Annotated in this window: 42 protein-coding genes (1 of these 42 cut by a window edge); 21 read left to right on the forward strand and 21 right to left on the reverse strand. The window is 63.6% G+C overall.

Features of this window, described 5'->3' with window-relative positions; genetic code table 11:
• Positions 1-208: the beginning of an EAL domain-containing protein gene (locus tag ACJO2E_RS19820; RefSeq protein WP_406966129.1), read on the reverse strand. The gene continues 995 nt to the left of window position 1, outside the view; the window shows 208 of its 1,203 coding nt (coding positions 1-208); the start codon lies at positions 206-208; the stop codon falls past the left edge of the window.
• A 235-nt stretch (positions 209-443) separates the two neighbouring features.
• On the opposite strand from ACJO2E_RS19820, the gene ACJO2E_RS19825 reads away from it, so the two are divergent.
• The 8 genes from ACJO2E_RS19825 (at position 444) to ACJO2E_RS19860 (ending at position 12,268) form a co-directional block, all read left to right on the forward strand.
• Entirely contained in the window at positions 444-3,338 is a 2,895-nt protein-coding gene (locus ACJO2E_RS19825; protein ID WP_406966131.1) for a class I adenylate cyclase domain-containing protein, read from the forward strand.
• 127 nt (positions 3,339-3,465) lie between these two features.
• Positions 3,466-3,606, forward strand: a complete 141-nt coding sequence (gene lptM, locus ACJO2E_RS19830; RefSeq protein ID WP_406966132.1) for an LPS translocon maturation chaperone LptM — start codon at positions 3,466-3,468, stop codon at positions 3,604-3,606.
• A 12-nt stretch (positions 3,607-3,618) separates the two neighbouring features.
• Positions 3,619-4,869 (forward strand): diaminopimelate decarboxylase, encoded by a 1,251-nt coding sequence (lysA, locus tag ACJO2E_RS19835; protein WP_406966133.1) that lies wholly within the window; start codon positions 3,619-3,621, stop codon positions 4,867-4,869.
• Between the two features lie 11 nt (positions 4,870-4,880).
• Positions 4,881-5,810 carry a diaminopimelate epimerase gene (gene dapF, locus ACJO2E_RS19840; protein ID WP_406966134.1) on the forward strand — a complete coding sequence of 310 codons (930 nt, stop codon included), beginning with the start codon at positions 4,881-4,883 and terminating at the stop codon, positions 5,808-5,810.
• 115 nt (positions 5,811-5,925) lie between these two features.
• Complete coding sequence (locus tag ACJO2E_RS19845; protein WP_406966135.1) at positions 5,926-6,648, forward strand: DUF484 family protein; 723 nt, start codon at positions 5,926-5,928, stop codon at positions 6,646-6,648.
• A gap of 89 nt (positions 6,649-6,737) precedes the next feature.
• Positions 6,738-7,718 (forward strand): tyrosine recombinase XerC, encoded by a 981-nt coding sequence (gene xerC / locus ACJO2E_RS19850; protein WP_406966137.1) that lies wholly within the window; start codon positions 6,738-6,740, stop codon positions 7,716-7,718.
• Positions 7,719-7,808: 90 nt separating this feature from the next.
• A complete protein-coding gene (locus ACJO2E_RS19855; RefSeq protein ID WP_406966138.1) occupies positions 7,809-9,476 on the forward strand; it encodes a diguanylate cyclase in 1,668 nt (555 codons plus the stop codon).
• A complete protein-coding gene (locus ACJO2E_RS19860; protein ID WP_406966139.1) occupies positions 9,476-12,268 on the forward strand; it encodes an ATP-binding protein in 2,793 nt (930 codons plus the stop codon). Before ACJO2E_RS19855 ends, ACJO2E_RS19860 begins: the two co-directional genes overlap by 1 nt.
• 5 nt (positions 12,269-12,273) lie before the next feature.
• Here the strand turns inward: ACJO2E_RS19860 and ACJO2E_RS19865 are convergent, their stop codons facing one another.
• Complete coding sequence (locus ACJO2E_RS19865) at positions 12,274-12,639, reverse strand: hypothetical protein (protein ID WP_406966141.1); 366 nt, start codon at positions 12,637-12,639, stop codon at positions 12,274-12,276.
• A 507-nt stretch (positions 12,640-13,146) separates the two neighbouring features.
• Between ACJO2E_RS19865 and ACJO2E_RS19870 the strand changes: the two genes are divergently transcribed.
• Both ACJO2E_RS19870 and ACJO2E_RS19875 read left to right on the forward strand, forming a co-directional pair.
• Positions 13,147-13,764 carry a hypothetical protein gene (locus tag ACJO2E_RS19870; RefSeq protein WP_406966142.1) on the forward strand — a complete coding sequence of 206 codons (618 nt, stop codon included), beginning with the start codon at positions 13,147-13,149 and terminating at the stop codon, positions 13,762-13,764.
• Between the two features lie 105 nt (positions 13,765-13,869).
• Positions 13,870-16,110 (forward strand): patatin-like phospholipase family protein, encoded by a 2,241-nt coding sequence (locus ACJO2E_RS19875; protein WP_406966143.1) that lies wholly within the window; start codon positions 13,870-13,872, stop codon positions 16,108-16,110.
• Between the two features lie 26 nt (positions 16,111-16,136).
• On the opposite strand, the gene cls is transcribed toward ACJO2E_RS19875, so the two are convergent.
• Complete coding sequence (cls, locus tag ACJO2E_RS19880; protein WP_406966144.1) at positions 16,137-17,570, reverse strand: cardiolipin synthase; 1,434 nt, start codon at positions 17,568-17,570, stop codon at positions 16,137-16,139.
• Positions 17,571-17,687: 117 nt separating this feature from the next.
• Between cls and ACJO2E_RS19885 the strand changes: the two genes are divergently transcribed.
• The 4 genes from ACJO2E_RS19885 to ACJO2E_RS19900 all read left to right on the forward strand — a co-directional run bounded on the left by ACJO2E_RS19885 (position 17,688) and on the right by ACJO2E_RS19900 (position 21,217).
• The gene (locus ACJO2E_RS19885; protein WP_406966145.1) at positions 17,688-18,479 is read left to right on the forward strand and encodes an alpha/beta fold hydrolase; all 792 of its coding nucleotides are present in this window, start codon (positions 17,688-17,690) and stop codon (positions 18,477-18,479) included.
• Between the two features lie 36 nt (positions 18,480-18,515).
• Complete coding sequence (locus tag ACJO2E_RS19890; RefSeq protein WP_406966146.1) at positions 18,516-19,625, forward strand: SMP-30/gluconolactonase/LRE family protein; 1,110 nt, start codon at positions 18,516-18,518, stop codon at positions 19,623-19,625.
• Positions 19,626-19,645: 20 nt separating this feature from the next.
• Positions 19,646-20,131 carry an acyl-CoA thioesterase gene (locus ACJO2E_RS19895; protein ID WP_406966147.1) on the forward strand — a complete coding sequence of 162 codons (486 nt, stop codon included), beginning with the start codon at positions 19,646-19,648 and terminating at the stop codon, positions 20,129-20,131.
• A 108-nt stretch (positions 20,132-20,239) separates the two neighbouring features.
• On the forward strand, positions 20,240-21,217 hold the full coding sequence (locus ACJO2E_RS19900; protein WP_406966148.1) for an NADP-dependent oxidoreductase: 978 nt from the start codon (positions 20,240-20,242) through the stop codon (positions 21,215-21,217).
• Positions 21,218-21,234: 17 nt separating this feature from the next.
• Here ACJO2E_RS19900 and tcdA read toward each other — a convergent pair whose 3' ends face one another.
• The 4 genes from tcdA to speA all read right to left on the reverse strand — a co-directional run bounded on the left by tcdA (position 21,235) and on the right by speA (position 25,459).
• On the reverse strand, positions 21,235-22,035 hold the full coding sequence (gene tcdA / locus ACJO2E_RS19905; protein ID WP_406966149.1) for a tRNA cyclic N6-threonylcarbamoyladenosine(37) synthase TcdA: 801 nt from the start codon (positions 22,033-22,035) through the stop codon (positions 21,235-21,237).
• A 140-nt stretch (positions 22,036-22,175) separates the two neighbouring features.
• Complete coding sequence (locus ACJO2E_RS19910) at positions 22,176-22,811, reverse strand: ChrR family anti-sigma-E factor (protein WP_406966150.1); 636 nt, start codon at positions 22,809-22,811, stop codon at positions 22,176-22,178.
• Positions 22,808-23,407 (reverse strand): sigma-70 family RNA polymerase sigma factor, encoded by a 600-nt coding sequence (locus ACJO2E_RS19915; protein WP_406966194.1) that lies wholly within the window; start codon positions 23,405-23,407, stop codon positions 22,808-22,810. The genes ACJO2E_RS19910 and ACJO2E_RS19915 overlap by 4 nt, the downstream gene beginning before the upstream one ends.
• Before the next feature lie 150 nt (positions 23,408-23,557).
• Positions 23,558-25,459, reverse strand: coding sequence for a biosynthetic arginine decarboxylase (speA, locus tag ACJO2E_RS19920; protein ID WP_406966151.1), 1,902 nt, complete (start codon positions 25,457-25,459; stop codon positions 23,558-23,560).
• Between the two features lie 219 nt (positions 25,460-25,678).
• Between speA and speE the strand changes: the two genes are divergently transcribed.
• The gene (gene speE, locus ACJO2E_RS19925; protein WP_406966152.1) at positions 25,679-26,560 is read left to right on the forward strand and encodes a polyamine aminopropyltransferase; all 882 of its coding nucleotides are present in this window, start codon (positions 25,679-25,681) and stop codon (positions 26,558-26,560) included.
• A 108-nt stretch (positions 26,561-26,668) separates the two neighbouring features.
• Here the strand turns inward: speE and amtB are convergent, their stop codons facing one another.
• Both amtB and glnK read right to left on the reverse strand, forming a co-directional pair.
• Entirely contained in the window at positions 26,669-27,937 is a 1,269-nt protein-coding gene (gene amtB / locus ACJO2E_RS19930; protein ID WP_406966153.1) for an ammonium transporter AmtB, read from the reverse strand.
• 73 nt (positions 27,938-28,010) lie between these two features.
• Positions 28,011-28,349 (reverse strand): P-II family nitrogen regulator, encoded by a 339-nt coding sequence (gene glnK / locus ACJO2E_RS19935; protein ID WP_004578958.1) that lies wholly within the window; start codon positions 28,347-28,349, stop codon positions 28,011-28,013.
• Positions 28,350-28,825: 476 nt separating this feature from the next.
• Between glnK and ACJO2E_RS19940 the strand changes: the two genes are divergently transcribed.
• The 3 genes from ACJO2E_RS19940 (at position 28,826) to trmB (ending at position 31,504) form a co-directional block, all read left to right on the forward strand.
• The gene (locus ACJO2E_RS19940) at positions 28,826-29,092 is read left to right on the forward strand and encodes an accessory factor UbiK family protein (RefSeq protein WP_406966154.1); all 267 of its coding nucleotides are present in this window, start codon (positions 28,826-28,828) and stop codon (positions 29,090-29,092) included.
• 62 nt (positions 29,093-29,154) lie between these two features.
• Positions 29,155-30,678 (forward strand): YifB family Mg chelatase-like AAA ATPase, encoded by a 1,524-nt coding sequence (locus tag ACJO2E_RS19945; RefSeq protein ID WP_406966156.1) that lies wholly within the window; start codon positions 29,155-29,157, stop codon positions 30,676-30,678.
• Positions 30,679-30,787: 109 nt separating this feature from the next.
• On the forward strand, positions 30,788-31,504 hold the full coding sequence (gene trmB / locus ACJO2E_RS19950; protein WP_406966157.1) for a tRNA (guanosine(46)-N7)-methyltransferase TrmB: 717 nt from the start codon (positions 30,788-30,790) through the stop codon (positions 31,502-31,504).
• Positions 31,505-31,508: 4 nt separating this feature from the next.
• Here trmB and ACJO2E_RS19955 read toward each other — a convergent pair whose 3' ends face one another.
• The 10 genes from ACJO2E_RS19955 to ACJO2E_RS20000 all read right to left on the reverse strand — a co-directional run bounded on the left by ACJO2E_RS19955 (position 31,509) and on the right by ACJO2E_RS20000 (position 40,638).
• Complete coding sequence (locus ACJO2E_RS19955; RefSeq protein WP_406966158.1) at positions 31,509-32,045, reverse strand: hypothetical protein; 537 nt, start codon at positions 32,043-32,045, stop codon at positions 31,509-31,511.
• A complete protein-coding gene (gene hemW / locus ACJO2E_RS19960) occupies positions 32,042-33,199 on the reverse strand; it encodes a radical SAM family heme chaperone HemW (RefSeq protein WP_406966159.1) in 1,158 nt (385 codons plus the stop codon). The genes ACJO2E_RS19955 and hemW overlap by 4 nt, the downstream gene beginning before the upstream one ends.
• Positions 33,196-33,792: an RdgB/HAM1 family non-canonical purine NTP pyrophosphatase gene (gene rdgB / locus ACJO2E_RS19965; protein WP_406966160.1), complete on the reverse strand. Its 597-nt coding sequence runs from the start codon at positions 33,790-33,792 to the stop codon at positions 33,196-33,198. The genes hemW and rdgB overlap by 4 nt, the downstream gene beginning before the upstream one ends.
• Positions 33,793-33,811: 19 nt before the next feature.
• Positions 33,812-34,252: a DUF4426 domain-containing protein gene (locus tag ACJO2E_RS19970; protein ID WP_406966162.1), complete on the reverse strand. Its 441-nt coding sequence runs from the start codon at positions 34,250-34,252 to the stop codon at positions 33,812-33,814.
• Between the two features lie 2 nt (positions 34,253-34,254).
• Entirely contained in the window at positions 34,255-34,854 is a 600-nt protein-coding gene (gene metW / locus ACJO2E_RS19975) for a methionine biosynthesis protein MetW (RefSeq protein ID WP_406966163.1), read from the reverse strand.
• Positions 34,851-35,999 (reverse strand): homoserine O-succinyltransferase MetX, encoded by a 1,149-nt coding sequence (gene metX / locus ACJO2E_RS19980; protein WP_406966164.1) that lies wholly within the window; start codon positions 35,997-35,999, stop codon positions 34,851-34,853. The genes metW and metX overlap by 4 nt, the downstream gene beginning before the upstream one ends.
• 163 nt (positions 36,000-36,162) lie before the next feature.
• Entirely contained in the window at positions 36,163-38,127 is a 1,965-nt protein-coding gene (locus tag ACJO2E_RS19985; protein ID WP_406966165.1) for a dynamin family protein, read from the reverse strand.
• 253 nt (positions 38,128-38,380) lie between these two features.
• Positions 38,381-38,950 (reverse strand): YggT family protein, encoded by a 570-nt coding sequence (locus ACJO2E_RS19990; RefSeq protein ID WP_406966166.1) that lies wholly within the window; start codon positions 38,948-38,950, stop codon positions 38,381-38,383.
• A 50-nt stretch (positions 38,951-39,000) separates the two neighbouring features.
• On the reverse strand, positions 39,001-39,837 hold the full coding sequence (proC, locus tag ACJO2E_RS19995; protein WP_406966167.1) for a pyrroline-5-carboxylate reductase: 837 nt from the start codon (positions 39,835-39,837) through the stop codon (positions 39,001-39,003).
• A gap of 57 nt (positions 39,838-39,894) precedes the next feature.
• Entirely contained in the window at positions 39,895-40,638 is a 744-nt protein-coding gene (locus ACJO2E_RS20000) for a YggS family pyridoxal phosphate-dependent enzyme (protein WP_406966168.1), read from the reverse strand.
• Positions 40,639-40,749: 111 nt separating this feature from the next.
• On the opposite strand from ACJO2E_RS20000, the gene ACJO2E_RS20005 reads away from it, so the two are divergent.
• The 3 genes from ACJO2E_RS20005 to ACJO2E_RS20015 all read left to right on the forward strand — a co-directional run bounded on the left by ACJO2E_RS20005 (position 40,750) and on the right by ACJO2E_RS20015 (position 44,533).
• Positions 40,750-41,784: a type IV pilus twitching motility protein PilT gene (locus ACJO2E_RS20005; RefSeq protein WP_406966169.1), complete on the forward strand. Its 1,035-nt coding sequence runs from the start codon at positions 40,750-40,752 to the stop codon at positions 41,782-41,784.
• A gap of 68 nt (positions 41,785-41,852) precedes the next feature.
• Positions 41,853-42,974: a PilT/PilU family type 4a pilus ATPase gene (locus tag ACJO2E_RS20010; protein ID WP_406966170.1), complete on the forward strand. Its 1,122-nt coding sequence runs from the start codon at positions 41,853-41,855 to the stop codon at positions 42,972-42,974.
• Between the two features lie 185 nt (positions 42,975-43,159).
• The gene (locus tag ACJO2E_RS20015; RefSeq protein WP_406966171.1) at positions 43,160-44,533 is read left to right on the forward strand and encodes an OmpP1/FadL family transporter; all 1,374 of its coding nucleotides are present in this window, start codon (positions 43,160-43,162) and stop codon (positions 44,531-44,533) included.
• Between the two features lie 10 nt (positions 44,534-44,543).
• Here the strand turns inward: ACJO2E_RS20015 and ACJO2E_RS20020 are convergent, their stop codons facing one another.
• Both ACJO2E_RS20020 and polA read right to left on the reverse strand, forming a co-directional pair.
• The gene (locus ACJO2E_RS20020) at positions 44,544-44,915 is read right to left on the reverse strand and encodes a hypothetical protein (RefSeq protein WP_406966172.1); all 372 of its coding nucleotides are present in this window, start codon (positions 44,913-44,915) and stop codon (positions 44,544-44,546) included.
• Positions 44,916-45,141: 226 nt separating this feature from the next.
• Positions 45,142-47,865 carry a DNA polymerase I gene (gene polA / locus ACJO2E_RS20025; RefSeq protein ID WP_406966173.1) on the reverse strand — a complete coding sequence of 908 codons (2,724 nt, stop codon included), beginning with the start codon at positions 47,863-47,865 and terminating at the stop codon, positions 45,142-45,144.
• Between the last annotated feature and the right edge of the window lie 95 nt (positions 47,866-47,960).

Below are 47,960 nucleotides of genomic sequence, written 5' to 3' on the forward strand. Positions count from 1 at the left end.
CGGCATAGTCCGGGCTTAGCGGATTATCCTCGGCAGAGGCAATCAGCTGCTTGAGGGGGCGACCTTCGATGTCACCGCTGCTGTACCCAAGAACCACGGGAAGGTTGGGGTCCGTCGCGGTTACCACGCCGTCCTTATCGACGGTCAGTATGGTCGTCACGCCCTCGCCGGCAACCGGTCGGTGGCGGCAGATGACGAGCTCATTCACGTCAGAGTACTCCTGTCTCAGTCCCTGTTGTCGCTCCGTAACAGGTCGGCGGCCGGACTGCGTTATTATTCTTTCCAGTATTGCTTTGCTCTGGCGTCCAGTGCCGGGAATCCGAGGCGGTCAGTACCGGTGACCAGCTCAGTTAGATCTTCTGTTAGGCTATCCAAATGCCAACCCGATCACATTGTACAGATAATACGCGGAAAGGAAACGTCTCGATTCCGGAGTCGTGTCGATGACACCCGAACATCCTGTCTCGGTAGACTTTTCCGAAGGTGTTGACCGCAAGGTCCTGAAGCGAATTACCGATCGTTTCTGCACCCTGAACCAGCTACGGCTGGACCGTGCCCGTTCGGCGCTCACCTGGCGGCAACAGGTGGTGCTGGATTTGCTGCCACTGGCGTTCCATCTCAACCACCCGGCCCTGCCGGGTTACCATTCCACCGACTGTCCCAGGGGGCTGGACCGGTATCAGCCCTCGGACCAGGCCATGCATGCCGCCCAGCGCCTGGCCCGGTCATTTCGCTTCGGCTCCGGAAAGAAGGGGGCGACGGAGCTGACCGGTCTCTACCTGATGGGTAGCCCCGGATCCCTGGGGCATTCCGTTGCCAGTGACCTGGATGTGTGGGTGTGCCACCGGGAGGACCTGGCTCCCGAGCGGGTGGTCGCTCTGAACGAGAAAGCTGTACGGCTTACCCGCTGGGCGGAGGACTACGGCCTTGAGCTGAACCTGTTTGTGTTCAGCGCCGAGGATTTCCGCCAGGGCCGGCAGCAGGCGGAAGTCACCACGGAAGATTGCGGCAGTGCCCAGCATTACCTGTTGCTCGATGAGTTCTACCGCACCGCCATTCACCTGGGTGGGCGATACCCTCTGTGGTGGCTGATTCCGGTGGAGGACGAAGCGCGCTATGGGGAACTGACCCGGTTCCTGCAGGACAACCGCTTTATCCGCCCGGATGAGTACCTGGATTTCGGTGCTGTGCCCTCTATTCCTGTCACTGAATTCCTGGGGGCCGGCATCTGGCAGCTCTACAAGGGTATCGATTCCCCCTGGAAGTCGCTGCTCAAGCTGCTGCTGATTGAATGCTACGCCCGTGATCGGGACAACGGCCTGTTGTCCGGGGATTTCAAGCGCGCTGTCTACCGTGGTGAGACCTCGGTGGATGCGGTGGACCCCTACGTGATGCTCTACCGTCGGCTGGAGCGCTGGCTGACGGCCATGGATGCCCCGGAACGGCTGGACCTGGTGCGGCGCGCCCTCTACCTGAAGACCGGTCTTCCGCTGACCCGGGCCGGGGAAACCGCCAGCCGCTGGCAGGGGCGCATCCTGCGGGAGCTGGTATCGGAATGGGGCTGGCAGCGCGAGATCCTGTCCGAGCTGGACGCCCGGCATCAGTGGCGGGTGGAACTGGTAATGGAACTGCGCCGGCGAGTGGTGTCGGAACTTACTCACAGCTACCGGCTGCTGTCGCGTATGGCCCGCAGTGACAATGTCCGAGCCAGTATCAGCAAGGCTGACCTGGACCTGCTCGGCCGCAAGCTCTATGCCGTCTTCCAGCGAAAGGCGGGTAAGGTGGAGATCATCAATCCCGGGATTGCCCCGTCCCTGGCCGAGGAGAACCTGTCGTTCTGCCGGCGCACCGCCTCCGCGCGCCAGTCCACCCCGGACGGGTGGCTCCTCTTCCGTAACCTCGAGAGCCTGGCGGACATCGTCTGGCAGTCGCCGATCCGTCGGGCCGGCAGCCTCGTGGAGCTGGTGGTCTGGTGCCAGTGCAATGGCCTGATGTCGCCGGCGACCCGGCTGAACCTGCGCCAGGAATCCCCGGAGCCGGATGCCCCGGTCCCGGTGCTGACGGTCAAGGACCTGCGGGCCATGGCTGCGTTTATCGGGCAGCATCTGGGCATCCCCCAGCCCCCCTCCCGTGAGGCCCTGATGGCCCCGGTGCGCCCGGACACCCATCTCCTGCTGGTGAATGTCGGTGTCGATCCCCTGGCCAGGCTCACCGAACGCGGCCTGCACAAGCTTAGCGGCCAGCACGACTCCCTCGGGTTCAGTGGTGGTCGTGACAACCTGGTGGCCACCATTGAACAGGTCACCATCAACAGCTGGCGGGAAGTCAGCCTGCAGCGTTACGTGACCGGTGATGCCCTGGTGCAGTGCCTCAAGAACCTGCTGGCGCTGGTGGCCCGGGACCCGGCCCATCCTCCGGCGGTGAAGGTGTGGTGTGCCGGTGGCAGCCACGCCACCGCCATTTCCCGGCGTATCCGTGAGCTGGTGGAGGACGTTACCCGGCAGTTTTTCGCCGGTGGAACCGGGCCGCACCCGTTGCGTTACCTGCTGAAGGTGGACCAGCGCTGGTTCGTGCTGCGTTTCGAGGGTCTGGAGCCCGGATTCATCGGCCTGGCGTCGGATCAGGAACTGATGGACTACCTGGCCCGGCCCCAGGAGGAATATACCCCGGTGGTCCCGGACCGGTACGCGCTGCAACAGGATCCGGCCTTCCGCGCCGTGTGCAATGGCTGCCAGCCGGATGTCATCCAGATGTTCTGGCAGCGGGGCAGCGGCCGCCTGCGTTTCTGGGTCACCGATGAAACCGGCTCCCTGTACGGCTGGAGCCAGCCCTGGTCCGGCAGCCGGCGCCAGTCACTGCTGCCACTCATGCGGTTCCTGGAAAACCTGACGGAGCGTAGACAGCTCCGCCAGATGGCCGGAGCGGAGAGTCCGGTCGCGGGGCTGATCTGTACCGAGGTGATTGTCGAGGCCGGCGAGGCCCGCCTGGAGCGCACGCCCCTGGCGCCGGAATCCCTGTCGCTGGATGGTATTGAGCTGCAGGCGGTGGGGGTGCAGCAGGGGGATGGCAGCCTGTGTTTCGACCTGTACTGCGATGAGCAGGAATTCAGCCATGCCGAGTACGGCGACCGGCAGATGGCGGCGGTTGCCCATTACGTCCGCCAGCTCCGGCGCAGTGATGAGGATTACCCGGTCTATCTCACCGACCTTCATCTGCCCCACGATCTGGACCCGCAGATGTGGCAACAGGAACTCCAGACCTGCCAGTACCTCTGGTACCGCCAGCAGATCCAGCAGGCCCTGAACCGGGAGATAGGTGTTCCGTCTGGGCTGGTATGAGCGGCAACCGGCCGGCGCTGCGGCTCGCCCTCGTCGGGCTCCCTCAGGTATACTGCCCCATTGATTTTTTCGAGGTGCAGCCCTGTGGTGACAGGGCCATCGCCGGATGAGGCAGGAAGGTCTGACCATGAGAACTGCGATTTACCTGGCTGTGCTGGTACTGATGTCCGGCCTGGTGGCCGGTTGCGGCCAGAAGGGACCGCTGGAGCGCCCCCAGCAAACCACCACTGCTGTCTCGCCGGCGGATGAAGACGCCGAGACCCGTTAACAGGATTTATTCATGGATCAGTTCAACTATCGCGACGGCCAGCTGTTTGCGGAACAGGTGGCCGTGGCCGACATTGCCCGGGAGCATGGTACCCCGGCCTACGTATACTCTCGGGCGGCGTTTGAGGACCACTACCGTGCCTATGACAGCGCGCTGGCGGGTCGGCCCCACCTGATCTGCTATGCGGTCAAGGCGAACAGCAACCTGGCGGTGCTCAATGTGCTGGCCCGTCTTGGCGCCGGTTTTGATATCGTCTCTGCCGGTGAGCTGGAGCGGGTGCTCCGTGCTGGCGGTGATCCGGGCCGGGTGGTGTTCTCCGGTGTGGGCAAGCAGCCCTGGGAAATGCGCCGGGCCCTGGAGGTAGGCGTACGCTGCTTCAATGTGGAATCCGACACCGAGCTGGACCGCCTCAACGAGGTGGCCGGCGAGCTGGGCGTGAAGGCGCCGGTGTCCCTGCGGGTGAACCCGGATGTGGACGCCGGTACCCACCCCTATATCTCCACCGGTCTGAAGGAAAACAAGTTCGGCATCGACATTGCTGATGCCCCGAGGGTCTATGCCCGTGCAGCGGCCTTGCCGCACCTGGACATCCAGGGCGTGGACTGTCACATCGGTTCCCAGCTCACCACGGTGTCGCCGTTCCTGGACGCCATGGACCGGGTGCTGGCCCTGGTGGACCGGCTGGCGGAGGACGGCATTGTCATCCGTCACCTGGATATGGGGGGTGGCCTGGGCGTGAGCTATGATCAGGAACAGCCACCGGCACCGGAGGACTACATCAGCGCCATGGTGGAGCGGCTGGGCAACCGCAACCTGGAGCTGGTGCTGGAGCCGGGTCGCTCCATCGCCGCCAACGCCGGCATCATGCTGACCCGGGTGGAGTTCCTCAAGTGCACTGACCAGCACAACTTCGCCATTGTCGACGCCGCCATGAACGACCTGATTCGTCCGGCACTGTACAGCGCCTGGCAGGCCATCGTGCCGGCCGCGCCCCGTTCCGACGTGGAGGCCAAGCCCTGGGATATCGTTGGCCCGGTGTGCGAGACCGGCGACTTCCTGGGCAAGGACCGGTCGCTGGCACTGGCGCCGGGCGATCTGCTGGCGGTCCGGTCCGCCGGTGCCTATGGTTTTGTCATGAGTTCCAACTACAACTCGCGCAACCGCCCGCCGGAACTGATGGTGGACGGAGACCGCGTGCATGTGATCCGTGAGCGGGAAACCCTGGACGACCAGCTCCGCCACGAACACTGCCTGCCGCAATGAGTGAGCACGGGATGAGTCGACCAGCACGCAGCCAGGGCCCGACGCTGTCATTCACCAAGATGCACGGCCTGGGCAACGATTTCATGGTGGTGGATGCCATCAGCCAGCCGTTCCGTTTGAGCCCGGAGATGATCCGCAAACTGGCGGACCGGAACTTTGGCATCGGTTTCGACCAGTTGCTGGTGGTGGAGCCGCCCGGGTTGCCGGATGTGGATTTTCGCTATCGGATCTTCAATGCCGATGGCACCGAGGTGGAACAGTGCGGCAACGGCGCCCGCTGCTTTGCCCGTTTTGTACGGGACCAGCGACTGACCAATCGCCGGGTGATCCGTGTGCAGACCGCCGCCGGGGTGATCGAACTGCGTGTGGGGCGGGACGGCTGGGTTACTGTCAATATGGGCGTGCCGGAGCTGAACCCGGCGGCCATCCCCTTTGCGGCGGAATCCCGCCAGTCAGTCTACCTCGTTGAGGTGAGCGGCCAGACCCTGGAGCTGTCCGCAGTATCCATGGGCAACCCCCACGGGGTCCTGCTGGTGGATGATGTGGACACGGCGCCGGTGGAGACCCTGGGCCCGGCCCTGGAACGGCACCCACGGTTTCCGGCCCGGGCCAATATCGGCTTCCTGCAGGTGTTGGACTCCGGCCGCGCCCGGCTGAGAGTGTACGAGCGGGGCGCGGGTGAGACCCTGGCCTGTGGCACCGGTGCCTGCGCCGCGGTGGTCGCCGGGCAATTGCGGGGGGTGCTGGGCAAGCGTGTCAGGATCACACTCCCGGGGGGCGACCTGGTGATCGAATGGCAGGGGGAAGGGGCCCCTGTTATGATGGAAGGACCAACCGCCCGTGTCTTTGACGGCCAGATCCGCCTGCCTGGCGAAAATCGCCGCCGGGGTCGCCGTCATTCCTCCGCACGCGAGCCGGAACGTCGGCCCGCGGACCGCTGAGCCGGGCGACCACAGGAACCGTGACACGACGCCGTGACACACATCGCCGTGACACACATCGCCGTGACACACAACGGCCCGGCAGAAGGCCGTCGCAATAACAGGGGAACCTTCAGTGGATGCAACCTTGACCGCCGAGCAGGTGGCCGATTACCTGCGGAACAATCCGGATTTCTTTGTCGGCCGGGACGAGCTGCTGCGCGCCCTGACCCTGCCCCACGACAGCGGGCGGGCCATTTCCCTGGTGGAGCGACAGGTGCACCTGTACCGGGAGCAGAGGGATACCCTGCGCCACGAACTGGTGGAGCTGGTCTCCATCGCCCGCCAGAACGATCGCCTGTTTGAAAAGAGCAAACGTCTGCTGATGCAGGTGATTGAAGCCCGCAACCTCACCGAGATGGCCTCCGCCATCGACGACAGTATCCGCGGCGACTTCGGCCTGGACGCCGCCTCACTGATGCTGGTGGGAGGCTCCCTGCCGGCGGGCAGCACCACCGGCGCCCTGCACGTGGTTTCCGACGAGGATGCCAACCGCCAGCTCGGGGCCCTGCTCGACGGCGAACGCGCGGTCTGCGGCCAGTTCCGCGAGTCCGACCGGAATTTCCTGTTCCCCGGCCGCGACGAGCCGGTGGCCTCGGTGGCGCTGGTGCCCCTGCGTACGGATCGCCTGGTTGGAGTCTTTGCCGTGGGGAGCTGTCAGCCGGGTTACTTCGACCAGAGTATGGGGTCGCTGTTCCTGTCCTATATCAGCGACACCCTGAGCCGGCTGTTGCCGCCCCTGTTGCAGCGCCATCGCCAGGTGGAACCGGTACTGGATGCGGTGGCCGAATCCCGCTGACGCGACTGGCACCGGTGGCGGCACGACCAACCGGTTAGTGGCGTCGGGCGCCGGCCATGGTGTCGGCTGGACAGGATCGGGAGGATATCTTGAGCCGCAATAAGTCCGACAGACAGGCCCTGCCCGACAGCCTGACCGAGGGAGTGGCTGCGTTCCTCCACCACCTGTCCACCGAACGTCGCCAATCCCCCCACACCTGCCAGGGCTACCAGCGTGACCTGACACGGCTGATGCACTGGGCTTTTGAACAGTCACCTCCCATCGACCAGTGGCCCATGCTGACCGTGGCGGATGTACGGCGCTATGCCGCCACCCTCAACCGGGAAGGCCTCTCGGGCCGCAGCATTGCGCGGGCACTGTCCGCCATTCGCCGTTTCTACGATTACCTGATCCGGGAAAACCGCGCCAGAAGCAATCCGGCCCTGGATGTGAGGGCGCCAAAAAGCGGTCGCCGGTTACCGGTGGCGGCCGATGCCGATCAACTGGGGCACCTGCTGGACGCCACCCCGGACGATCCGCTGGAAGTCCGGGACCTGGCCATGTTCGAGCTGTTCTACTCTTCGGGCCTGCGGCTGTCGGAGCTGACCGGTCTTGATCTGCTACACCTGGATCTGCGGAGCAGCGAGGTGCGGGTACGGGGCAAGGGCAACCGGGAGCGGGTATTGCCGGTAGGCCGCAAGGCGGGTAAGGCCCTGAGGGAATGGCTGGCACTACGGCCGACGCTGGCTGGCGCAGGCGAGAACGCGCTGTTTGTCAGTCGGCGGGGCCAGCGGCTCAGCGCCCGTAGCGTGCAGCAACGGTTGGCGCGCTGGGGGCTCCACCGTGGCGCGGACCAGCACCTGCACCCACACCTGCTGCGACATTCCTTTGCCAGCCACCTTCTGGAGTCCAGTGGCGACCTGCGGGCGGTGCAGGAGCTGCTGGGGCACGCCGATATCGCCACTACCCAGGTCTATACCCATCTGGACTTCCAGCACCTTGCCCGGGTCTATGACCATACTCACCCCCGGGCAAGGCGCCGGAAGGCCCAGGTGCCGGAAAAGGGCTCCGGGCCCGGGGATTCGCTATAGTGATCATGGGGTTTATGACGTTTTCAGGTTCAAGCGGTCCGGTCGGGGCGTATTGATTGAGAGACGGAATTCAGCAGAACGGGATTGGATATGACATCAAGAACAGGTGGTCAGCCCATGTCCGCCACCGATGAAACCGAGCTACGCTATCTGATTGAACGCCTGCTGGCCCGTACCAGTCTGGCTTCGGAGGGCCAGGATGAGCGCCTGGATGCGCTGGTGTCGGAGCTGCGCCAGTACCTGCGGGGGCGGGACCGTGACCTGGACATCCTCCGGGACTTCCAGGAGCGCCTGGACGATGAGCTCGAGCGCCTGGATGACCAGGTGGCCGGGGATGCCCGCCAGGCAGGACGGATCCTGGGCGAGTTGCTGTCGGCGGTAGAGGGGAATGACCTGTTCCAGATGGTTGGTTCCGACCTGAAAAGGCTGCGCAAGAAACTGGGACCTCGTGGATTGTCCCGTCAGCAACTGATTCCCTGGCTGGAGGGTTTCTGCGCGGCAACCGAGAAGGCCCTGGCCCACCCGACGCCGGGCAATGGCCGGGAGCGGGGGTTGCTGGACCGGCTTTTCAAGCGTGGCGACGAGGCAGTGGTGGATACCGGGCCGGACCGTCACAAGCCGAAGGCGGAGGACGAAGGGCACGAACTGGACACCGGGGCAGACGATCCCCTCACCACCGTGCTGGGAGACGGGGAGCAGCGCCTGCGTATTGCCCGTCGGGTGGGTGAACTGATGGAGCGGATCATGCAGCAGGTGGATCTGCCACCGGACACCCATAAGCGGGCGGTCCTCCTGAGATCACGCCTGTCCGACCTCCATGATTGGGACATGCTGCGCCAGAGCCTGGATGAAACCGCGGACCTGGTGATTGCCGTGGTCACCCACAGCCAGCGGGAGTTCCAGAGTTTCCTGCAGCGTCTCGATGAGCGGCTGTCCTCACTTCATGGCCATCTCAGTGACCATGCGGACGTTATTGAAGGACGGCGGACATCCGCCGCCGAGCTGGAGAGGGCTCTCCGGGCGGAACTGTCGGAACTGGGGGGCAGCCTGGAAACCAGCTCCGACCTGTCGGAATTGCGAACATCCGTGTCAGGTCACATCGAGCGGATCGCCCGGACCGTGGAGGCGTTCCGGACCCAGGAGGATCGGCGGGAGCAGCAGGTGTCGGAGCAGATGATGCTCATGCGGGAGAAGGTCGTGGCTATGGAAACCCATTGCGACCAGGTTCGTGAGCAGCTCGAGCGGGAACGGGCCCGGGCACTTACCGATATCCTGACCCAGCTACCCAACCGTGAGGCCTGGGACGAGCGGCTCCGGTTCGAACACCAGCGCTGGCAGCGGTATGGCCGCCCGGTTACCCTGGCCATGATTGATATCGACTACTTCAAGCGAGTAAACGACTCGTTTGGCCACAAGGCGGGGGACCGGGTGCTCCAGCTTGTGGCCAAGGCGATCCAGGAACGTCTGCGCTCTACGGACTTTCTGGCACGCTACGGTGGTGAGGAGTTCGTCGCCATACTGCCAGAAACCTCACCCGAACAGGCTGCCGGCATGCTGGATGAAATCCGCCGCCATGTGGCGGACATGCCATTCCACTTCCAGGGTCAGCCGGTCAGGGTAACCGTGTCCTCGGGCTTCTCCGGGTTTCGAGAGAACGTCGAACCCGATCTCATCTTCGACGAGGCGGACAAGGCCCTCTACCAGGCCAAGACCCATGGCCGTAATCGTGTGGAGTATGCTGGGGAGCTGGAACTGTAGTGAGACTGGCCCTTTTCCTGACCCTGGTACTGACTTTCCCGGCCATCCCCCATGTGGTGGCGGAGCCCGATACACCCTTGCCCTGGCCGGTGCTGGGCGCCGATGAGCTGGCCCTGGTGGAAAGCATTGATGAGATTGAAGTGGGGGTACGGGCCGGACAGACCCCGCTGGCCTTCGTGACGGCGGAAGGCTGGCTGGCCGGCACCTATGTGGACTATCTGACCCTGATGGCCGCCAAGCTCCGCATTGACCTTGACGTGACCTCCCTGGGTACGGAGCGGGTGGTGACGGAGGAACAGGGCGCTGACCAGCCGGACCTGCGGGTCAGCACGCGGCGGCCCGAGGAGTCTCAGGAGGATGGCTGGCTGCGGACGCAGCCATTCATGCAGCTTACCTATGGCATCTTTGCCGACCCCGGGGATGCCGGTATCCGCCGCCTGGCGGACCTCGAACGCCGGCGGGTGGCCCTGGTGGGCAAGGACAGCAACCAGTACGCACTGCTGGACTCGGTGGACAACTTCACCCCGGTGCCCGTAGCCACCATCAGCGAGGCGGTCAGCATGGTGCTGTCGGGCCAGGCTGACGCCTTTGTGGGGCCGGTGCCGGTGGTGTCGGATTACCTGCAGTCGGCACTGATCAACGGCGTTGGCCTGATTGTCCTGCTGGACGAACATCCGGTGGATGTGGTGCTGGAAGTCAGGGAGGAACGGGCCGAACTGATTCCTGTCCTGAACAGCACCATTGAGGCCATCAGCCATAATGAGCACCGGGGGATCCGCTCCGCCTGGTTGCCCGATCCGGTGGTGGAGCGGGATACCTCGGAGGGTCTGGCGCTAAGCTCCATCGAAAGGGAGTGGCTGCGTCAGCACGGCCCCTTGCGGGTGGCCTATCGGGAGAACTGGCCTCCGTTCGAGTTTACCGAGAACAACAGCCCCCGGGGGCTGGTTCCGGACCTGGTGCAGAGACTGGGGGCCAGCCTGGGGACGGATGTTCAGCCTCGTTCCGTTTCCGACTGGGCCACGGCGGAGAAGATGCTGCGCAACGGCGACATCGACATTCTCCCGGCGCTGCCCCGCACACCCCGACGGGAAGAGGATTTCCTGTTCACCAGGGCCTACCTCACCCTGCCCATCGTAGTGGTCATCCGTGAGGATGGCCGGTTTATCGGTGACCTGCGGGAACTCCGCCAGGAACGGGTGGGGGTGGTCAGCCAGCACGCCGCCCACGACTACCTGCTGATCAACCATCCAGACCTCAACATCTTCCCGGTCAATACCGTCCAGGACGGTCTGCTGGCCCTGTCCAACGGTGACCTGGATGTGATGGTCACGCATATTCCCGGGGTCAGCTACACCGTGGCCAAGCTGGGGCTGTCGAACCTACGAATCACCAGCATCACTCCCTATGAGTACGAGTTCCGGATGGCGGTGAACCGCAAGCGGGGCGACCTGGTGCGCATCCTCAACAAGGGGCTGGGCAACATCGAGACCGCCGAGAAGGACGCCATCTACAACCGCTGGGTGTATCTGGATATCGAGCAGGACCGGGACTATACCGCCATCAAGCGGGTGGTGCTGATCGCGGTGGTCGTGGTGCTGATCTTCCTTTACTGGAACCGCAAGCTATCCCGGGAGGTGGATGAGCGCATCCGCTCCGAACACGCCCTGCGGCGCAGCGAGGACGAACTGCGGGCCGCCAAGCTCGAGGCCGAGCGGCTGGCCCGGGAGGCGGATAGCGCCAACCGGGCCAAGAGCGAGTTCCTGGCCAACATGTCCCACGAAATACGGACCCCCATGAACGCGGTGATCGGCTACAGCGACCTGCTCAGCAAGACGGTGACCGATCCCCGCCAGAACCACTACCTGGATGCGATCCGTGCCAGCAGTCGCAGCCTGCTGATGCTGATCAACGACATCCTCGACCTGTCCCGCATTGAGGCGGGCAAGATGCGCCTGGAGTTCGGTCCCGTGAGCCTGCGCCGGATGTTGCAGGACGTGCGGCACATCTTCGATCTGCGGGCCCGGGAGCATAATGTCAGCCTGGAGGTCAGCGTGGCGCCGGATATGCCGACGGGCATGGTGCTGGACGAGACCCGACTGCGGCAGGTGCTGTTCAACCTCGTGGGCAATGCCATCAAGTTCACCCATGAAGGCGGGGTGACCCTGCGGGCGACCGTGTCCGCCATGGAGCAGCGGGATGACCAGGAGTTCTGTCGCCTGACCATTGCGGTCACCGACACTGGTATCGGTATCGCGGACGACCAGCGGGAGCGCATCTTCGATGCCTTCGAACAGCAGGAGGGCCAGAGCAGCCGGAAGTACGGTGGCACCGGCCTGGGCCTGGCCATCAGCCGTAAGCTGGCGCGCATGATGGGGGGTGAGCTCAGCGTCGAGAGTACCCAGGGACAGGGTTCCACCTTCACCCTGGTGCTGCCTGAGGTACAGGTGGTCCCCATGGCGGAGGAGCCTGAAGACCAGCCCCAGGCCCGCCAGGCGCCCATGACAGAAACCCTCGACATGCAGGAGCGGAGCTGGCTCAAGGAACAGTTGCGGGACGATTTCGGTGACGAGTGGCGTACCGTCCGGGAAAGTGGTGATCCGGAGCAGATGCGTTATTTCGCGGCGCGGGTACTGAGCTGGGGCCAGCGCTATCGGTCACGGGCAGTGACCCGTTATGCGGAAAAGCTGATGGCGGATGTGGACGCCTTCAACCTGGATGCCATCAACAGCGAGCTGGAAGCCTTCCCCTCACTGCTGGGCAATGCGCCGCAGTCCGACGGGGGCGATGCCTGACGGCGTCAGGGCAGGCAGTCGTACTGATAGTCGCGGTCGAACGCCACGCTCACCATGTCGTACCCCTGGTGGGTGAGGTCCTGGATCAGGTCCAGGTTGCCCAGCAGGGTGGTGCAGATTTCGTGGACCCGGGCTACCTGGGTCTCGCGGTTGGCATCCTGGCGGCTGCGGAAATCCACGATCAGGTACTTGCGATCGACGTTGGAGGCCTCCGGAATATCGGCCCGCTCGACACTGTCAAAACCAATGTAGGTGAGTTCATCCTGCGGAAACAGCCGGTTCATCAGCATGTCGATATTCTCTGCCGTGGCCGCCAGTGGCGTCAGGCCGATCAGCAGGCCTGCGGCATAGCTTAGTGAATGGTGAGCCATTCCGGATCTCCTGCAGGGAGTCTTCCCTGTTACATTCTGTTACGAAAATTATCGCAGAAAAAGTATGGAAGCATCGGCAAAACAGGCCGCATTTTTCAACTTTTCACAAATGCGCCGTCCAGTGTCCCGGTTGGACCATGCGATACGTGCCAATTCCGGGCCCGGGGCGCCAGGGAGCCTCTGAATAACTCCTTGCTTGCTCAGGCTTTCAGGCTGGCCCACAATCTAGGCGTGATTTCGAAGGTGTGTGTCCACCCATCGAGAAATTGCAACGACGAGTGTGGGCCAGCCTGAAAGCCCCGGAGGGCGCGACCTGAAAGGCCCATCTGCTGCGCTTTGCCGCTAGGAAAGGGAACCACCCTGACCGTCGCGACAAAACACAACAGCTGAACCTTTCAGGTCACGCTGAGCAGGCAAGGAGTTATTCAGAGGCTCCCTAAACTACATCAAGAAACCGCATCCGTCATGGTGTACGGGCGGACAAAGGGCAACCGTAAGGATCAGGACATGTTTCAGTTGATTTTCCGGGGCGAGTGCCAGCCCGGCACCGACGTCGAAACCGCCCGCAACAATGCGCGTGCACTGTTCAAGGCGTCCGTTGAGCAGGTGGACCGCATGTTCAGCGGACGCCCGGTGGTGATCCGCAACCGGCTGGAAGAGGATCAGGCCGAGAAATACCGCACCGTGCTGGCCCGACACGGTATGGTTGCCTATGTGGAGCCCATGGCGGACAGCAAACCGGTCAGTCCACCGCCGTCACCATCGCCTGCCCCAGAGAGGGTGAGCGCGGGCGAGCCTTCGGCAAAGCCCGCTGAAACCGCCTCCGGTGAACCCGCCGCGTCTGGCCCGGGGCCACAGGTGGAACCCGGTGATCGTCTGCCGGTGGCGGGCGACCGGGTGGATACCCTCCTGTCAGGCTCCAGCCTTGGCCTGGAGCCCGCCGGCACCCGTCTCAGCGAGGAGCGGCACGACCCGGAACCGATGTTCGAGCACCTGGATGAGTGGAGTATTGCCCCGGCCGGGACGGACCTGGGCGTCAAGCGGGAAATCCCGCCACCGGTGGTACCGGATGTCAGCCATCTGTCGCTGGCCGAGGATCCGGACGATAGGGACTCCGCCGACTAGGAGTCTGCGCGGTAGAAATCTCGCCAGGCGATCGCAGCGGTAAGATTGCTACCGCGCAGACCCCCAGGTTGTCCCGGAACAGGACCATTATCAGGGAGTGACATTGTGCCCCACCTCGTCCGTCTGTTGTTCGCCGGCCTTGCCATGCTGGCCATCTCCGCTGTTGTCCCCGTGGTCGCCCAGGAGGCTGCCTTGCCCACCACGCCGCAGGATAAGGACAGGCCGTTGGTGGGGCTGGTGCTCAGTGGTGGCGGGGCCAAGGGCCTTGCCCATGTCGGGGTATTGCGGGTGCTGGAGGAAATCCGGGTGCCGGTGGATATGGTGGTGGGCACCAGCGCCGGGGCGGCCGTGGGTGCCCTCTATGCCCAGGGCATGACGGTGACGGAAATCGAGGATCGGTTGCTGGAGATGGACTGGGTGTCCAGCTTCCGGGATAACCCGGGGCGCCGGTACGAACCGGTGCGTCGCAAGGAGGACAACTGGCGCTTTCCCATCCGTCCCGGGCTGGGAGTGGGGCTGGACGGGTTCCGGGTGGGGCGAGGCCTGATTTCCGGTCAGAATCTGGGTTTCATCCTCAATGAACTGACCGAGGATGCCGCACTGGTGCGGAGCTTCGACCAGCTTCCCATTCCGTTTCGTGCTGTCGCCACCGATCTGGAGACCGGTGAGGAGGTGGTGCTGTCCGACGGCAGCCTGGCCGAGGCCATTCGCGCCAGCATGAGCATTCCCGGCGTCTATGCCCCGGTCCGCCATGATGGCCGCCTGCTGGTTGACGGTGGTGTAGCCAACAACCTGCCCGTCAGCGTGGCCCGGGAAATGGGGGCTGAGGTGGTGATCGTGGTGGACATCTCGGACAAACCGGGGGAGGGGCCGTCCCTGAACCAGGCCTTTTCCGTGGTCAGGCAATTGACCACCCTCATGACCCGCCGCAGCGTGGAAGAGCAACTGGCCTCCCTGACCCCGGATGATGTGCTGATCAGCCCTGACCTGACCGGTCTGGGGTCGGCGGATTTCTTCCAGGTGCCCCTGTTGATGGAACTGGGGGCAACTGCCGCCCGTGACCAGTCTTCAGCCCTCAACAGATTGTCGGTAGGCGAGGAACGCTGGCGTAATGAGGCCGCCCTGCGCACCGAGCGCAGTTTCCAGCCGGGGGTGATCAGCCAGGTGGTGATCCGTCAGGACAGCAGACTGTCCGACCGTTTCCTGCGCGACCGGATTCGTCAGAAAACCGGAGAGCCCCTGGACCAGCAGAAGCTTGAGGAAGATCTGAAGTGGATCTATGGCCTGGGCTATTACGAAACCGTCAGTTACAGCCTCAGCCCGGGGGATGAGGGCACCGTGCTGGAAATCCTGGTGCGGGAGAAGAGCTGGGGGCCGAACTACCTGAGTTTCGGTCTGGGCTATGAGGAAAATTTCGAGAGTGATACCCGGTTCAATGTGGCGGCCTCCCTGCGCATGACCGAGCTTAACCGCCTTGGCGGGGAATGGCAGACCGGCCTGCAACTGGGTACCCAGCCCTGGGTGAGGACGGAATGGTTCCAGCCGCTGGACTACGGCTATCACCGGTTCCTGGTGGCGGGCGCCGAGTATGAGAAGGATCGATACAGTGTGTTCGACCAGGACGGTGACCGGAAGGCGGAGGTGGATGTGTCCAGCCGGCAGGTGGATCTGGCTCTGGGGGCCGATCTGGGTAGCAACGCGGAAATACGCTTCACCGTGGAGCGGGGCTATGCCCGGGTGGATGATCGTGTCGGCGACAGCCAGGCCACCGGCGACCGTATTGACCAGGGGAGCTGGAACCTGCGTTACGTGTACGACTCCCTGGACGACCCCTTCCTGCCGGAAAGTGGCTCCTTCGCTGGACTCCGGGGTCGTTTCGAGCGTCCGGGCCTGGGGGCGGACCGTGATTTTGATCAGGCGGTACTGAGACTGGCCAGTGCCGGTAGCCGTGGTGACTGGGTCGTGTCGGGGGAGTTCTTTGCCAGTGTTGTGACCCGGGGTGAGGCAGGTATCGAGAACAGTGTGGTGCTGGGCGGCTTCCGTCGCCTGTCGGCCTATGGCCAGGGTGAGGTGACTGGCCAGGATGCGGTCATTGGCTCGGCGGTGGCGTACCACAAGTTCGGCGGTCCCATCGTGCCCTTCTTCCTCGGGGCGGGTGTCGAGGCTGGCAACGCCTGGGAGGATATTGGTGACGCCGAGCGGGACGACCTGCTTACCTCCGGCACCATACTGGCCGGCATGGACACGGTGATCGGTCCGATCCAGGCGGCCCTGGCTTACAACAACGATGACCGCTGGGGCATCTACCTGAACGTGGGGTATTCGCTGCAGCAGTTGTTTGACTGATCACGGTCCGTCGGGCCCCGGCCCCGCTACAGCAGGGGCGCCATCAGCCGCACTGACCGGCAGGCCAGCCGGAACAGCAGGGAGCGGTCCTCATAGTCGGCCCGTTGCAGCACCCGGCTGTTTGCCAGGTCCGCCTCCAGCATGGCTTCCACCTCGGCCACGAAATCGGGTGCGGTGGACAGGGCCGTAATCTCGAAGTTCAGTCGCATGGACCGGTTGTCCAGGTTCGCCGTTCCCACTGCCGCGTAGCGATTGTCCACCAGCACCACCTTCTGGTGCATGAAGCCTGGCAGGTACTGGCAGATGCGGATGCCGCACTCGTTGGCGCTTACCAGGTAGGAGTAGGCGGCCAGGCCGATCAGGATGTGATCGGACTTCTCGGGGATCAGGATGCGCACGTCCACGCCGCGCATGGCCGCCAGTTGCAGGGCATTCATCACCTGGAAATCCGGCACGAAGTAGGGCGAGGCAATCCAGATCCGTTCCCGGGCGTTGTTGATGCAGTTGAGGAAGAACAGGGTGCAGGTTTCCCACAGGTCTGCCGGACTGCTGGGCAGCACCAGCACCTGCTGATCACTATCGCTGGCCCGGTGAGGCTGCCAGCTCAGCGTCGGGTTCTCCTCGGCGGCCCAGTTCCAGTCCTCCAGCCAGGCCAGTTGCAGACCCAGCACCGCCGGGCCCATGATGCGGCAGTGGGTATCCCGCCAGGTTTCCTGGTGATGGTCCTTGCCCAGGTACTCGTCACCCAGGTTGATGCCGCCCACGAAACCCACCCGACCGTCGCAAACCAGGATTTTGCGGTGGTTGCGGAAATTGATCTGCAACCGACGCCGGCGCACATTGCCGTTGCCGAAGGAGATCACGTGGGCCCCGGCGCTCTTCAGGGCGTTGAGGTAGCGGCCGGGCAGGGACAGGCTGCCGATGTCGTCGTAAAGGAAGTAGACCCGGACGCCCTGGGCCAGCTTGCGCCGGAGGATGCTGAGGATGCGTTCCCCCACGCGGTCGGAACGGACAATGTAGAACTCCAGCAGGATGTATTCCGTAGCGTTCTCCATGGCATCAAACAGTGCCTCGAAGGTGGCGGAGCCATTGCGCAGCAGGGTGCAGTAATTGCCACCGGTAAACGGTTGTCTGCCAAGCTTGCACAACACGCCCAGTTCATCCGCGTTGCCGGGATAGTCCACCGGGTAGGGCACCCCCTCGGCCTGCTGCTCGTAGCGGGTGAGCAGGGGCTCCAGGGTACGGTCGTTCAGCCGTCTGGCCCGCACGTAGCCCGAGAAACGGTTGCGGCCGAACAGCAGGTACAGGGGAACGGCAATCCAGGGCATGCCGATCAGGCTGATGATCCACGCGATGGCGCCCTGGGCGGTCCGGTAGCTGAGAAGCGTGCGGTAGACACAGATCAGGGCCACGCCGTAGAGCGCTGTAACCACAATGGCCAGCAGTGAAAAATCCAGCATGTACTGTACTCTTGCAAACAGACCCTGCAACAATAGCAAATTGTGAGACTGAGCAAACTGTGAGCCTGCCCGGCAGAAAGTCACGCAGGCGTCTTCCAGAAGCAGAAAGAGGTATCAATGAGCGTCAGGCTACACCATCGGATCACCGGCGAAGGCGAGCCACTGGTATTGCTCCACGGGCTGTTCGGTTCCCTGGAGAACCTGGGGGGCGTCAACCAGAGACTCCAGGACGGATGGCAGGTGCACGGGCTGGACCTGCGTAACCATGGCCGTTCAGCCCATACCGACACCATGGATTACCCGGCCATGGCGGAGGACGTAGTGGCCTATCTGGATGAGCAGGGTATCGACAGGGCCTGCCTGCTGGGGCACTCCATGGGCGGCAAGACCGCCATGCAGGTGGCCCTGACGTACCCGGAGCGGGTGAAGCGCCTGATTGTAGCCGACATTGCCCCGGTCACTTACCATCCCCGTCACGATGCCATCCTGGAGGGCATGAAGAATCTTGACCTGTCCTCGGTCAAGTCCCGGAGCGACGCCGACCAGGCATTGCAGGAGTACGTGGAGGTTCCGGAAGTCCGCATGTTCCTGCTGAAGAATCTGGTGCGGGTCTCTGCGGAAGAGAAAGCCGATAACCCGGACACGTTCCGCTGGCGCCTGAATCTGCCGGTCATCGACGCCTGCTACCAGAACCTGGCGGATGCCCCGGAGGGGGAAGGCCCGTTCGAGGGACCGGTGCTGTTTATCAAGGGGGCGGAGTCGGCCTATATCCAGCGCAAGCACCGGGAGCGCATCGATACCCTGTTTCCGACCGCCCGCGTTGAGGAGATCGAGGGCACCGGTCACTGGCTGCATGCGGAGAAGCCGGATGAGTTCGCCCGCCGGTGCCGGGATTTCCTGACAGCCTGACTGCATCGCCATGTTCACCGGTACAGGAACCGTTCCATGAAATGGCTGCTGATACTGTTGCTGATCACTTTTGTCGTCCTTGGCGGTTTCCTGCTGAGTCCGTCACCCATTGAGAGCCAGGGCTGGCAGCCGCCTTCGGCCCCGGCCATGACGGGGGCGCTGTCCCCCAATGAGCGTCTGAAGCTGTCGGATATCCTGGCCAGGGGACACCTGGAAAATCCCGAGGATACCGCCATGGACGCGCAGGGCCGGCTCTACACCGGAACCAGTGATGGCTGGATCATGCGGATGGCGGATGGCGGCAGCGGCGAGCCGGAACGCTGGGTGGACACCGGTGGCCGTCCGCTGGGGCTGGTCTTCGACAAGCAGGGCAACCTGATCGTGGCGGACGCCCGGCGGGGGCTGCTGGAGGTGTCTCCCTCCGGCCAGGTGCGGGTGTTGACCCGGGAGGCGGAGGGCCTGCCGTTCCGCCTGACCGACGGTGTGGACGTGGCGGCAGACGGGGTGATCTACTTCACCGATGCCAGCTCAAGGCACTCCCTGGCCAACCACCAGCTTGACCTGCTGGCCATGCGGCCCAATGGCCGTTTGCTCTCCTACCATCCGCGGACCGGGCAGACCCGGGTATTGTTGCGCAACCTCTATTTTGCCAATGGAGTGGTCGTCTCCCCCGACAACGATTACCTGCTGGTGGCGGAAACGCCCCGCTACCGATTACTGCGTTATTGGCTGACCGGGCCGGAGCAGGGCCAAGCGGAGGTCTTTGCCGACAACCTGCCGGGGTTTCCCGATAACCTGGATGTGGATGGCCGGGGCCGCTACTGGGTGGCCCTGCCCGCACGCCGGCGGGCGACGCTGGATCTCCTGCATCACCAGCCCTGGCTGAAGGATGTGGTGGCCCGCCTTCCCGAATCCCTGCGCCCGGGCCCCGGCCGGTACGGCCTGGTGCTGGCCCTGGATGGAAACGGCGAGGTGATCACCAGCCTGCAGGATACCCGCGGGGATTACCTCTGGGGTCTTACCTCCGCCCGGGTGCATGACCATGAGCTGTTCTTCGGCAGCCTGTACAGCAACCGTCTCGGTCGGTTGCCCCTGTCCGCCGTGCCGGGCCTGGAAGAAGCCGAACCGTCCGCAGCCAACGACTGAACTGAAGGAGCAACCGATCCATGAAAGACGACAAGGGGGCCGACCTGGCCTGGGACCTGCCCAACCCCTTCACCCTGGACATCCATGTCAGCGATGATGATACCGACCGCCTTGGCCACGCCAACAACGTGGTGTATGTGCGCTGGCTGGAGGATATCAGCTGGGCGCACATCGACAGCGAGGGCATGACCTGGGCCCTGCATGAGCAGACTGGCAAGGCCATGGCCATCACCCGTACCGAGATCGACTACCTGGCGTCCGCCAATGCCGGTGACCATCTGGTGCTGGGCACCTGGTTCACGGATTTCGATGGCCGCATCCGCTCGGCCCGGCAGTTCCAGCTGATCCGCCCGGCGGACGGCAAGACCCTGGTGCGGGCGGTGTCCACCCATGCCTGTGTGAACATGGCATCGCAGCGGCCGTCGCGGGTGCCGCCGGAATACGCCGAGATATTCCAGCGTATCCGGGTGGACGGGGGTTATACCTTTGCAGGGGACGCTGGTTGAATGGGTTTCTGCTAACCTGAAGTGTCAGGGCCGTCCGCAAAGGGAGGCTCGAGCCCCGGTCCTGGCCGGGCAGTTATTTTGCTCCGGGTTACCGGTTGGGAGGCAGTCATGGATCCACGAGCAGTCACGACCATGAAACACCTGGTTTACCACCAGTTTGGTGAACCCGATGTGCTGACGGTGGAGGACGCCCCGGTGCCGGAACCCGGGCCGGAGGATGTACTGGTAAGGGTGGCGGCCGCCGGCCTCAACCCCATCGACTGGAAGACCCGTCGGGGCCTGGGTTTCGCCGCCCGCCAGATCGAAAACCGGTTGCCCTGGACTCCGGGCTACGACATGGCCGGTGAGGTGATCGCGGTGGGGGAGAAAGTGGCCACCCTGGTGCCCGGCGACCGGGTCATGGGGATGGTCGGATTCCCCACCAGCGGCGGAGCCTGCGCCCAGTTCCTGGTGGTTCCGTCGGCGGACCTGGCCATTGTGCCGGAGGAACTGGAGCTGCTTCCGGCCGCCGGGCTCCCCCTGGCGGGCCTGACGGCCTGGCAGGCACTGTTCGATGTGGGCGAGCTGGAACCCGGCCAGAAGGTGCTGATCCACGCCGGCGCCGGCGGGGTCGGCCACCTGGCGGTCCAGTTTGCCCTGGAACGTGGTGCCCATGTTATTGCCACGGCGTCCGCGGACAACCGGGACTTTCTGGCCGGTCTGGGCGTGCACGAGGTGATCGACTACCACCAGGAGGATTTCGCGGATGAGTGCTACGGCCTGGACTTGGTGCTGGACCTGGTGGGCGGCGACACCGGCAAGCGTTCCCTGCATACCCTCAGCGAGCACGGCGTGCTGGTCACCATCCCCACGGTAACCGCGGACGAGATCGTCAGTGAGGCGGAGCGGATGGGCCTGAAGGCCCACGGCATGACCGTACGGCCCGATGTGTTCCAGCTTGAGGAAATCCTGGAGCTGATCGAGGACGGTGACGTCAGAGTCCATGTGGACGGTGTGTTCCCGCTGTCGGATGCAGCGGCGGCCCACCGGCTGCTGGAAGGCGGCCACGTTCGCGGCAAGCTGGTGCTGGACCTTCGGGAAGACTGAGTCGCCGCTGTCCCGGATTAGCCGTTGGCGGCGCTGGCCTTGCGGGCAATGCGGTTGATCAGGCGCGACGCGGCAATGAACCCGAAGCTAGCGGTCACCGGCGACGAGGCTCCGAACCCTGTGGCGCAGTCCAGCCGCACCGGTCCGCCGGTATCCGGCTTCTGGTGGCAGACACCGCCATCCGCCGTGGGGTAGATCAACTGCTCCGTGGAATAGACCGCCTCCACCCCGAACCGCCGTTTGGGGTTACGGGAGAAACCATACTCCCGCCGTAACAGGTTGCGGATCTTGGCCAGTAGCGGGTCCTGGGTGGTACGGCTGAGGTCGGCCACCTGAATCTGCGTCGGGTCAATCTGGCCACCGGCCCCGCCAGCCACCACCAGGGGAATCTTCCGGCGCTGGCAGTGGGCAATCAGCGCCGCCTTCGACTTGACGCTGTCGATGGCATCCACCACCCCGTCCATGTCAGGGGTGATCAGTTCGTCAACGTTGCCGGTGGTGACAAACCCGAAGTGAACGCGGATATCCGCCTGGGGGTTGATGGCCCGCAGGCGATCGGCCATGGCGTCGGTCTTGGTGCGACCATACTGGCCTTCCAGGGCATGGAGCTGGCGGTTGGTGTTGGACACGCAGACATCGTCCATATCGATCAGCGTGATGGTGCCGATGCCACTGCGGGCCAGGGCCTCGGCGGCCCAGGAACCAACGCCACCAAGCCCGGCCACGGCGATATGGGCCCGCCGCAGGGCCTCGCTAGCCCGTTGGCCGTAGAGGCGCTGGATGCCGCCGAAACGGAAGCTGTAGTCGTCACTGCTCATGGAAAAATGCCGGCTCAACCGTTGCTTAAAAACGCGTATTCTACAGCATGAGACGACCTGAACTACCGGGGATTTCACGGAGGAGGGCTGGCCCCGGGGTGTCAGGGCCAGTCTGGCAGCCCAGTGTGCCGCACGGCACACTAGCGAATAAAGGGGTTCAGCAGGCGACCGAAGGTGCCTGTCAGCTTGAGGGGAGCGGTCAGTACCGACAGGGTAATGCAGTCATCCCCTTCCAGGGCCACGGGCTTGTGCTCGTCTTCCTGCCCCAGCACCACGAAATCCCACTGGCTGAACACGCCCCGATTGTCGGCAAAGGCGCCCTGGAGTACCACCGTAGTTTCCTCGCCGCGATGGGTGTGGACCGGGGCCTTGCCGCCGGCACACAGCTTTTGCAGGATCACCTGGTCATCCTGGCCCGGGAAGCGGTCGGTAATGTCGAGCACGCTCACGTCCCGGAGCTGTCGTTTCCAGGGCAGGCTGTTCAGGTCGTCGCCCAGCAGCTTGCTCAGCGCGGAGCGGCGGGGGGTGCGGGATACCGGTCGGGGCTCGGGCTCGCCGTCGATGCGGGCCATGATGCTATCGAAGGTGGACTCGGCAACCGCCACGTGGGACTGCTGCTCCATCATCACTGCCCCGAGGCTGTCCAGGGCATCCACGCGGCTTCGGCAGTGGGGGCACTGGTCCAGGTGAAGCCGGATGCACAGGGCATGGGGCTCACTCAGGTTGCCTGCGCTGTATTCCATCAACATCAGGCTGTCGGGGTGGTGGTGGGTCATACGTTCTGGTCCTGCAGAATTACCTTGAGCTTGTTCAGCGCCAGTCTGACGCGACTCTTGACGGTGCCCAGGGGGATATCCAGTTCATCGGCCACCATCTGGTGGGACTTGTGCTCCATGTAGACCTTGGCGATGACGGTGATCTGCTCCTCGGGCAGGTGCCGGAGCGATTCCCGGACCCGACGCTCGGACATCAGGCGATGAAGCGAGGTGACCGGTTCGTCCTCATTGTCGCCGGGAATCTGCCACAGATCCTCGGTTTCCACGGGCATTTCCACGCTGGTGCGCCGCATCTTGCGAAGCATGTCGATACGCTGGTTCCGGGCGATGGTGAAGATCCAGGTGGACGCCGCCGCCTTGCGCCAGTCGTACAGGCAGGACCGGCGCCAGATGGACACAAATACTTCCTGCACCAGTTCCTCGGCATGGCTCGACAGACCATTGGCCATGGCGTAGTACTTGATCTGGGGGGCAAAGTGCTCGAACAGGGCGTGATATGCCTGACGGTCCCCGTGCTTGCCGACCTTCTCGAGCAGCTGGCTCCAGGGATCCCGGCGACGCTCTGCCCGGGAAGGTTTCTGGTCCAGTGTGGTCACCGGGCGCTCCTTGACAGCAGCCTGGGCTGAGGTGTTTTTCATCATGATTGTAGCACTCGTCCAGCGATTGTCAGTCGCGGGATATACGCCCGGGCGCCGGGACCGGATCATGATGTCGGCGGAATTCTTCCAGGGGTGGCCTGCGCGGCCTTATTCCTCCAGGTAGGTGTAGCCCCCCAGGCCCGCTTCCAGCTCTGCCAGCAGGGGAGCCTGGTCATCCGGCGCCAGGCCGCTGGCGGCGAAGCGGGCCCGGTAGGCTGCCAGCAGGGCCTGGGGGTCGAAGTTCACATAACGCAGGATATCCGCCACGGTGTCGCCCTCGGTGGGCTGGCTGATGTCGTACCGGTCGTTCCCGTCCAGGCGCACATCCACCGAATGGGTGTCGCCGAACAGGTTGTGCATGTCACCCAGGATCTCCTGGTAGGCCCCGGTCATGAAGAAACCGATCAGCAGTGGCTGGTTGTCGTCCTGTTCCGGCAGCGGCAACGTGGCTTCCACCCCCTGACCATCCACGTAGCGATCGATGCGCCCATCGGAATCACAGGTGATGTCCTGGATCACCGCGCGACGGGTAACGGCCCGGTCCAGCCCACTGATGGGCAATACCGGGAAGATCTGGTCAATGCCCCAGATGTCTGGCAGCGACTGGAACAGGGAAAAGTTCACGAACAGCTTCTCCGCCAGCTTCTCGTTGAGTTCATCCAGGATCTCCCGATGGGCCCGATTGGCACCGTCCAACTGCTGCTGGAGCAGCCGGCAGCCGGAGGTGTAGATGCGCTCTGCCTCGGCCCGGTGGGCCAGGGACAGTACGCCGTGGGCAAACTGGGCATGGACATCGCCCATGGCATGGAGCAGATCGTGGTAGATCTCGATCCGGGAACGGGGACTGTCGTCGTCCACCAGGTGCCGGTAGTCCCGCCACAGGTCAAGCAGGGGGGCGGGGGCATCGTCGGCGGGGGGCGTTGGCGTCCGGGATTCCGGCTGGTCCCGGTCGATCACGTTGGTGACCAGCACCGCGTGGTGGGCGGTGAGGGCCCGGCCGGATTCGCTGATCAGGTCCGGGTGGGGCACACCGGCCCGGTCGCACTCCCCCTGCAGGGTGTGGATCACGTTCCAGGCGTATTCCCGCATGCTGTAATTCATGGAACAACTGCTACGGGAGCGGGTGCCTTCGTAGTCCACCCCCAGGCCACCACCGATATCCACGGTGTCCACCGGAGCACCGAGTTGTCGCAGTTCGCTGTAGAAGCGTGCACATTCCCGCAGGCCGGTCTGGATATCGCGGATGTTGGCGATCTGCGAGCCCAGGTGGAAGTGCAGCAGTTGCAGGGTGTCGAGGGCATTGGCGGCTCGCAGCCTTTCTACCACGTCCAGCACCTGCCCGGCGGACAGGCCGAACTTGGACTTCTCGCCGCCGGTGTTCTGCCAGTTGCCCTTGCCGATGGTGGCCAGCCGGGCGCGGACGCCGATCAGCGGTCTGACCCGCAGGCGCTTGGATTCCTCAAGGATCAGCTTCAGCTCCGAGGGTTTCTCCACCACGATAAACACCCGGTTGCCCAGCTTCTGGCCGATCAGGGCCGTGCGTACGTATTCCCGGTCCTTGTAGCCATTGCAGACGATGACCGCCCCCGGTGACGACAGGGCCAGTACCGCCATCAGTTCCGGCTTGCTGCCCGCTTCCAGGCCGATCTGGCCGTTGCTGGCCGCGGGTTCTGCCCGCAGCAGTTCCTCCACCACGCCCCGCTGCTGGTTTACCTTGATAGGGTAGACGGCGGTATAGCGGCCGCCGTAGCCATGTTCCGTGGCCACCTCGTTGAAGGCCTGACACAGGCTGTTTACCCGGTCGTGGAGGATATCGGTGAAGCGGATCAGTACCGGCAGCGCAATGCCGCCAGCGGTGATCCGGCTGACCAGTTCCGGCAGTCGGATGCGTGCACCCCGGGCCTGGCGGTGGGGCTGGATCAGCACTTCGCCGTCGGTACTGACGTCGATGTAGCCGTCGCTCCAGTGGGGAATGTTGTAGACCTGGCTGGCGGTGGTTTTGGTGGCCATACTGAACTCCATAAGTCGTCCGGTGCCGGCGTCCGGCGAGCCCATTGTAGGCGTCTGGCCCGTGCTGGACCAGCGCACAATGGCCAATCGGCACAGGTTTCTCAAGCCAGTGCTTTGGCCTGCCGGCAACTGCCCATACAATGGCGGCATGACAGCCGGAGCCGTCGGTTAACAGGCCAGGCAACAGGCATCCGGAGCCGTAACAATTGGAGGTATGGGATGAGTACACTCGATAACAACTGGTTTACCGAAGTCTTCCAGGACCAGGGAACCGCGTTTTCCCTGCAGGTGAAGCGCAAGCTCCATGAGGAGCAGACTCCCTACCAGAAGCTGGAGATCTGGGAGACCGAAACCTTCGGCAACCTGATGGTGCTGGATGGCTGTGTGATGCTCACCAGCCGTGACAATTTTCTCTACCACGAGATGATGACCCATCCTGCGCTCTTCACCCACCGGAACCCGAAGAAGGTGGTGATTATCGGCGGTGGCGATTGTGGCACCCTGAAGGAAGTGCTCAAGCATCCCGGTGTGGAGGAAGCCTGGCAGGTGGAAATCGATGAGCGTGTGACACAGATGTCCGAGAAGTATTTTCCGGAGCTGTGTGAGTCGAACCGCGATCCACGGGCCAACTTCTTCTTCGGCGACGGCATCCAGTGGATGCGCGACCAGCCGCCGGGCAGCGTGGATGTGATCATTGTCGACAGCACCGACCCGGTGGGACCGGCGGAGGGCCTGTTTGCCCTGGATTTCTACCGGGACTGCATGATCGCCCTGAGGGACGGAGGCATCGTCGTGCAACAGAGCGAATCACCTCTGCTGCATACCGACAGCATCATCCGTGACATTCACCAGGACATGAAAAAGGCCGGGTTCGACCACGTCCAGACCCTGCCGTTTCCGCAACCGGTGTACCCCACCGGCTGGTGGAGCTGCACCATGGGGGGCAAGGATGTGCATACCAGCTATTTCCGGGAGGAAGACGCTGCTGACCGTCCGTTCGTGACCCGCTATTACAACGAGGGTGTCCATCGCGGTGCCCTGGCCATGCCCCAGTTCATGCTGGAAGCCCTGGAAGATCCGGTCAGGCCTGCCGAGGGCTGATTCCGGCGGTCAGCATCAGCGGACAAGGCCGCAGACAGAAAAGGGCAGCCCGAGGGCTGCCCTTTCTGGTTGGATCCCCGGAGAGGGGATCCGGCCGATCGTGCGATCTTACTGCTTTCCGGAAACGAACTCCGGATAAGCTTCCATGCCGCACTCGGACAGGTCGACACCTTCGTACTCTTCCTCTTCGGTGACGCGGATACCCATGACGGCCTTGAGGATACCCCAGACCACCAGGCTGGCCACGAAGACCCAGACGAAGATGGTGATGGCACCGATAACCTGGCCGCTGAAGGAAGCACCGTCGTTGGTGACCGGCACCAGCAGCAGACCCAGCAGGCCACACACACCGTGGGCGGAGATGGCGCCGACGGGATCGTCGATGCGCAGCTTGTCCAGGGTGACGATGCTCAGTACCACCAGGATACCACCCAGTACACCCCAGATGGTGGCGACCAGTGCGCTTGGCGTGGACGGCTCGGCGGTGATTACCACCAGGCCGGCGATGGCGCCGTTGAGCAGCATGGTCAGGTCGGCCTTGCCGAACATCACGCGGGCGGTGATCAGGGCGGCGATGGCGCCACCGGCGGCAGCGGCATTGGTGTTCAGGAACACCATGGCCACGGAGTGGGCACTGGCCACGTCACCCAGCTTCAGCACGGAACCGCCGTTGAAGCCGAACCAGCCCAGCCACAGGATGAAGGTACCCAGGGCGGCCAGCGGCATGTTGGCACCCGGGAAGGCGCGGATCTCGCCGTTGGGGCCGTACTTGCCCTTACGGGCACCCAGCAGGATCACGCCAGCAAGGGCGGCGGCCGCACCGGCCATGTGCACGATGCCGGAGCCGGCAAAGTCGGAGAAGCCCAGGTCACCCAGGTTGTACATGCCGAACACATCGGCACTGCCCCAGGTCCAGGAGCCTTCCAGCGGGTAGATAACGCCGGTCATGACCACGGCGAAGATCAGGAAGGCCCAGAGCTTCATGCGCTCGGCCACGGCACCGGAGACGATGGACATGGCGGTGGCCACGAACACGACCTGGAAGAAGAAGTCGGACGCACCGGAGTAGATGGAGCCGCCTTCGAAGTCACCGCGCTCGGCGAATTCGCCCATCACGCCGCCGACGTCAACGCTGCCCATGCCGCTGAGGAAGATGCTGCCATCGTACATGATGGCGTAACCGCAGATCATGTACATGGTACAGGCCACTGCGAACAGGGCCACGTTCTTGGTGAGGATTTCGGTGGTGTTCTTGGCGCGAACCAGACCGGATTCCAGCATGGCAAAGCCTGCTGCCATCCACATGACTAATGCGCCGCACACCAGGAAATAAAAGGTGTCTATCGCGTACTGTAAATGAAATACACTGTTTTCCATTGGAAGCCCTCCGCACGAGGCTTAACAGGATGTTGGATTTTTTGCGTTGGCCTGACTGCTTAAGCGCCCGGGATCAGACGGCTTCTTCGCCGGTCTCGCCCGTCCGGATACGGATGGCCTGTTCCAGCTCGGTCACGAAGATCTTGCCGTCACCGATCTTGCCGGTATTGGCCGCCTTGGTGATGGACTCGATGACCTGGTCCAGCAGGTTGTCACCGATGGCCACTTCCACCTTCACTTTGGGAAGGAAGTCGACCACATACTCGGCACCACGGTAGAGTTCGGTGTGCCCTTTCTGACGGCCGAAACCTTTCACTTCGGTTACGGTTACGCCCTGAACGCCAATCTCGGATAGTGCCTCACGGACATCATCCAGCTTGAAAGGCTTGATGATCGCTGTCACAAGTTTCATTGCTGTCTCCTTGGATTTAGCCGTCCCGGTTTTCTGGCCACTGCATCGTGGATCGACCGGGTTCGGGATGCTGCTACCTCGCACACCAATTGTGCGGATTGCGTGCAAGGCTCAAAGCATCGTGTGTGCCAACGCAAAAAAATATTTTAAAAACAGTGTATTACGATATTGGTGAACCAAAATGGTTCCAAAGTGTGCGCCATTATAGCGCAGCGATATGGAGCGAGAACCAATTTGGTGCAACTGCTCAAGACAGGTGCGCCCAGTTTGATAAACGTCCATTCCCTTTGGGCGGTTATCCACTGAAACCGTCACCGACGACGACGGGGTGTCAGCCAGCTTCAGGGGACTTCCTTTGAATAGTATGGCAGGGACCGGGCTGTGTTACACTCCCGGCGAACAGAAGGCCTCCAGCCCCACCGTTGTGGTGCGAGGCTGGTGACCGGGAACCCACAGAAGACAACGGAGAGAATGCGGTGAAGATTCCCAACGATCTGCTGGGCCAGGTCCAGCAACAGTTCGGTCAGTTCGTTCCGGACATGGCGCGGGCGGCCCGGGACGATGTTGAGAACCATGCCCGCGCTGCGGTCATGTCCGTTGTTTCGAAGCTGGAACTGGTGACACGGGAGGAGTTCGATGCCCAGCAGGCAGTGCTGCTTCGCACCCGCGAGCGTCTGGAGCAACTGGAGAAGCGGGTTGCCGAACTGGAGCAGACACACAGCGCCAACCCGGCACAGGACTGAATCCCCCATAAAAGGCGGCACAGGCAGTACCGCCGGGGCCTATAACATCAAGGAAGATCTTCATGCTTGCCACCATCCATACCCGTGCACGACTGGGCGTCAGCGCGCCGGCCGTGACCGTTGAAGTCCACCTGTCCGGTGGGCTGCCGTCCCTGTCCATTGTCGGATTGCCGGAAACGGCGGTCCGTGAGAGCAAGGACCGGGTCCGTAGCGCGCTACTGAACGCCGGTTTCGAATTCCCTGCCCGACGTATCACCATCAACCTGGCCCCGGCGGACCTCCCCAAGGAGGGCGGCCGTTTCGACCTGGCCGTGGCCCTGGGTATCCTGGTGGCCTCGGAGCAGTTGCCGCCGGAACCGTTGGCCGGCCTGGAATGCCTGGGAGAGCTGGCGCTGGACGGCACCCTGCGACCGGTGCGCGGTGTGCTGCCGGCGGTCATGGCGGCCCGGGACGCCGGCCGGCGTATCCTGGTGCCCTCCGATAATGCCGACGAGGCGTCCCTGGCCGGCGGCGATGATGTGCTGGCCACCGACCACCTGTTGCGGGTGTGTGAGCACCTGGCGGGTACCGATACCCTGTCTCCCGTGCCTCCAATGGAAGCGGTGGACAGTGCCAGCGGGGTGGCGGACCTGGCGGATGTGCGGGGCCAGCATGTGCCCCGGCGGGCGCTGGAAATCGCCGCGGCCGGCGGCCACAACCTGCTCCTGTTCGGCCCTCCGGGAACCGGCAAGAGTATGCTGGCAAGCCGCTTGCCGGGTATCCTGCCGCCACTGACGGACCGGGATGCCCTGGAGGTGGCCAGCGTCCATTCCATCGCCGGCCTGCCGGTGCGGGCCGGGCAGTGGCGTCAGCCGCCCTATCGCGCGCCCCACCACACCGCCTCCTCGGTGGCCCTGGTGGGTGGCGGCAGCAGTCCCCAGCCCGGCGAGATTTCCCTGGCCCATCGCGGGGTGCTCTTCCTGGACGAACTGCCGGAGTTCGACCGCAAGGTGCTGGAGGTATTGCGTGAACCCATGGAATCCGGCGAAATCATGATTTCCCGGGCTGCCCGCCAGGTGCTGTTCCCGGCCCGCTTCCAGGCCATTGCTGCCATGAACCCCTGCCCCTGTGGCTACCGTGGCCACCCCACCATTGAGTGCCAGTGTACGCCCCACGAGGTGTCCCGCTACCGGCGCAAGCTGTCCGGTCCCCTGCTGGATCGTTTCGACCTGCATGTGGAAGTGCCCGTGCAGGATGGTGACGTGTTGTTGCGGCGGGACGGTGAGGGAGAGGGTAGTACCACGGTGCGGCAACGGGTAATGCAGGCCCGCGAGCGCCAGCTTGCCCGGCAGCGCCTCAACGCGGGCCTCTCGGGGGCGGCGCTCCATGAGTCCTGTCGCCTCGACTCGGCCAGCGAGCAACTGGTGAGCCAGGCCATCGAACGCCTGGGGTTGTCTGCCCGGGCCATCCATCGGATCCTGCGGGTGGCCCGCACCATCGCCGATCTGGCTGGTGACCAGGCGCTGGCGAAGCCCCACCTGGTGGAAGCCCTGGGCTACCGCAAACTGGACCGCCAGCCGGCGGCACAGGGGGTTTCAGCGATCTGAGGCATGTCCCGGCGGAGGTTGCCTCTGACTGGTGACGGGATTCTGGTAAACTGTGAGGCCTATCGAATCGTACCCGAGAGTTATCAAGACCGTGGCCTGAGGACACAAGATGACTGATCACCAGAACCAGACGGACTCATCCCCCATCACTACCCGCCGGGGGGTGCGCAGCTTCGTGATCCGTCAGGGTCGCATGACCGACGGTCAGAAGAAGGCTCACGAGCGCCTGTGGCCGAAATATGGGCTGACCCGGGAGCAGGGTGTTATCGACCCCCGGGAGATCTTCGGTCGCGAAGCCTGGCTGAACCTGGAGATCGGGTTTGGTATGGGCCAGTCCCTGGTGGAAATGGCCGAGGCGGCGCCGGAACAGGACTTTATCGGCGTGGAAGTGCATGCCCCCGGTGTGGGCGCGCTGCTCAAGGAAGTGGAGGAGCGGGGCCTGGAGAATGTCCGGGTGTACGCCATCGATGCCAATGATGTGATCGACCTGTGCCTGCCGGACGCCGGCCTGGACCGGGTCATGGTGTTCTTTCCGGACCCCTGGCCCAAGAAGAAGCACCACAAGCGCCGGTTGATCCAGCACGAGTTCGTACAGCGCCTGCGCCACAAGCTCCGTGTCGGTGGCATCCTGCACCTGGCCACGGACTGGGAAAACTATGCCGAGCACATGCTGGAAGTGATGGACGGGTCGGAAGGCTTCGTCAACGCCCGGGAGGAGGGCGGCTACTCACCACGCCCGGAGCACCGGCCCATTACCAAGTTCGAGAAGCGGGGGGAGAAGCTGGGTCACGGTGTGTGGGACCTGGTGTACCGGCGGACCAACTAGGCCGTCAGGCGTGGTGGGTGTGGATCGGATGGCGCCGCGCCGCCCGGATCACCACCAGGCCGGCAATGCCCAGCAGCAGGGCGGTGTAGTTGATCAGTGCCAGAAGCGTGGCGGACAGGCTCAGGCGGTCACTGGGCGAATCCAGGTTCACCAGCATCAGGGAATACTCGGCAACATGGGTCATGCCGGCGGCCACGAACAGGCCCCGCACCCATCGCCCCGCCTTACGCTCCCGGATGCCGGGCCGGTCCACCAGCAGGTGGTTGGTGAACAGGATCAGCAGCGCACTGTAGAGGAAGGCAAACACGAAGCCGCTCCACAGGGAGGTCCGGGCCCAGCCGAGGCCGGCCCCGGCCCAGCTTTCGATGATGGCGGCCGCGTTCTCGCCGGTGGTGGCCAACTGGAAGTTGAGCATGCCCTGGGGGGAAACCGGGGTCTGGAGGGGCTGGTTCAGCCCCAGTTGCAGTACCAGCACGACGGCGGTCACGCCCCCGAGCCAGCGGATTCTCGCCGGGATCGGTCTGCGGGTGGTGTCGTTCATGACAGAAAACGCTCCAGCACACTGTTCAGGACCTGTCGCCCCCGCTCCGTGGCCTGCAGGCGGTGAGGGTCCAGTAACCCGTCTGTTCTCAATTGGTTCAGTATTGCAGTAATTGTAGTCAATGGTAAACCGGTGCGTTCCCGGAACAGGACCTCGTCGACACCATCCTTCAGCCGCAGGGCATTCATCATGAATTCCAGGGGGCGTTCCTCCGGATCGATGGACTGGGTGCCGGCGGTGCGGCTGCCGATGCGTCTCAGGTAGGCATCGGGCTGACGGGTCTTCCAGTATCGCAGGATGTCCCCATTCGCCAGTGACACTTTGCCGTGGGCACCGGCTCCCACCGCCAGGTAGTCGCCGAAGGTCCAGTAGTTGAGGTTGTGGCGGGAGGCGCGATCAGGCCGAGCCCAGGCGGATACTTCGTAGTCGTCAAATCCGGCCGCCAGCAGCCGCTCCCGCCCCGCCTGCCAGATGCTCCAGAGGGTGTCGTCCTCGGGCAGCGCCGGGGGGCGGCTATAGAATTCGGTATTGGGTTCCAGGGTGAGCTGGTACCAGGACAGGTGGGGCGTCTGCCAGGACAGGGCTTCTTCCAGGTCCGCCAGTGCCTGCTGCGGGCTCTGGTCCGGCAGGCCGTGCATCAGGTCCAGGTTAAGGTTGTCGAAGCCGGCCTCGAAGGCGGCCTCGATGGCCCTTCGGGCGTCGTTGTCGTCGTGGATTCGCCCCAGCCGTTGCAGGTGGTGTGAATTGAAACTCTGGATGCCGATGGACAGCCGGTTGATGCCGGCTTCCCGGAAGCCCCGGAACCGGCCCTGCTCCACCGTACCCGGATTGGCTTCCAGGGTGATCTCGGCGTCCGGGGTAAAGGTGATCCACTCACCGATCCGGCGGAACAGGCGCTGGTAGAACGCCGGGGACATCAGCGACGGGGTACCACCGCCAATAAAGACGGTGGACACCGGGCGGCCGCGGACCAGCGACAGGTCCTGCTGCAGGTCCTCCAGCAGCGCGTCCAGGTACTCGTCTTCCGGCAGTGGCCCGGTGAAGCTGTGGGAGTTGAAGTCGCAGTAGGGGCACTTGCGCACGCACCAGGGCACGTGGATGTAGAGGCCCAGTGGCGGGCAGGGTGCCCCGGTATCGGTGGTGGCGGGGATCACGTCTGTTCCAGCTGTTCCACCAGCAGGCGCAGGGCGCGACCCCGGTGGCTGACGCGGCCCTTCTGCTCGCGGGTGAGTTCGGCGGCACTGAGGTTGAACTCCGGCGCCAGGAACACCGGGTCATAACCGAACCCGCCATCCCCCCGGGGGGCCTCCAGGATGTGCCCCGGCCAGCGGCCGTGGCAGATTACCGGGGTCGGGTCGTCGGCATGGCGCAGGTAGACCAGCACGCAGTGGAACTGGGCCGAGCGCCCCGCCTCGGGCACGCTATCCAGTGCCCTGAGCAGTGCGCGGACATTGTCTTCGTCGCTGGCATCGGGGCCCGCATAGCGGGCGGAACGGACGCCGGGCTGACCGCCGAGGGCATCCACCGCCAGGCCCGAATCATCCGCCAGGGCCGGCAGGCCGGTTTCCCGGGCCGCGTGCCGTGCCTTGAGCAGGGCGTTCTCCACGAAGGTGACGGCGGGCTCCTCGGCTTCGCCGACCCCCAGTTCCCCCTGGGCAACAGGGCTCAGTCCAAGGGGGTGTAGCAGTTCGCCCAGCTCCCGCAGCTTGCCCGGGTTGTTGCTGGCCAGGACCAGTCGCTGGGTCATGGTGACTCCGGAATTCTGGTCAGTCATTGAACAGTGCCTGGGAGAAACGGATCGGCAGATCCTGGGCGTGGCCACTGGGGCGGGCGGTGATCTGGAAGGTCATCAGTTCACCGGCACTGTACTGGTACTCGGCAATGAAGTACACGGCGTCCCCCTCCTGGATTCGGCGAAACGCCAGGAAGCTGGGCTGGCCGACATCATTGAGTGCCTTGCCCTCCACCTGGCCCGGCACTGTCCTGAGGCCGCCATTGTCCCCTTCGGTCATGATGGCGATGTTGACGATACCAATGCCCTTGCTGCGATTGAGGTTGTTGGCGACCGCTACTTCCGGTTGCAGGAAGGTGCTGGGGAATACCGAGTAGTGAACCTGATATTCCCCGAAGTCGACGCTCTTCTCCTGGGCCGTGACGGGGCCGGCAAGAGTCAGCAACAACAGCGCCAACGTGATTGCGAGCTTCATGGTCAGTCTCCCCGTGTAATGCGGTAGATGGCAATCTGGCCCAGCAGGTTGGGCCACAGGCGGCTTAGCCAGCGGTCCTGGTGCTCACCGTCCACTACCGTACGATTACGGATGCGGAAGTTCTTCTGATGACACAATGCCTCAAAATCCTTGAAGGTGCACAGGTGGATATTGGGCGTGTTGTACCATCGGTGGGGCAGGGTTTCCGATTCCGGCATCCGCCCCCGCCACATCAGGTACCAGCGTAGCCGCCAATGGGCGAAGTTGGGAAAGGTGACGATGCCTTCCCGCCCCAGGCGCATCATTTCGTCCAGCACGATGTCCGGGCGTTGCACGGCCTGCAGGGCCTGGGTCATCAGCACCGTGTCGAAGCTGTCGTCATCGAAATTGGACAGCCCCTGGGTGTCCAGGTTCTGTTCAATCACCGGCACGCCCTTGCCCATGCACTCGGTGATATGGTCCGGGTTGATCTCCAAGCCGAAGCCGGTGGTCTGTTTCTCCTGTTGCAGGTACTGCAGCAGGGTGCCATCACCACACCCCAGGTCGAGGACATGGCTGCCGGGACTGATCCATTGCTGGATGATCTCGAGGTCGGCCCTCATGCCCCCACCTCCCGTGCCACCCGGTTCATGTAGGCGGAAAACACGGCATTGTACCGGGGGGTCGGAATCAGGAAGGCATCGTGCCCCCAGGGCGCGTTGATTTCCGCATAGCTCACCCGGCGCCGGGCGGCCAGCATGGCGTTCACCAGTTCCTCCGACCTGGCCGGGGTAAAGCGCCAGTCGCTGCTGAAGGACAGCACCAGGAACTCGCAGTGGGCCTTGGCCATGGCTTTCACCAGGTCGTTGTCGGTTTCATAGGCCGGGTCGAAGTAGTCCAGGGCCCGGGTCATCAGCAGGTAGGTATTGGCATCGAAGGTCTCGGAGAAGCGTTCCCCCTGATAGCGCAGGTAGCTCTCCACCTGGAATTCCGCATCGTAGCCGAACTGGTAGGCCTGGTCCCGCAGTTCACGGCCGAATTTTTCCCCCATGGAGGCATCGGACAGATAGGTGATGTGCCCCACCATGCGGGCCAGCATCAGGCCGCGCCGGGGCAGGGTGTTGTGCTTGTAGTAATGGCCGCCGTGAAAGTCGGTATCGGAGGTGATGGCCCGGCGCGCCACTTCGTTAAAGGCGATGTTCTGGGCCGTGAGCCGGGGTGTGGACGCAATCACCACGGCATGTCTGAGCCGGTCCGGGTAGCTGATGCTCCACTGCAGTGCCTGCATGCCCCCCAGGGAGCCACCCACCACGGCGGCCCAGCAGTCGATGCCCAGACGGTCGGCGAGCACTACCTGGCTGTCCACCCAGTCCCGCACCGTCACCACCGGGAAGTCCGGACCGTAGGGCTCGCCGGTGTCCGGGTTGATGGTGCTGGGGCCGGTGCTGCCGTGGCAGCCGCCCAGGTTGTTGATGCTCACCACGTAGAAGTGGTTGGTGTCGATGGGCTTGCCCGGCCCGATACAGGCATCCCACCAGCCCGGTTTGCGCTCGTCCATGGAATGGTACCCGGCGGCATGGTGGTGGCCACTGAGGGCATGGCAGATGAGCACGGCATTGCTGCGCCTGTCATTCAGGGTGCCATAGGTTTCCACCACCAGGTCCCACTGCTTCAGGGTCCGGCCACAGGCGAGCGTCAGGGGCTCGTCAAAATGCAGGGTTTGTGGGGTAACCAGGCCTACAGAATCCGAAGGCAGGGAGTCGGGCATCGATGCGGTTGAGTCCTTGATTGGTCGTCTCGGGTCGTTCGTCCAGCCGTCTTCCGGGCCGGTGCAAGCCCTTCAGTTTAAAGGGGCGACGACACCGCTGCAACCGAACTATGGCAGCGGTGTCGCCTGCTGCCATAGTGGGGATTTTCTGGCTAGAGCTGCGTCAGGCAATGCCGGAGATGTTGACCACCTTCTGCTGGCTGAGGGTTGGGGCGGGGCGGCGAATCTGGCGCTGCATGGTGTCCGCCAGTTCCAGCTGCTTGCGCAGGTCGGTGATGGTGTTGGTGAGGCGCTCCCGCTCGGCCTTGCTGTCGCGGTCACTGCGGACCATGTCGCGGATGCGACGCACTTGGTGCTCTAGCAGCTGCTTCTGCTCCATGGAGTACTGCATGATTGGCAGCAGGGCTTCGCCGGGCCAGCGCTCCACGTCACGACGGACCCGGTCATGCAGGGTGCGGGCCTCGGTCACCATGACCTGGAAGAAGCGACGGATCAGCTGGTTCTGTTCCCGCAGCAGGTTGCCGGGTGCACGGCGGAAGCGGGTGGCCCGCTTGCGCAGTTCACGGATGGCGATCACATGGCGGCCCGCCCGCAGGGGGATTGGTTCCAGGTGTCGGGCCCGGGTGTCCTGGTTGTAGCGTCGGTAGATGGCTTCCACCATGCGCTCCGCCAGGCGGCCTTCCGCCAGCAGGTTCTGCAGGTCGCTCTCCAGCAGTTCGAAGAAATGGTCCATGGCCTGACTCATGCCGGCGGAGGTCCAGCTTTTGGTCATCATCTGGCGGACGGTGGCAGCATGGGCATTGAAGCGCTCTTCGCTCACCATGTCCGTCAGGATGTCACCCTGGGACTGCATCAGGCGGCGGCTGGAGCGCAGGGTGATCAGCTTGCGGTAATAGAAGTCGTAATCGGTCTGGGCGCGGTCCGCCAGCCGACGCAGGGCTTCCCGGTCAACGGCGCTGCCGGCGCAGGCCTGGCGTTCCTCCTCCAGGCTTTCCAGTCGGGACTGCATCGCCGCCTGGCTGTTCTGCAGCATGCCCAGCAGGTCATTGATCAGGCTCTGGGTGATCAATTCTTCCTTCTGCTTGAGAATGCGGCCTACCAGCAGCCGCTCCAGCTGCGGCAGTTCGCTGCGGCCAAGCAGGGCATCGTCGCCCCGCGCCTTCGCGGTCAGGCCCTGCTTGGCGGAGATCGGGATAACGTCGTTATCGTCCAGGCCCAACTGATTGGCGGTGTTGTGCCGGACCCGGTCGATACCCTCCTGGACCTGCTGCTCGGACTGGAGTTCATCCCACAGCGTATCGATCTTGTTGAGCACCGCGAAGCGGCCGGCGCGATGGTCGGCGTCCTCGGTATCGATGTGCTCCTTCCAGATGGTCATGTCGCTGGCGGTTACGCCGGTGTCGGCGCTGAGCAGGAACAGGATGGCATGGGCCGCCGGCAGAAGGCTGACGGTCAGCTCCGGCTCCGAGCCCAGGGCATTGAGCCCGGGGGTATCGAGGATGCGCAGGCCCCGCTCGAAAAGCGGGTGGCGGATGCTGATCTGGGCGCTGCGCCAGGACGGGATCAGCACCTGCCCGGGATTGTCGAGATCGGCTTCCAGCATGGATTCGCTAAAGCCGAACTTGCGGGCCTGCTGTGGGGTAACGCTGCGTACCCGGGCCACTTCGGCGAGCACGGCCCGCATGGTATCCGGATCGTCCTCGTCCAGCTCGTAGCGGATCCAGTGTTCCGGGTGGCGGCGAAGTTCCTGCAGTGACAGGTCCCCCTCGCGGGTCTCGATGGGCAGAAGTTTCAGGTAGTTGCTGCCGTTGGCCCGGTCAAAGAACAGTTCCGTGGGGCACATGGTGGTGCGGCCTGCCTGGGAGGGCAGCATGCGCTGGCCATACTCGGAGAAGAACAGGGCGTTGATCAACTCGGTCTTGCCGCGGGAGTACTCGCCCACGAAGGCAATGGTCAGCTCGTCCTCGATCAGCAGCTCGACACCCCGGCGGATGCGCTCGCTGACATCCTCGGAGTACAGGTCGTTGTCCTGCAGCCACAGCCGGTAGCGACTGATCTGGCGAATGAGTTCCTTCTTCCACTGGTGATAGGCTTCAACCTGGTGCGCCAGGATAGCTGGTCCGTTCATGGTACTTGCCCTGTCCGCTTGGCAGACTTCCCCAAGAGCGTCTGCGGTGATCTGAGTGCTTGTCCGGTGGTCCGTTCCGGGCAGCGTCAGGTGGTGGTCCCGACAGGCCTGTCGGCATCTCTGCAACGGTCGCGCGTATAATTGTCGCAGATTAACAATCGATAAGGTTTAGCGTATGTCGGTTTAATCGTCAGATCTGTTAAACCGGTCACAGGTGTTCAAACGCACGCTGACCCTGTGACCGTTGACGTGATCAGACCGGCATGCCCACCGCAGCACCCAGGTGATCCACCACCACCCGCAGCACGTTGAGGATCAGGAAGACAAAGATGGGGGACAGGTCGAGGCCGCCCAGTGGGGGGACGATATTGCGGACCGGTCGCATCACCGGCTCGGTAATCTGGGCCACCAGGGCGATGGCGGGATGGTCGCTCTGGGGCGCCACCCAACTGATGATCACCACCGCCAGCACGCTCCAGAAGTAGATGTTGATAATCAGGTCCAGCACATAGACCCCGGACCAGGCCAGCAGGGCCACCGGGTTCAGTCGCATGATCGAATAACCGCTGGCCACCCATAACAGCGCGAAGAACAGGGCGCTCACCAGCACCGCCAGCACCAGCGAGGCGCCATCGACACCGCCGATGCCCGGAATCACCCGGCGCAGGGGGCGCAACGGGGCGTTGGTGGCCTTGACCACGAACTGGGAAATGGGGTTGTAGAAATCGGCCCGTGCCAGTTGCAGCAGAAAGCGCAGCAGCACCACGGTCAGGTAGAACATGGACACGAACTGCAGCACGGTGATGAATATCTTGGCCAGCATTGGGGCAGTCTCTCCGTTATAAACCTGGGTGTCTGGGTGGTCGCTGGTGGTTATCGGCTGGCATCAGCCAGTTCTTTGGCCATTTCCCGGGAGCGGCTCATGGCGGCGTTGTAGGCCTTTTCCACCAGGGGGCGCAGGCCGCCGTCCTCGAAGGTGTTGATGGCCTGCTCGGTGGTGCCGCCGGGGGACATGACGTTGCGCTTGAGCTGTGCCGGATCGTGCTCGCTGCGGGCGGCCATTTCGGCGGCGCCGGCCATGGTCTGGATGGCCAGGTCCCGGGCGGTTTCCGCCGGGATGCCGGCCTCGCTGGCGGCCGCTTCCAGGGCCTCAAGCATCAGGAAGAAATAGGCCGGTCCGCTTCCGGACAGGGCCGTCACCGCGTGGAGCTGGTTTTCATCCTCCAGCCAGAGTGCCTTGCCGATGCTGTTGAAGATGGACTCGACGGTCTGCTTCTGCTCGTCGCTGACCTCGGGGTTGGCGTACAGGCCGGCGGCGCCCATGCCCACCAGGGATGGCGTATTGGGCATCACCCGTACCATCGGCAGGCCGCCACCCAGCCAGCCATCCAGAGTGTCGGCGGTCAGGCCGGCGGCGATGGAGACCATCAGCGGGCGGGTGTTCTGGGCCACGGGGGTGATGTCCCGGCACACGTCCGCCATGATCTGGGGCTTTACCGCCAGGATGAGTACGTCTGCCTGTTGGGCGCAGTAGCGGTTGTCGGTGGTCACACTGACGCCGAACTTGCGGCGGATGGCCTGCAGGTGGTCATCGTCCGGAGCGCTGACCCAGATGCCGTCGGCCTGGAAGCCGCTGTCCAGCATGCCGCCAATGATGGCGCTGGCCATGTTGCCCGCGCCGATAAAGCCGATTGTCGGTGATGTACTCACAGTTCACTCCGCGTCATAAGAATGGTGATCGCAAATCATACCAGTTAAATCGAGCGCTTACCCGCTCGCCCGGGAGCCCGGGCCACCCTGGCTGGTACCTTTGGAATAGTTCCTGGTGCCGAACAGGGCCGTGCCCACCCGCACCAGGGTGGCGCCCTCGGCGATGGCCAGTTCCAGGTCGCCGGACATGCCCATGGACAGGGTATCCAGCGGACCGGTCACGTTGTCCCGCCTTTTCAGGTCCTCCAGCGCGCCAGCCAGTGCCCGGAAGCTGGCGCGCAGGTCGTTCTCCGGCTGCTCCGGGTCGGGAATGGCCATCAGTCCCCGCAGGGTCAGGCCGGGCAGTTCACTGATGGCGGCGGCCAGTTCCGGCAGTTCTTCCAGGCGGCAACCCGACTTGCTGTCTTCCTCGTCCACATTGACCTGCAGGCAGAGGTTCAGGGGCGGCAGATGGACCGGGCGCTGTTCGCTCAGGCGCCGGGCGACCTTGAGCCGGTCCACGCTGTGCACCCACTGGAAATGCTCGGCAATGGCCCGGGTCTTGTTGGACTGGATGGGCCCGATAAAATGCCATTCCACATCGGGCAGGTCCGCCAGGGCGTCGATCTTCTCCAGGGCCTCCTGCAGGTAGTTTTCACCGAACGCCCGCTGGCCGGCAACGGCAGCTTCACGAAGGTCTTCCGCCGGTTTTGTCTTGCTGACTGCGAGCAGGCTCACACTCCCGTCGCTTCGTCCGGCTGCCTTTGTTGCTTTTTGTATGCGTCGGGTTACGCTCCTGATGTTGTCTGCTATGCTGCTCATAATAATTTCTGACTGCCGCTGGCTGTGCTGTATAGGGGCCTCACGTTAACCCCGGGGTTGGGAAAAACCAAGCGGGCCAGGGCATAAAAGAACCGCCTTCCGAGGAACCCTATGGATATTACTGAACTGCTGGCCTTCTCGGCTAAACAGGGTGCGTCTGACTTGCACCTGTCCGCCGGGCTGCCCCCCATGATCCGTGTCGATGGCGATGTACGCCGGATCAACCTTCCGCCCATGGAACACAAGGAAGTTCACGGGCTGATCTATGACATCATGAACGACAAGCAGCGAAAGGATTTCGAAGAGTTCCTCGAGACCGACTTTTCCTTCGAAGTGCCAGGTGTGGCCCGTTTCCGGGTCAACGCGTTCAACCAGAACCGGGGCGCCGGCGCCGTGTTCCGGACCATCCCCTCGAAAGTGCTTACCATGGAAGATCTGGGCATGGGCCAGGTTTTCAAGGATGTGTCATCGGTGCCCCGCGGCCTGGTGCTGGTGACCGGCCCCACCGGTTCCGGCAAGTCCACCACCCTGGCGGCCATGCTCGACTACATCAACGATTCCCGCTACGAGCACGTGCTGACCATTGAAGACCCCATCGAATTCGTGCACGAATCCAAGAAGTGCCTGGTGAACCAGCGGGAAGTCCATCGTGACACCCTCGGGTTCAGCGAGGCCTTGCGCTCAGCCCTGCGGGAAGACCCGGACATCATCCTGGTGGGTGAGCTGCGGGACCTGGAGACTATCCGCCTGGCGCTGACCGCGGCCGAAACCGGTCACCTGGTGTTTGGCACCCTGCACACCACCTCGGCGGCGAAGACCATTGACCGGGTGGTGGATGTGTTCCCGGCGGAAGAGAAATCCATGGTCCGTTCCATGCTGTCCGAGTCGCTGCAGGCGGTTATTTCACAGACCCTGATGAAGAAAATGGGTGGCGGCAGGATAGCGGCTCACGAAATCATGATCGGTACCGCAGCAATCCGTAACCTGATCCGCGAAGATAAGGTGGCCCAGATGTACTCCGCCATACAGACCGGTGGTTCCCTGGGTATGCAGACCCTGGATCAGTGTCTCCAGCGGCTGCTGCAGAAGGGCCTGATCAGCCGCGAGGCGGCACGGGCCAAGGCCAAGATTCCGGACAACTTCTGACACTGACAATGATAGGGCGCCGGCGATAGCGGTGCCGGCAAACGCGACTGAATGCTGGACGTACTCTCATGGAATTCGAAAAACTGCTGCGATTGATGGTCGAAAAGGGCGGCTCGGACCTGTTCATCACTGCCGGGGTGCCGCCCAGCATGAAGGTAAACGGCAAGGTGCTCCCGGTCACCAAGAACGCCCTGACGCCGGAGCAGACCCGGGAGTTTGTCTATGGCTCCATGAACTCCAAACAACAGGCGGAGTTCGAGGAAAGCCACGAGTGTAACTTTGCCATCAGTGCCCGGGGCATTGGCCGTTTCCGGGTCAGCGCCTTCTTCCAGCGCAACCTGTGCGGTATGGTGCTGCGGCGGATCGAGACCAAGATTCCGCAGATTGATGACCTGACCCTGCCGGACATCATCAAGGACCTGGCCATGACCAAGCGTGGCCTGATCATCTTCGTGGGGGCCACGGGTACCGGTAAGTCCACCTCACTGGCGGCCATGCTCGGGCACCGTAACCGCAACAGCCGCGGGCATATCATCTCCATTGAGGACCCCATCGAATTCGTGCACCAGCACCAGGGCTGTATCGTCACCCAGCGGGAAGTGGGCATTGACACCGACAGCTTCGAGACCGCCCTGAAGAACACCCTGCGGCAGGCGCCGGATGTCATCCTCATTGGTGAGGTCCGGACCCGGCAGACCATGCAGTACGCGGTGCAGTTCGCCGAGACCGGTCACCTGTGCCTGGCCACCCTGCACGCCAACAACGCCAACCAGGCCCTGGACCGGATCATCCAGTTCTTCAACCCGGACCAGCACAACCAGACCTGGATGGACCTGTCCCTGAACCTCAAGGCCATTGTGGCCCAGCAACTGATCCCGACCCCGGATGGCAAGGGTCGGCGGGCGGTTATCGAGGTGCTGATCAACACCCCGCTGGTGGCGGACCTGATCCGCAAGGGCGAGGTGCACAAGCTCAAGGAACTGATGGCCAAGTCCACGGAGGCGGGCATGCAGACCTTCGACCAGGCGCTGTACACCCTTTACTCCGAGGGGGCGATTACCTACGAGGACGCCCTGGCCCACGCCGACTCCGCCAACGACCTGCGCCTGATGATCAAGCTGGGCGCCGATGCCAAGGGCTCCGATCAGCTCTCATCCAGCGTCGACAAACTGTCCATCCAGAACGACTGAAGTCCCCCCCCCGGCACCGCCCCCTGTCACCTGGACAGGGGGTGCTTTGCCTTCCCTGTACCGGTGCGTGATGCATTGTCCAGCCTTGATACATTGATATTTCGTATATTAATCATAAGCAGACGATATTTTTCGGTGATTGTCCGTGCTTCGTATACTCCGCGCGCGCTAATAGAGGAGATACCATGCACAAATTACATAACACACTCGCCCGCTCCATCCGTCTCGTTTCTTTGACCGCCGCCCTGACGCCCGCCGGTGCCCTGGCCGGGGGCTTTTCCCTGAACGAGCAGAGCGCCAGCGCCATGGGTACCGCCAATGCCGGTGCCGCCGCGAACCCTGAGAACGCTGCCATTGTCCTGTTCAACCCGGCCGGTATGAGCCAGTTGTCCGGCACCAATGTGTCCCTGGGGGCGGCGGTGCTTGATATCGATGCCGAGGCCAAGGGTGACTCCATCGCCGTGAGCCGCCAGAATCCGTCAGTGCCGGTCCAGCCTGCGTCTGACGGGGGCGACATCGCGGATCCCGCAGTGCTGCCCCACCTGTACCTGACTCATGAGATCAATGATTCCGTTGATGTGGGCTTTGGTATCCATGCCCCCTACGGCCTGGCCGCCGACTACGACAATGACTTTGCCGGTCGTTTCTTTGCGGACAAGACCGAACTGACGGCAATTGCCTTTACCCCGGCCATCTCCGTAAGCAATGGGGAAGGGCTGTCCATGGGTGCGGGGCTGAACGTGATCTACGCCGAGGGTCGGCTGACCCGCTTCCAGGACCTGAGCGCAACGGCCGGTGCGGGTGCACTGGCGCTGCCCGAACCCTATGCCGATATCGAGGGCGATGATGTTGGTGTCACCTTCCGGGTGGGTTTCCTCTACGAACTGTCGGACAGGACCCAGTTTGGCCTGACCGCCCAGACCGGTACCGAGCTGGAGCTGGAGGGCGACGCTGAGATCCGAAACGTGCCGGTGGGGCCCACCTACACCCAGACCACCACACTGAATGAGAAGGTCACGGTTCCCCTGGCCATCCCGGAAACCGTCACTGTCGGTGCACGGCACCGGCTGACTGACGATGTCACCCTGCTGGCCGGTGCCACCTATGCCAAGTGGAGCCGCTTCGAGGAGCTGGACGTTATCAGCCGTGACCCGAATGGCGATATTACTGCCGGCCCCGGGGAGTACGTCACCCATATCACCGAGAAGTGGAAGAATACCTGGCAGTTCAACCTGGGTGGCATCTGGCAGGCCACGCCGGCCTGGGCCTTCAAGGCCGGTTATGCCTGGGATGAATCCCCGGTGGATGGTTACGTGACTGCCAGGATACCCTCGGAGGACCGCCACTGGCTGACCCTGGGATCCCAGTGGAAGGATGTCCGCAGCGGATGGTCCGTCGATGCTGCTGTGGGTACGCTGATCTTTGCAGACGATGCCGAGGTCAGCGATCGGGAGTACAGTCATGCCAACCCGACCGTGCCGGCGTCGTCCGCCAGCTATGACGCCACCTACGAGCTCAGCGCCTGGAGTGCCTCACTGCAGGTCAACAAGGCATTCTGATATCCGGGAGCTAGCCTACCACCTGGCCCCGGTAGATCATCTTTGGCTTCCGGGGCTGGGCCCCCTCATCCTGTGAGCTGCTCGTCGGGGTTTCGGGGTCCGGGAGGGATTGTCCCCGATAGGTTCGTTTGCTGTCGCCGGACGAGGACTCGCTCAGGACGTCCGCCAGTTCCGGAACACTGTCCTTCAGTTCGGTCCAGGCTCGTGTCAGGGCATCGGATCGGGAGCGGCCGGCAAAGCTGGCCAGTTGCTCAACCAGTGACTCTTCCGTCAGGTGCAGCTTGACCCCGAATTCCATCTGGATCAGCCGCCGGCACTGCTGGATCTTCTTCATGGTGGAGGGGTTGAACAGCCAGTTACGTTCACTCGCCAGAGATGCCATGGAAGCCTGCCTCATGTCTGGAAACGGATAAGTGGCTAATATCTAAGCGAGAATCGTGCCATGGCGTCCGAGCCACCCACGGCAGCAACAGACAGTCTGTGGGGTCACCCCCTGGCACCGGACGAGGGTGGGGAGAGGGAGCAGAGACGGTGCATACCTGGCCCGGAGTGCACCGTATTGGGGCGACGGTCAATGACGGTTTTACGGTCGAACAGGCTGTCGGTGGTCAGTGGGCCTCGTCCCAGTTGTCGCCCACTCCGGTTTCCACCAGTAGCGGCACCTTAAGCTCCGCCGCGGCCGACATGCGTTGCTCCAGGCCCTTGCAAATGGTGTCCAGGGCATCGTCCCTCACTTCCAGGATCAGTTCGTCGTGCACCTGCATGACCATGCGGGCCTCGTCGGCATGGTTGGCGGTCAGCCAGTCCTCGACGGTGATCATGGCCCGCTTGATGATGTCGGCGGCGGTGCCTTGCATCGGGGCGTTGATGGCGGTGCGCTCGGCGGCCTGCTGCATCTGCTTGTTGCGGGCGTTGATTTCGGGCAGGTAGAGCCGGCGCCCGGCCAGAGTCTCCACGAAGCCGTCGTCATGGGCCTGTTTGCGGATCCGTTCCATGTACTCCAGCACCCCCGGATAGCGGTGGAAGTAACGGTCGATATAGTCCTGGGCCACCTTGCGCTCCACTTCCAGTTGCCGGGACAGGCCGAAGGCGGACATGCCGTAGATCAGGCCGAAGTTGATGGCCTTGGCGCTGCGGCGCTGGTCGGCGGTGACATCGCCGGTACTGACGTCGAACACCTCGGCGGCGGTGGCCCGGTGGATGTCCTCGCCTTTCTCGAAAGCGGTCAGCAGTCCCTTGTCACCGGACAGGTGGGCCATGATCCGCAATTCGATCTGGGAGTAATCAGCGGCCACCAGCTTGCGGCCTTCCGGCGCCACGAAGGCCTGGCGGATACGTCGGCCCTGTTCGGTCCTGACCGGGATGTTCTGCAGGTTGGGCTCCGACGATGACAGGCGTCCGGTGGCGGCCACGGCCTGATGGTAGGAGGTGTGGACGCGCCCGGTGCGGGGGCTGATCAACTCCGGCAGGGTATCGGTGTAGGTGGACTTGAGCTTGCTCAGGCTGCGGTGCTCCAGGATCAGCCGGGGCAGGCGATGGTTGTGGGCCAGCTCCTGCAGCACCGGTTCCGCCGTGGACGGGGCTCCCTTGGGGGTTTTCTTGACCACCGGCAGCCCCATCTTGTCGTAGAAGATGGCCTGCAGTTGCTTGGGCGAGCCCAGGTTGAAGCTCTCTCCGGCCTCCTCGTGGGCTTCCTGCTCCAGCTCTGCCATGCGCTCCGCCAGTTCCTGACTGTGGCGTCTCAGGGTCGGGGCATCAATCAGGGCACCCCGTTGTTCCATATGGGACAGTACCGGCACCAGGGGCAGGTCGATGTCCCGGTAGACTGCCTCTAGCCGACCGGTGTCCGCCAGTTGCGGGCGCAGGACGTGGTGCAGGCGCAGGGTGATATCCGCATCCTCGGCGGCGTACTCGGAAGCCTGTTCCAGGGCGATCTGGTTGAAGGTGAGCTGCTTGGCCCCCTTGCCGGCAATCTCCTCGAACTTGATGGTCTTCTCGCCCAGGTACTTCAGGGCCAGGCTGTCCATGTCATGGCGGGTGGCGGTGGAATTGAGCACGTAGGACTCCAGCATGGTGTCCTCGGCAATCCCCTCCAGCGAGATGCCGTGGTTGGCCAGCACGTTCTTGTCGTACTTGAGGTTCTGACCCACCTTGCGGTGTTCCGGGCTCTCCAGCAGTGGCTTCAGCCTGTCCAGGGTGGCGTCCCGGTCCAGTTGCTCCGGCGCGCCCATGTAGTCGTGGGCCAGGGGCAGGTAGGCGGCCTGGCCGGGTTCGATGGCAAAGGAGAGGCCGACAATTTCCGCCTCGCTGTAGCGCAGGCTGGTGGTCTCGGTGTCGAAGGCAAACAGGTCGGCCTTCTCCAGGCGGTCCAGCCACTGGTCCAGTTGCGAGGTGGTGAGGATGGTGTCGTATTGCCGTTCCGGCGGGGTGTTGTCCGGTTGCTCGGAGGTGCTATCACTGCTGGTGCCGTTTTCCCCGGAATACTCGGCAATCCAGGTCTTGAACTCATACTCTTTGAACAGCGCCAGCAACTGCTCCCGGTCTTCCGGCTCCGGTGCGACTTCCTCGATACCGAAGGCCAGTTCCACATCGGTGCGGATGGTGGCCAGTTCCCGGCTCAGGGGCAGGTGGTCCAGGGCCTCCCGCAGGTTGTCGCCAATCTTGCCGCCGATGTCATCGGCGTGTTCCATGAGGTTGTCCAGGTTGTCGTACTGCTGCAGCCATTTGACGGCGGTCTTGGGGCCGCACTTGGTGACGCCGGGAATGTTGTCCACGGTGTCACCCACCAGGGCCAGGTAGTCCACCACCTGTTCCGGTTTGATGCCGAACTTCTTCTCCACGCCGTCCCGATCCATGGCGGTTTCGGTCATGGTGTTGATCAGGGTGACGTGGTCACTGACCAGTTGCGCCATGTCCTTGTCGCCAGTGGAGATCACCACATCGACGCCCTTGCTGGTGGCTTCCGTGGCCAGGGTGCCGATCACGTCGTCCGCCTCCACCTCGGGGATGATCAGCAGTGGCAGCCCCATGGCCCGGACAATCTCGTGGATGGGGTCGATCTGGACGCCCAGGTCATCCGGCATGGGGGGGCGGTTGGCCTTGTAGTCTTCATACAGGTCGTGGCGGAAGGTCTTGCCCTTGGCATCGAAGACCACCACCACCTTGGAGCCAGGGAAGTCCTGTTCGAGCCGCCGCAGCATGCTGATCACACCCTTGATCGCTCCCGTGGGGTGCCCCTTGCTGGTGGTGAGCGGGGGCAGGGCATGGTAGGCCCGGAACAGGTAGGAGGATCCATCGACCAGGACTACGGGGGGCGTCTTTTGCTGACTCATCTCTAGTGTCCCTTAACATAAGTTCGCAGCGTTTCAGCGTGCCATACAAAGCCCCTGGCGAGGCGCGGCTCGCCGGGAATGGTGTGTCCCTTGCC

The organism is Marinobacter shunpengi (assembly GCF_045449695.1).
GTDB lineage: Bacteria > Pseudomonadota > Gammaproteobacteria > Pseudomonadales > Oleiphilaceae > Marinobacter.

What these genes read in the sequence shown, in the direction of transcription:
- ACJO2E_RS19885 (WP_406966145.1), top strand. Translation starts at nt 17,688, where the DNA reads ATGAGCGTCAGGCTACACCATCGGATCACCGGCGAAGGCGAGCCACTG.
- metW (WP_406966163.1), bottom strand. Translation starts at nt 34,854, where the DNA reads ATGAGGGCCGACCTCGAGATCATCCAGCAATGGATCAGTCCCGGCAGC.
- speA (WP_406966151.1), bottom strand. Translation starts at nt 25,459, where the DNA reads ATGGCCACCAAAACCACCGCCAGCCAGGTCTACAACATTCCCCACTGG.
- ACJO2E_RS20005 (WP_406966169.1), top strand. Translation starts at nt 40,750, where the DNA reads ATGGATATTACTGAACTGCTGGCCTTCTCGGCTAAACAGGGTGCGTCT.
- ACJO2E_RS19985 (WP_406966165.1), bottom strand. Translation starts at nt 38,127, where the DNA reads ATGAACGGACCAGCTATCCTGGCGCACCAGGTTGAAGCCTATCACCAG.
- lptM (WP_406966132.1), top strand. Translation starts at nt 3,466, where the DNA reads ATGAGAACTGCGATTTACCTGGCTGTGCTGGTACTGATGTCCGGCCTG.
- ACJO2E_RS19955 (WP_406966158.1), bottom strand. Translation starts at nt 32,045, where the DNA reads ATGAACGACACCACCCGCAGACCGATCCCGGCGAGAATCCGCTGGCTC.
- trmB (WP_406966157.1), top strand. Translation starts at nt 30,788, where the DNA reads ATGACTGATCACCAGAACCAGACGGACTCATCCCCCATCACTACCCGC.
- ACJO2E_RS19870 (WP_406966142.1), top strand. Translation starts at nt 13,147, where the DNA reads ATGTTTCAGTTGATTTTCCGGGGCGAGTGCCAGCCCGGCACCGACGTC.
- ACJO2E_RS19970 (WP_406966162.1), bottom strand. Translation starts at nt 34,252, where the DNA reads ATGAAGCTCGCAATCACGTTGGCGCTGTTGTTGCTGACTCTTGCCGGC.
- ACJO2E_RS20015 (WP_406966171.1), top strand. Translation starts at nt 43,160, where the DNA reads ATGCACAAATTACATAACACACTCGCCCGCTCCATCCGTCTCGTTTCT.
- ACJO2E_RS19890 (WP_406966146.1), top strand. Translation starts at nt 18,516, where the DNA reads ATGAAATGGCTGCTGATACTGTTGCTGATCACTTTTGTCGTCCTTGGC.
- ACJO2E_RS19865 (WP_406966141.1), bottom strand. Translation starts at nt 12,639, where the DNA reads ATGGCTCACCATTCACTAAGCTATGCCGCAGGCCTGCTGATCGGCCTG.
- tcdA (WP_406966149.1), bottom strand. Translation starts at nt 22,035, where the DNA reads ATGAGCAGTGACGACTACAGCTTCCGTTTCGGCGGCATCCAGCGCCTC.
- amtB (WP_406966153.1), bottom strand. Translation starts at nt 27,937, where the DNA reads ATGGAAAACAGTGTATTTCATTTACAGTACGCGATAGACACCTTTTAT.
- rdgB (WP_406966160.1), bottom strand. Translation starts at nt 33,792, where the DNA reads ATGACCCAGCGACTGGTCCTGGCCAGCAACAACCCGGGCAAGCTGCGG.
- ACJO2E_RS19900 (WP_406966148.1), top strand. Translation starts at nt 20,240, where the DNA reads ATGGATCCACGAGCAGTCACGACCATGAAACACCTGGTTTACCACCAG.
- dapF (WP_406966134.1), top strand. Translation starts at nt 4,881, where the DNA reads ATGAGTCGACCAGCACGCAGCCAGGGCCCGACGCTGTCATTCACCAAG.
- ACJO2E_RS20000 (WP_406966168.1), bottom strand. Translation starts at nt 40,638, where the DNA reads ATGAGCAGCATAGCAGACAACATCAGGAGCGTAACCCGACGCATACAA.
- glnK (WP_004578958.1), bottom strand. Translation starts at nt 28,349, where the DNA reads ATGAAACTTGTGACAGCGATCATCAAGCCTTTCAAGCTGGATGATGTC.
- ACJO2E_RS19945 (WP_406966156.1), top strand. Translation starts at nt 29,155, where the DNA reads ATGCTTGCCACCATCCATACCCGTGCACGACTGGGCGTCAGCGCGCCG.
- polA (WP_406966173.1), bottom strand. Translation starts at nt 47,865, where the DNA reads ATGAGTCAGCAAAAGACGCCCCCCGTAGTCCTGGTCGATGGATCCTCC.
- cls (WP_406966144.1), bottom strand. Translation starts at nt 17,570, where the DNA reads ATGCTGGATTTTTCACTGCTGGCCATTGTGGTTACAGCGCTCTACGGC.
- speE (WP_406966152.1), top strand. Translation starts at nt 25,679, where the DNA reads ATGAGTACACTCGATAACAACTGGTTTACCGAAGTCTTCCAGGACCAG.
- ACJO2E_RS19855 (WP_406966138.1), top strand. Translation starts at nt 7,809, where the DNA reads ATGACATCAAGAACAGGTGGTCAGCCCATGTCCGCCACCGATGAAACC.
- ACJO2E_RS19910 (WP_406966150.1), bottom strand. Translation starts at nt 22,811, where the DNA reads ATGACCCACCACCACCCCGACAGCCTGATGTTGATGGAATACAGCGCA.
- ACJO2E_RS20010 (WP_406966170.1), top strand. Translation starts at nt 41,853, where the DNA reads ATGGAATTCGAAAAACTGCTGCGATTGATGGTCGAAAAGGGCGGCTCG.
- ACJO2E_RS20020 (WP_406966172.1), bottom strand. Translation starts at nt 44,915, where the DNA reads ATGGCATCTCTGGCGAGTGAACGTAACTGGCTGTTCAACCCCTCCACC.
- ACJO2E_RS19990 (WP_406966166.1), bottom strand. Translation starts at nt 38,950, where the DNA reads ATGCTGGCCAAGATATTCATCACCGTGCTGCAGTTCGTGTCCATGTTC.
- metX (WP_406966164.1), bottom strand. Translation starts at nt 35,999, where the DNA reads ATGCCCGACTCCCTGCCTTCGGATTCTGTAGGCCTGGTTACCCCACAA.
- ACJO2E_RS19895 (WP_406966147.1), top strand. Translation starts at nt 19,646, where the DNA reads ATGAAAGACGACAAGGGGGCCGACCTGGCCTGGGACCTGCCCAACCCC.
- lysA (WP_406966133.1), top strand. Translation starts at nt 3,619, where the DNA reads ATGGATCAGTTCAACTATCGCGACGGCCAGCTGTTTGCGGAACAGGTG.
- ACJO2E_RS19825 (WP_406966131.1), top strand. Translation starts at nt 444, where the DNA reads ATGACACCCGAACATCCTGTCTCGGTAGACTTTTCCGAAGGTGTTGAC.